51 protein-coding genes, 1 tRNA gene and 3 rRNA genes (1 of these 55 running past the window's edge) are annotated in these 57,671 nt (G+C 73.1%); 13 read left to right on the top strand and 42 right to left on the bottom strand.

Going from position 1 to position 57,671, the window contains the following annotated elements; genetic code table 11:
* From KUM42_RS00275 to xylA (KUM42_RS00265), 3 genes are all read left to right on the top strand, one after another.
* Nucleotides 1-131 carry the 3' portion of an FtsX-like permease family protein gene (locus tag KUM42_RS00275; protein WP_237494324.1) on the top strand. 1,216 nt of this gene lie to the left of the window's left edge, so 131 of the gene's 1,347 nt are visible here — the last part of the coding sequence; the start codon falls outside the window, past its left edge; its stop codon occupies nt 129-131.
* A gap of 64 nt (nt 132-195) precedes the next feature.
* The gene (locus tag KUM42_RS00270; protein WP_237494323.1) at nt 196-897 is read left to right on the top strand and encodes a haloacid dehalogenase type II; all 702 of its coding nucleotides are present in this window, start codon (nt 196-198) and stop codon (nt 895-897) included.
* A gap of 278 nt (nt 898-1,175) precedes the next feature.
* Nucleotides 1,176-2,363 (top strand): xylose isomerase, encoded by a 1,188-nt coding sequence (gene xylA, locus KUM42_RS00265; RefSeq protein WP_237494322.1) that lies wholly within the window; start codon nt 1,176-1,178, stop codon nt 2,361-2,363.
* 191 nt (nt 2,364-2,554) lie between these two features.
* Here the strand turns inward: xylA (KUM42_RS00265) and KUM42_RS00260 are convergent, their stop codons facing one another.
* The 3 genes from KUM42_RS00260 to KUM42_RS00250 all read right to left on the bottom strand — a co-directional run bounded on the left by KUM42_RS00260 (nt 2,555) and on the right by KUM42_RS00250 (nt 4,316).
* Nucleotides 2,555-2,755, bottom strand: a complete 201-nt coding sequence (locus KUM42_RS00260) for a hypothetical protein (protein WP_237494321.1) — start codon at nt 2,753-2,755, stop codon at nt 2,555-2,557.
* 344 nt (nt 2,756-3,099) lie between these two features.
* A complete protein-coding gene (locus tag KUM42_RS00255; RefSeq protein ID WP_237494320.1) occupies nt 3,100-3,387 on the bottom strand; it encodes a hypothetical protein in 288 nt (95 codons plus the stop codon).
* 320 nt (nt 3,388-3,707) lie between these two features.
* The gene (locus tag KUM42_RS00250) at nt 3,708-4,316 is read right to left on the bottom strand and encodes a TetR family transcriptional regulator (RefSeq protein WP_237494319.1); all 609 of its coding nucleotides are present in this window, start codon (nt 4,314-4,316) and stop codon (nt 3,708-3,710) included.
* Between the two features lie 127 nt (nt 4,317-4,443).
* Here KUM42_RS00250 and KUM42_RS00245 point away from each other — a divergent pair, with 127 nt between their 5' ends.
* The gene (locus KUM42_RS00245) at nt 4,444-5,382 is read left to right on the top strand and encodes a hypothetical protein (protein WP_237494318.1); all 939 of its coding nucleotides are present in this window, start codon (nt 4,444-4,446) and stop codon (nt 5,380-5,382) included.
* A 93-nt stretch (nt 5,383-5,475) separates the two neighbouring features.
* The gene (locus KUM42_RS00240; RefSeq protein ID WP_237494317.1) at nt 5,476-6,291 is read left to right on the top strand and encodes an SDR family NAD(P)-dependent oxidoreductase; all 816 of its coding nucleotides are present in this window, start codon (nt 5,476-5,478) and stop codon (nt 6,289-6,291) included.
* A 215-nt stretch (nt 6,292-6,506) separates the two neighbouring features.
* Here the strand turns inward: KUM42_RS00240 and KUM42_RS00235 are convergent.
* The 8 genes from KUM42_RS00235 to xylA (KUM42_RS00200) all read right to left on the bottom strand — a co-directional run bounded on the left by KUM42_RS00235 (nt 6,507) and on the right by xylA (KUM42_RS00200) (nt 14,034).
* Nucleotides 6,507-6,580: transfer RNA gene (locus KUM42_RS00235), tRNA-Pro, on the bottom strand.
* Nucleotides 6,581-6,669: 89 nt separating this feature from the next.
* Nucleotides 6,670-8,043, bottom strand: a complete 1,374-nt coding sequence (der, locus tag KUM42_RS00230) for a ribosome biogenesis GTPase Der (RefSeq protein WP_237494316.1) — start codon at nt 8,041-8,043, stop codon at nt 6,670-6,672.
* Complete coding sequence (gene cmk / locus KUM42_RS00225) at nt 8,040-8,729, bottom strand: (d)CMP kinase (protein WP_237494315.1); 690 nt, start codon at nt 8,727-8,729, stop codon at nt 8,040-8,042. The genes der and cmk overlap by 4 nt, the downstream gene beginning before the upstream one ends.
* A gap of 44 nt (nt 8,730-8,773) precedes the next feature.
* On the bottom strand, nt 8,774-9,136 hold the full coding sequence (gene aroH, locus KUM42_RS00220) for a chorismate mutase (protein ID WP_237494314.1): 363 nt from the start codon (nt 9,134-9,136) through the stop codon (nt 8,774-8,776).
* Nucleotides 9,137-9,284: 148 nt separating this feature from the next.
* Nucleotides 9,285-10,202: an aldose 1-epimerase family protein gene (locus KUM42_RS00215; RefSeq protein ID WP_237494313.1), complete on the bottom strand. Its 918-nt coding sequence runs from the start codon at nt 10,200-10,202 to the stop codon at nt 9,285-9,287.
* A complete protein-coding gene (locus tag KUM42_RS00210) occupies nt 10,199-11,272 on the bottom strand; it encodes an ABC transporter ATP-binding protein (RefSeq protein WP_237494312.1) in 1,074 nt (357 codons plus the stop codon). Before KUM42_RS00210 ends, KUM42_RS00215 begins: the two co-directional genes overlap by 4 nt.
* A 106-nt stretch (nt 11,273-11,378) precedes the next feature.
* Nucleotides 11,379-12,809 (bottom strand): xylulokinase, encoded by a 1,431-nt coding sequence (gene xylB, locus KUM42_RS00205; protein ID WP_237494311.1) that lies wholly within the window; start codon nt 12,807-12,809, stop codon nt 11,379-11,381.
* Between the two features lie 37 nt (nt 12,810-12,846).
* Complete coding sequence (gene xylA / locus KUM42_RS00200; protein ID WP_237494310.1) at nt 12,847-14,034, bottom strand: xylose isomerase; 1,188 nt, start codon at nt 14,032-14,034, stop codon at nt 12,847-12,849.
* Between the two features lie 108 nt (nt 14,035-14,142).
* On the opposite strand from xylA (KUM42_RS00200), the gene KUM42_RS00195 reads away from it, so the two are divergent.
* Entirely contained in the window at nt 14,143-15,345 is a 1,203-nt protein-coding gene (locus KUM42_RS00195) for an ROK family transcriptional regulator (RefSeq protein ID WP_237494309.1), read from the top strand.
* A 22-nt stretch (nt 15,346-15,367) separates the two neighbouring features.
* On the opposite strand, the gene KUM42_RS00190 is transcribed toward KUM42_RS00195, so the two are convergent.
* From KUM42_RS00190 to KUM42_RS00180, 3 genes are all read right to left on the bottom strand, one after another.
* A complete protein-coding gene (locus tag KUM42_RS00190; RefSeq protein ID WP_237494308.1) occupies nt 15,368-16,279 on the bottom strand; it encodes a carbohydrate ABC transporter permease in 912 nt (303 codons plus the stop codon).
* Nucleotides 16,276-17,115, bottom strand: a complete 840-nt coding sequence (locus KUM42_RS00185; RefSeq protein ID WP_237494307.1) for a carbohydrate ABC transporter permease — start codon at nt 17,113-17,115, stop codon at nt 16,276-16,278. Before KUM42_RS00185 ends, KUM42_RS00190 begins: the two co-directional genes overlap by 4 nt.
* Nucleotides 17,116-17,196: 81 nt before the next feature.
* A complete protein-coding gene (locus KUM42_RS00180) occupies nt 17,197-18,528 on the bottom strand; it encodes an ABC transporter substrate-binding protein (protein WP_237494306.1) in 1,332 nt (443 codons plus the stop codon).
* A 310-nt stretch (nt 18,529-18,838) separates the two neighbouring features.
* Between KUM42_RS00180 and KUM42_RS00175 the strand changes: the two genes are divergently transcribed.
* Nucleotides 18,839-19,837 (top strand): LacI family DNA-binding transcriptional regulator, encoded by a 999-nt coding sequence (locus tag KUM42_RS00175; RefSeq protein WP_237494305.1) that lies wholly within the window; start codon nt 18,839-18,841, stop codon nt 19,835-19,837.
* Between the two features lie 107 nt (nt 19,838-19,944).
* Nucleotides 19,945-22,326: a glycoside hydrolase family 3 N-terminal domain-containing protein gene (locus KUM42_RS00170; protein WP_237494304.1), complete on the top strand. Its 2,382-nt coding sequence runs from the start codon at nt 19,945-19,947 to the stop codon at nt 22,324-22,326.
* A gap of 123 nt (nt 22,327-22,449) precedes the next feature.
* On the opposite strand, the gene KUM42_RS00165 is transcribed toward KUM42_RS00170, so the two are convergent.
* From KUM42_RS00165 to KUM42_RS00125, 9 genes are all read right to left on the bottom strand, one after another.
* Nucleotides 22,450-23,292 (bottom strand): pseudouridine synthase, encoded by an 843-nt coding sequence (locus KUM42_RS00165; RefSeq protein WP_237494303.1) that lies wholly within the window; start codon nt 23,290-23,292, stop codon nt 22,450-22,452.
* Nucleotides 23,293-23,345: 53 nt separating this feature from the next.
* On the bottom strand, nt 23,346-24,212 hold the full coding sequence (gene scpB / locus KUM42_RS00160) for an SMC-Scp complex subunit ScpB (protein ID WP_237494302.1): 867 nt from the start codon (nt 24,210-24,212) through the stop codon (nt 23,346-23,348).
* On the bottom strand, nt 24,209-25,075 hold the full coding sequence (locus KUM42_RS00155; RefSeq protein WP_237494301.1) for a ScpA family protein: 867 nt from the start codon (nt 25,073-25,075) through the stop codon (nt 24,209-24,211). The genes scpB and KUM42_RS00155 overlap by 4 nt, the downstream gene beginning before the upstream one ends.
* Nucleotides 25,072-25,440, bottom strand: coding sequence for a hypothetical protein (locus KUM42_RS00150; RefSeq protein WP_237494300.1), 369 nt, complete (start codon nt 25,438-25,440; stop codon nt 25,072-25,074). The genes KUM42_RS00155 and KUM42_RS00150 overlap by 4 nt, the downstream gene beginning before the upstream one ends.
* 105 nt (nt 25,441-25,545) lie before the next feature.
* A complete protein-coding gene (locus KUM42_RS00145) occupies nt 25,546-26,052 on the bottom strand; it encodes a hypothetical protein (RefSeq protein ID WP_237494299.1) in 507 nt (168 codons plus the stop codon).
* Complete coding sequence (locus KUM42_RS00140; RefSeq protein WP_370629348.1) at nt 26,049-26,894, bottom strand: ParA family protein; 846 nt, start codon at nt 26,892-26,894, stop codon at nt 26,049-26,051. Before KUM42_RS00140 ends, KUM42_RS00145 begins: the two co-directional genes overlap by 4 nt.
* 255 nt (nt 26,895-27,149) lie before the next feature.
* Entirely contained in the window at nt 27,150-28,148 is a 999-nt protein-coding gene (xerD, locus tag KUM42_RS00135) for a site-specific tyrosine recombinase XerD (RefSeq protein WP_304610726.1), read from the bottom strand.
* Nucleotides 28,127-29,242: an alanine dehydrogenase gene (ald, locus tag KUM42_RS00130; RefSeq protein WP_237494297.1), complete on the bottom strand. Its 1,116-nt coding sequence runs from the start codon at nt 29,240-29,242 to the stop codon at nt 28,127-28,129. The genes xerD and ald overlap by 22 nt, the downstream gene beginning before the upstream one ends.
* A 120-nt stretch (nt 29,243-29,362) precedes the next feature.
* Complete coding sequence (locus KUM42_RS00125; protein ID WP_237494296.1) at nt 29,363-29,818, bottom strand: helix-turn-helix domain-containing protein; 456 nt, start codon at nt 29,816-29,818, stop codon at nt 29,363-29,365.
* Between the two features lie 112 nt (nt 29,819-29,930).
* On the opposite strand from KUM42_RS00125, the gene KUM42_RS00120 reads away from it, so the two are divergent.
* Nucleotides 29,931-30,800 (top strand): oxidoreductase, encoded by an 870-nt coding sequence (locus KUM42_RS00120; RefSeq protein ID WP_304610725.1) that lies wholly within the window; start codon nt 29,931-29,933, stop codon nt 30,798-30,800.
* 14 nt (nt 30,801-30,814) lie between these two features.
* Here the strand turns inward: KUM42_RS00120 and KUM42_RS00115 are convergent, their stop codons facing one another.
* Nucleotides 30,815-31,345 carry a dihydrofolate reductase family protein gene (locus tag KUM42_RS00115; RefSeq protein WP_237494295.1) on the bottom strand — a complete coding sequence of 177 codons (531 nt, stop codon included), beginning with the start codon at nt 31,343-31,345 and terminating at the stop codon, nt 30,815-30,817.
* Between the two features lie 119 nt (nt 31,346-31,464).
* Between KUM42_RS00115 and KUM42_RS00110 the strand changes: the two genes are divergently transcribed.
* Complete coding sequence (locus KUM42_RS00110; protein WP_237494294.1) at nt 31,465-32,109, top strand: hypothetical protein; 645 nt, start codon at nt 31,465-31,467, stop codon at nt 32,107-32,109.
* A 49-nt stretch (nt 32,110-32,158) separates the two neighbouring features.
* On the opposite strand, the gene KUM42_RS00105 is transcribed toward KUM42_RS00110, so the two are convergent.
* The 7 genes from KUM42_RS00105 to steA are packed head-to-tail and all read right to left on the bottom strand — an operon-like array spanning nt 32,159 to nt 40,142.
* Nucleotides 32,159-32,743, bottom strand: a complete 585-nt coding sequence (locus tag KUM42_RS00105; RefSeq protein WP_237494293.1) for an NUDIX hydrolase — start codon at nt 32,741-32,743, stop codon at nt 32,159-32,161.
* Entirely contained in the window at nt 32,743-34,458 is a 1,716-nt protein-coding gene (locus tag KUM42_RS00100) for a CTP synthase (protein ID WP_237494292.1), read from the bottom strand. Before KUM42_RS00100 ends, KUM42_RS00105 begins: the two co-directional genes overlap by 1 nt.
* Before the next feature lie 28 nt (nt 34,459-34,486).
* Nucleotides 34,487-35,581, bottom strand: a complete 1,095-nt coding sequence (locus tag KUM42_RS00095; protein ID WP_237494291.1) for a glycosyltransferase family 4 protein — start codon at nt 35,579-35,581, stop codon at nt 34,487-34,489.
* Nucleotides 35,574-37,208, bottom strand: coding sequence for a murein biosynthesis integral membrane protein MurJ (gene murJ, locus KUM42_RS00090; protein ID WP_237494290.1), 1,635 nt, complete (start codon nt 37,206-37,208; stop codon nt 35,574-35,576). The genes KUM42_RS00095 and murJ overlap by 8 nt, the downstream gene beginning before the upstream one ends.
* Nucleotides 37,205-38,017, bottom strand: a complete 813-nt coding sequence (locus KUM42_RS00085; RefSeq protein ID WP_237494289.1) for a hypothetical protein — start codon at nt 38,015-38,017, stop codon at nt 37,205-37,207. Before KUM42_RS00085 ends, murJ begins: the two co-directional genes overlap by 4 nt.
* The gene (locus KUM42_RS00080; RefSeq protein WP_237494288.1) at nt 38,014-38,961 is read right to left on the bottom strand and encodes a copper transporter; all 948 of its coding nucleotides are present in this window, start codon (nt 38,959-38,961) and stop codon (nt 38,014-38,016) included. Before KUM42_RS00080 ends, KUM42_RS00085 begins: the two co-directional genes overlap by 4 nt.
* Nucleotides 38,958-40,142 carry a putative cytokinetic ring protein SteA gene (gene steA / locus KUM42_RS00075; RefSeq protein ID WP_370629326.1) on the bottom strand — a complete coding sequence of 395 codons (1,185 nt, stop codon included), beginning with the start codon at nt 40,140-40,142 and terminating at the stop codon, nt 38,958-38,960. Before steA ends, KUM42_RS00080 begins: the two co-directional genes overlap by 4 nt.
* A gap of 203 nt (nt 40,143-40,345) precedes the next feature.
* On the opposite strand from steA, the gene KUM42_RS00070 reads away from it, so the two are divergent.
* Nucleotides 40,346-41,395 (top strand): TetR/AcrR family transcriptional regulator, encoded by a 1,050-nt coding sequence (locus tag KUM42_RS00070; protein ID WP_237494286.1) that lies wholly within the window; start codon nt 40,346-40,348, stop codon nt 41,393-41,395.
* A gap of 203 nt (nt 41,396-41,598) precedes the next feature.
* On the opposite strand, the gene recN is transcribed toward KUM42_RS00070, so the two are convergent.
* The 4 genes from recN to KUM42_RS00050 are packed head-to-tail and all read right to left on the bottom strand — an operon-like array spanning nt 41,599 to nt 45,554.
* Nucleotides 41,599-43,485, bottom strand: coding sequence for a DNA repair protein RecN (recN, locus tag KUM42_RS00065; RefSeq protein ID WP_237494285.1), 1,887 nt, complete (start codon nt 43,483-43,485; stop codon nt 41,599-41,601).
* Entirely contained in the window at nt 43,460-44,530 is a 1,071-nt protein-coding gene (locus KUM42_RS00060; RefSeq protein WP_237494284.1) for an NAD kinase, read from the bottom strand. The genes recN and KUM42_RS00060 overlap by 26 nt, the downstream gene beginning before the upstream one ends.
* The gene (locus KUM42_RS00055) at nt 44,527-45,324 is read right to left on the bottom strand and encodes a TlyA family RNA methyltransferase (protein WP_237494283.1); all 798 of its coding nucleotides are present in this window, start codon (nt 45,322-45,324) and stop codon (nt 44,527-44,529) included. The genes KUM42_RS00060 and KUM42_RS00055 overlap by 4 nt, the downstream gene beginning before the upstream one ends.
* Entirely contained in the window at nt 45,324-45,554 is a 231-nt protein-coding gene (locus KUM42_RS00050) for a hypothetical protein (RefSeq protein WP_237494282.1), read from the bottom strand. Before KUM42_RS00050 ends, KUM42_RS00055 begins: the two co-directional genes overlap by 1 nt.
* Nucleotides 45,555-45,859: 305 nt before the next feature.
* Here KUM42_RS00050 and KUM42_RS00045 point away from each other — a divergent pair, with 305 nt between their 5' ends.
* The gene (locus KUM42_RS00045; RefSeq protein ID WP_237494281.1) at nt 45,860-46,177 is read left to right on the top strand and encodes a sterol-binding protein; all 318 of its coding nucleotides are present in this window, start codon (nt 45,860-45,862) and stop codon (nt 46,175-46,177) included.
* Nucleotides 46,178-46,193: 16 nt separating this feature from the next.
* Here the strand turns inward: KUM42_RS00045 and KUM42_RS00040 are convergent, their stop codons facing one another.
* Together KUM42_RS00040 and KUM42_RS00035 are read right to left on the bottom strand one after the other, a co-directional pair.
* Entirely contained in the window at nt 46,194-47,267 is a 1,074-nt protein-coding gene (locus tag KUM42_RS00040; protein WP_237494280.1) for an HAD-IIA family hydrolase, read from the bottom strand.
* A gap of 40 nt (nt 47,268-47,307) precedes the next feature.
* A complete protein-coding gene (locus tag KUM42_RS00035) occupies nt 47,308-47,709 on the bottom strand; it encodes a tetratricopeptide repeat protein (RefSeq protein ID WP_237494279.1) in 402 nt (133 codons plus the stop codon).
* A 77-nt stretch (nt 47,710-47,786) separates the two neighbouring features.
* Between KUM42_RS00035 and KUM42_RS00030 the strand changes: the two genes are divergently transcribed.
* Entirely contained in the window at nt 47,787-49,097 is a 1,311-nt protein-coding gene (locus KUM42_RS00030) for a DUF1015 domain-containing protein (RefSeq protein ID WP_237494278.1), read from the top strand.
* Between the two features lie 3 nt (nt 49,098-49,100).
* Here the strand turns inward: KUM42_RS00030 and KUM42_RS00025 are convergent, their stop codons facing one another.
* The 5 genes from KUM42_RS00025 to KUM42_RS00005 form a co-directional block, all read right to left on the bottom strand.
* Complete coding sequence (locus KUM42_RS00025) at nt 49,101-49,451, bottom strand: single-stranded DNA-binding protein (RefSeq protein WP_237494277.1); 351 nt, start codon at nt 49,449-49,451, stop codon at nt 49,101-49,103.
* Nucleotides 49,452-49,536: 85 nt separating this feature from the next.
* Nucleotides 49,537-50,454, bottom strand: a complete 918-nt coding sequence (locus KUM42_RS00020; protein ID WP_237494276.1) for a hypothetical protein — start codon at nt 50,452-50,454, stop codon at nt 49,537-49,539.
* 1,627 nt (nt 50,455-52,081) lie between these two features.
* Nucleotides 52,082-52,198, bottom strand: a 5S ribosomal RNA gene (rrf, locus tag KUM42_RS00015).
* 144 nt (nt 52,199-52,342) lie between these two features.
* Nucleotides 52,343-55,461 (bottom strand): 23S ribosomal RNA (locus KUM42_RS00010).
* Nucleotides 55,462-56,007: 546 nt separating this feature from the next.
* Nucleotides 56,008-57,530, bottom strand: a 16S ribosomal RNA gene (locus KUM42_RS00005).
* Together the 16S, 23S and 5S rRNA genes form the textbook arrangement of a ribosomal RNA operon.
* Nucleotides 57,531-57,671: the final 141 nt, after the last annotated feature.

Below are 57,671 nucleotides of genomic sequence, written 5' to 3'. Positions count from 1 at the left end.
CTGGCGCGCTCGGCCTGCCCGCCCTGGGGGTCACTGCAGGGGCGACGCTGCTGCTGGTGCTCACCGCCACGGTCGTACCGGCGGTGCTGCGGCTGCGCCAGGACCCCGTGGCGGTGCTGTCGGCGCAGTGAGCGTGGGCGGCTCCCCCGACGCCGGCCCGGCGCGGGTGGCGGCGCGGTGGAGTTGGATGGGTGCGTGTCGCAGACCCCGCCGTCCACGCTGGTGTTCGACGTCCTCGGGACGCTGCTGGACGAGGACGCCGGCCGGCTCGCCGCCGTGCAGGCCCTCGGAGCGGGGACCGTCGGCGACGCCCCGGCGTTCGTGGCCCGCTGGGAGGAGGTCGCCTCCGCCGCCATGACCGCGGTGCGGGAGGGGCGGCGTCCCTACGCGGTCGCCGAGGTGCTCGGCGCCGAGGCGGTGGCCGCCGTGGCGGCCGAGCAGGGGCTGGAGCTGACCGACGACCAGGTCACCTGGCTGGCCACCGCCGGCCGTCGGCTGGCCCCGTTCCCCGAGGTGGTCGCGGCGCTGGAGCGGCTGGCCCCCGCGCACGCGCTCGTGGCGCTCACCAACGCCGGCAGCGCGCAGGCGTTCGCCATGTCCCGCGCCGCCGGGCTGCGCTGGACGACGCTGGTCTCCGGCGAGGCGGTGCAGACGTTCAAGCCGGACCCGCGGGTGTACGCACACGTCGTCCGGACCCTGGACCTGGTCCCGGCGGACTGCCTCTTCATCGCCGCCCACCCCTGGGACCTCGACGCCGCCGCGGAGCACGGCTTCCGCACCGCGTACCTGGACCGCCCCGGCAGCCCGCAGGCCGATCTGGCCGACCTGGCCCGGCGGTTCGACCACGTCGCCGCCGACCTGGCGGCCCTGGCAGAGCAGCTGCTCCCGGTCGGCTGACCGGGACCCGTGGGCGGCCGGCGCCGGACGACGTCCCCACCCGCTCCCCGGGTCCGGCGCCTCTTCCGCGAGGCGCTCTGACCGGGGCCGCGTCCCGGAGCGGCGAGGCCGGCGGTCGGTCCGGTCGAGGCGGGCGGTCCGCCGACCCCCGGCAGTGCGCTCCAGGCGGTGCGGTCGACCGCTGTGCGTTCGCGGCCTGGCGCCAGGTCGCGCAGTATGGCCAGGCGGTCAGGTCGAGGACCTGGCGCGCGACCACCTGACGTCTTTGGAGGCAGCTCGTGACCCCGACCATCAGCCGCGACGACAAGTTCAGCTTCGGCCTGTGGACGGTCGGCTGGCAGGCCCGTGACCTCTTCGGCGAGGCCACCCGGCCCGCGCTGGCCGGCGCGGAGGCCGTGCACAAGCTGGCCGAGCTCGGCGCCTACGGCATCACGTTCCACGACGACGACCTGATCCCGCCGGGCTCCAGCGCCAGCGAGCGCACCCGGATCATCGACGAGTTCAAGGCCGCGCTGGCCGAGACCGGCCTGGTGGTGCCGATGGTGACCACCAACCTGTTCGGCGACCCGGTGTTCAAGGACGGCGGGTTCACCAGCAACGACCGCGGCGTCCGCCGGTACGCGCTGCGCAAGGTCATGCACAACATGGACCTCGCCGCCGAGCTCGGTGCGCAGATCTACGTCTTCTGGGGCGGCCGCGAGGGCTCCGAGGTCGACTTCGCCAAGGACGTGCGGGCCGGGCTGGACCGCTACCGCGAGGGCATCGACTTCCTGGCCCAGTACTCGATCGACAAGGGCTACAACATGAAGTTCGCCCTGGAGCCCAAGCCCAACGAGCCCCGCGGCGACATCCTGCTGCCCACCATCGGGCACGCGCTGGCGTTCATCTCCCAGCTCGAGCACCACGAGATGGTCGGCATCAACCCCGAGACCGGCCACGAGCAGATGGCCAGCCTCAACTACACGCACGGCATCGCCCAGGCGCTGTGGCAGGAGAAGCTCTTCCACATCGACCTCAACGGGCAGAAGGGCCCGCGCTACGACCAGGACCTGGTCTTCGGCTACGGCGACCTGCTGCAGGCGTTCTCGACCGTCGACCTGCTGGAGAACGGCGCCCCCGGTGGTGGCCCGACCTACGACGGCGACCGGCACTTCGACTACAAGCCGCTGCGCACCGAGGACATGGACGGCGTCTGGGAGTCGGCGAAGGCCAACATGGAGCTGTACGTGACGCTGCGCGAGCGCTCCAAGGAGTTCCGGGCCGACCCGCGCGTGCAGGAGGCCCTGGAGTACTCCGGCGTCGAGGCGCTGCACACCCCGACCCTGAACGAGGGCGAGGACCACGCCGCGCTGCTGGCCGACCGCGGCTCGTTCGAGGACTACCCGATCGACGACGCCCGCACCAAGGGCTACGGCTACGCCCGCATCCAGCGCTACGCCATCGAGCACCTGCTCGGCGTCCGCTGACCTCCCGCACGCCCCGGCAGCCGCACGCGGCTCCGGGGCGTGTACGGGCAGGACACCAGCAGGGGCCGTCCCCGGTCGACCGGGGACGGCCCCTGCTGTCGTTCCCAGCCCAGCACTGCGGACGCCCCGGGCGCGTCATGGACGTCGGGAGTGGCCTGTCCGGCAGCGGTGCGGGCCGCCGTCCCGGGTGTTCAGCCCCTGGGGTGGCGGACGCCGGTGGCCGGGGTCTGCAGGGCGTGTCCCTGCACGCAGCCGAGCACGACCAGCCCGCGCAGCAGCCGGGCCAGCCGGCCGCTGCGGCGCCCCGCCAGCTGCCCCGTGACCGGGCAGAGGGCGAACTCTGCGCGGATCGGTCCGACCACGTCCTCGAACGTCGCAGTCACCTCGGACACGTGCACCTCCCGTGGGCGGTGCAGGTCGCCGGTGACCTGCACCACATCGGCAGTGTGCACCGTGCCGCTGCGGGCTGCTCCCCCGGGACCAGGACCCTGCCGTCACGGCCAGCACAGGTCGCCTCGGACGGTCGGGGCGACCTGCGACGAGTGTCGTGGAGGAGGGCCTGCCAGCCGCTCACGAGGTAGGCGGCGAACTGCTCCAGCCGGATCCCACGCGACCGAGCCCGCCCCGGCGCCGACGCACTCTGGTCGATGGGATGAACGCCTGACGGCGTCACGACCGCTTCGACGTGCTGTTGCCGTAGGAACTGCGCGTCGGAGCGTCTGCAACTCGCCGTTGGTCACTCCTCGCCCCTGTCTCCGCTCGGTCGGAACCGGGCCCGTAGCGCGACGAAGCGGACCAGCCCGACCAACCCGGTGATCGCCACGACGAGCACCACCTGCACGGTCGTCGACGGCTCGGCCACGTGCTGCGCACCGGCCAGTGCCACAGAGGTGGCGAGCAGTCCGGCGAGTGCGAGCCCCCCGCCGTCCAGCTGGGCCGTGTACCAGCGGACGGACCCGCGGGCATGGAAGGTGCGCCGCCGGTGCAGCGCGTTCGCGAGCGCCGTCGACGCGAGGAAGCCCACGCCGTTGGCCAACTGGGTGCCCGCCCCGGCCAGGACAGCGAAGGAGAGGACGTACAGGAGGTTGGAGGCGCCCCCGACCCGCCCAGTCCCGGAACCAGCCGGGACGGCGCGACCGGGTCCGCCCGGACGGCCTGCTCGGCGTCCAGTCGCATCTCCTCACCGCTCTGGGACCGCCATGGCACCTCCCGGATGAACAGGATCGCGATCAGCGCGATCACGGCCAGCACCGCGGAGGTGAGCAGAGATCCGAGCCGTTCCGTCGCCGCACGCGAGCTCGCGCCGCGCGGGACGTGACCTCGGTGCACCGACGACGTCAGCAGTCAGGCGATGTGGACCGCCTCCATCGCCCGGTCCAGGTACGTGCCGATCGGTGCGGCCTGGTCGGAGGCCAGGTAGGCGATGCGGGCTGCCTGCATGCAGGCGAAGGCTGCGCCGACGATGGCCGCGGGGCGCGGGTCGGTTGGGTCGGGGTCGGCACCGTGGAGGCGGGCGGCGACGCGACCGCCGAGCAGCTGCTGGATGCGCTGCAGCTTCTCGAGGTAGCGCGCGTTGAGCTGTGGGGTGCTCTGCACGATCGCGCTCATGGCGTCGTTGCGCGCCCGCAGCCGGGGGTCGTCGACGTACTCGGTGGCGATGTCGAAGACGCGGCGGAGCGACTGCCACACCGGCTCGTCGGCGGGCCGGGCGTCGAGGGCATCGACCATGCGGTCCCCGAGCAGGTCGTACTTGCCGATCACCAGGTCGTCCTTGGACGCGAAGTACCGGAAGAACGTCCGTCGGGACATCCCGGCCGCGGCGGCGATCTGGTCCACGGTCGTGTCGTCATAGCCCTGCGCGACGAAGAGGTCCTGGGCCACCGTCGTCAGCTCGGTCTGGACCAGCCGACGGGTGCGCTCCCGGATCGGGGTCGGATCCTCCTCGTTGACCACGTCCGAATCCTACCCTGATGCCGTGTTTGGCACCAAGTGTCACATTGGGCATACAGTGACGCGGTCCGAGTGGCGCACTCCCAAGTGCATCCCGGACGTCCACCCGACCCGGTTCCGGAGGCACGCCATGAGCACCACCAGCCCTGCAGCAGTGGACGAGGGAGCGGCGCAGTGGGCGCGGGCGGTGTGGACGGCGGCGGAGCCGATGACCCTGTCGGCCTACTTCACCCCCGAGGCCGCGGCCGTGGTCACCGCCGCCGGCCTGGACGGGCGCAGCGCGCTGGTCGTGCTGCGCGCAGCTCCGCTGGGTGACGCTGCCCCGGCCGTGGCAGCCGCGGCGTTCCGGGGGTTCCCCTACCCGCTCATCACCGGGGTCCTGCAGCGGAGTCGGCCGGTGCTGCCGGCCGAGGACGCGGTGCGGGGCATGCACGACGCCGTCGTCCTCGCCGCCGCCCGGCAGCAGCCGGACCTGGTCGAGGACCCCCGCGTGCTCGCCGTGGCCGAGGACCTGGAGGCCGCGGTCGCCGACCTGGACACCACCGGACGGCCACTGGCCGCCGGCGGGCAGGCGATCACCGCGCCGGGCAGCACGGTGGCGCCGGTGCACCCGTGGGCGCGACTGTGGCGGGCGGCCAACACACTGCGGGAGCACCGCGGGGACGGTCACATCGCCGCGCTGACCGCCGCTGACCTCCCCCGCGTGCAGGCCGAGGTGCTCACCGCCGCCTGGGCCGGGACGAACCTGGACGTGGCGGGGCTGCGCTCGACCCGCAGCCTCGACGACGACACCTGGGCGCAGGCCTCGAACGCCCTCGTGCGCCGCGGTCTGCTCACCTCTGACGGCACCACCCTCACCCCCCGGGGTCGACAGCTGCGTGAGGGCATCGAGCGGGCGACCGACGCCGCCAGCGCCGCCCCGTGGGCGGCACTGGGCCGGGAGCGGACGCAGGCGGCCTGGGACCTGCTCGCCGAGGCCTCGGGCCGGCTGATCACCTCCGGCCAGATGGTCGGCACCACCCCGGTCGGGTCGCCCTGGCCGGCCATCCCACTCGCACCGGCCGCCTGACCACCACCGGCCACCGGGCGCGGCTCACCTGACACCCCTCCGCAGGACGCACCCCCACAGCCGCACCCCCGCGGCACGAGAAGGAGACCCTCCATGAGCAAGACCTGGTTCATCACCGGCACCTCCCGCGGCTTCGGCAAGGCCTGGACCACCGCGGCCCTCGAGCGCGGCGACCGCGTCGCAGCCACCGCCCGCAACACCGCCAGCCTCGACGAGCTGGTGCAGCAGTACGGCGACGCGATCCTGCCCATCGCCCTCGACGTCACCGACCGCAGCGCCGGTCAGGCCGCCGTCCAGCAGGCCTTCGACCACTTCGGCCGTCTCGACGTCGTGGTCAACAACGCCGGCTACGGCCACTTCGGGTTCGTCGAGGAGATCACCGAGGCCGAGGCCCGCGAGCAGCTGGAGACCAACGTCTTCGGCGCCCTGTGGATCACCCAGGCCGCCATCCCCCTGATGCGCGAGCAGGGCAGCGGCCACATCGTGCAGGTCTCCAGCATGGGCGGGGTCGTCGCCTTCCCCAGCCTGGGCATCTACCACGCCTCCAAGTGGGCCCTGGAAGGCCTCACCGAGGCCCTGGCCCAGGAGGTCGCCATGTTCGGCATCCGCACCACCCTCATCGAGCCCGGCGGGTTCGCCACCGACTGGGGCACCGACTCCGCCGTCCGGTCCGAGGGCAACCCGGTCTACAAGCCCATCCGTGACGCCATGGCCGCCCGTGCAGGTGGCCCTGCGCCCACCGCCCAGGACAGCGTCGCCGCCGTCCTGGCCGCCGTCGACGCCGACGAGCCGCCCACCCGGCTGCTGCTGACCTCGGTGGCCTACGACATGGTCCAGCACGTCTACGAGCAGCGCGTGCAGACCTGGAAGGCATGGGAGCAGACCAGCCGCTCCGCCGACGCCTCCTGACCCACCCCGCATCCACGACCGCACTGCGTCGACGGCTCAGCTCGTCGACGCAGTGCGGTTTGCATTCGCACCGACGTCTCCCAGGACGCCGTGACCACCCTGGGCGCCGTCCTCGGTGACCCAGGGTGTGCGAGATGGTGGTCGAACGACCCGGGACAGCAGCAGGGGCCGCCCCCGGTCTCCCGGGAACGGCCCCTCACCTGCAACTTCCTCGGTCGGGCTGACAGGATTTGAACCTGCGACCCCTTGACCCCCAGTCAAGTGCGCTACCAAGCTGCGCTACAGCCCGAGCTCCGAACCCCCCGGCGGGAACCGCCGGTGCGCTCGATCGCTGCGGGGAGAGATTACCGCACGCCTCTCCCCGCTCGAACTCCGGCCCTAGTTGCGCCGGCCGGTCTCCCGACCCTCGCGGACCTTGACCGAGACGTCGATCGGCGTGCCGTGGAAGCCGAACTGCTCGCGCAGCTTGCGCTCCAGGAACCGCCGGTACCCGGCCTCCAGGAACCCGGTGGAGAACACCACGAACCGCGGCGGCCGGATGTCGGCCTGGGTCACGTACTTGATCTTGGGCGCCCGGCCGCCGCGGGCCGGCGGGGGCGTCTCCTGCACCAGCGTGCGGATGAAGGTGTTCAGCTCCGCGGTGGGCACCCGGGTCTCCCAGCCGGCCAGCGCAGACTTCAGGTGCCCGGCCAGCTTGTTCACGCCACGGCCGGTGGTCGCGGAGATGTTGATCCGGCTCGCCCACTGGATGCGGGCCAGGTCGCGGTCGATCTCCTTCTCCAGCTGGGCGTGCCGGTCCTCGTCGACGTTGTCCCACTTGTTGAAGGCGATGACCAGCGCCCGGCCGGCCTCGATCACCTGGGTGATCACCCGCTGGTCCTGCTCGCTGATCACCTCGTCGGCGGCCAGCAGCACCACGGCGACCTCGGCGGCCTCGATGGCGGCCTCGGTGCGCAGGCTGGCGTAGTACTCGGTGCCGCTGGCGGTGTTGACCCGCCGGCGCAGGCCCGCGGTGTCGACGAAGCGCCAGTCCTCGCCGTTGAGCCGCACGATGGAGTCGACCGGGTCGACGGTGGTGCCGGCGACGGAGTCGACGACCGAGCGCTCCTCCTTCGACAGCCGGTTGATCAGGCTGGACTTGCCCACGTTGGGCCGCCCGACCAGCGCGACGCGGCGCGGGCCGCCCAGGTCCTCGGTCTCCCGGGGCGCCTCGGGCATCGCGTCGAGCACCAGGTCCAGCAGGTCACCGCTGCCGCGCCCGTGCAGGGCGCTGACCGAGAACGGCTCGCCCAGGCCCAGCGACCACAGCTCGGCGGCGCCCGCCTCACCGCGCTCGTCGTCGACCTTGTTGGCGACCACGATGACCGGGGTGGTGCTGCGGCGCAGCACCCGCGCGGCCGCCAGGTCGGTCTCCGTGACGCCCACCGAGGCGTCGACGACCAGCACGATCACGTCGGCGGTCTTCATCGCGTACTCGGCCTGCCGGGCGATGGAGGCGGCCATGCCGGTCGCCTTGGGCTCCCAGCCGCCGGTGTCGACGACGGTGAAGTTCTTGCCGTTCCACAGCGCCTGATACGGGATGCGGTCGCGGGTCACGCCCGGGACGTCCTGCACCACGGCGGCGCGGCGGCCCAGGAAGCGGTTGACCAGGGTGGACTTGCCCACGTTGGGCCGCCCCACGATGGCCACCACGGGCAGCGGCCCGGTGGGCTCGTCGCCGCCGCCGAAGGGCGCGTCGTTGTCGGTGCTCATGCCAGTTCTCCCACTGCAGTGCGCGCCAGGTCGAGCACACGCTCGACGACGGCGTCGCGGTCCAGCCCGGTGCTGTCGACGACCACGGCGTCGGCAGCTGGGCGCAGCGGGCTGTCGGCCCGGCTGCTGTCGTACTCGTCCCGGCGGCGCAGGTCCGCGGCGATCTCGGCGATCCGGGCTGCGTCGGTCACGCCGAGCTGTCCGGCCCGCCGCTGCGCTCGCGCCTCGGGGGCGGCGGTCAGGTAGATCTTGCACGTGGCCTCGGGCAGCACCACGGTGCCGATGTCGCGCCCTTCCACGACCACCGCGTCGGCGGCCGCGACCAGCGAGCGCTGCCGGTCGACCAGCAGCCGGCGCACGGCCGGGACGGCGGAGACCGGTGACACGGTGCGGGTGACCTCCGCACCCCGGATCCGCGCCGCGACGTCCACGCCGTCGACGGTGACCGTCTCGGCGTCGGCCGTCGTCCCGACCTGGATGTCGGCGGCGCTCACCGCCCGGGCGATGCCCTCGGGGTCGTCGAGGTCGACGCCGGCGTCGAGCACCGCGACGGTGGCCGCCCGGTACATGGCGCCGGTGTCCAGGTACGCCGCGCCGAGGCGGGTGGCCACGTCGCGGGCCACGCTGGACTTGCCGGTGCCCGACGGCCCGTCGAGGGTCACCTGCCCGCGGAACTGCTCGCTCACTGCACTCTCTCCACTCACTGCTCGCTCACTCACTGCGCCGTCGCTCACTGCGCGATGTCCCGGCGCAGGGCGACGGCCCCGCGCAGGTAGACGTGCTGCACGTCGGCGCGGGCCATCGGCGTCTCCACGTGCGCCATCAGCCGCAGCACCCGGGGCAGGGCGTGCGGGACGGCGATCTCGGTGGCGCACATCAGCGGCACGTCGCCCAGGCCCAGCTCGCGGGCGGCCAGCGCCGGGAACTCCGACACCAGGTCTGGGGTGGCCGTGAACAGGATGCTGATCAGGTCCGCCGGGTCGATCTCGTTGCGCTCCAGCACGGCGCTGACCAGCTCGCGGGTGGCGCCCAGCACCTCGTCGCGGTCGTCGGCGCCCACCTGCGTCGCACCCCGGATGGCTCGGACGGCCACAGCACTCTCCTCGATCGACGCAGCACCCGGATCGCCGGGCACCTCGGTCGAGTCTAGGGAGCCCGCGCCACCCACCGCGCCAGACGGCAGGTGCCCGGGTCCCGACCTCTCGCGGAGGTCGTGACCCGGGCACCGGGACGGGCAGCTGTCAGCCGAGCGGGGTGATCCCCCACGCGGCCGTCGTCGACTCCCCCGGCTCGAGCCGCAGCACGGCCTCACCGGTGGCGAACGCGTTGGGCGGGCAGGTCATCGGCTCGACCGCCAGCCCCTGACGGCGCCGTGGCTCGGGCACCACGTCGCCGGTGAACAGCTGCAGGTAGCCGTAGGCGCGGTCCATCCACACCGCCGCGCCCCGGCCGTCGGGCCCGGTCAGCCGCACCCAGGCCAGCCCGTCGTCGTCCCGCTCGAGGTCGGTGAAGGCGTGGTCGATGAGCAGGTCACCGATCTTGTCCCCGGCCCGCAGGTCGTAGCGCGTCCCGGCGACGTCGACCGCGCCGGTCGGGATGGCCCGCTCGTCGGTCTCCAGCCGGGTGGCGCCGGGAGCGATCAGCACGCAGTCGTCGACGTGCAGCCCGGCACCGGCCGCCAGGTAGGGGTGGTGCCCCTCCCCGTAGGGCAGCGCCTGGTCGCCCTCGTTGGTCGCGGTGGTCTGCACCCGCAACCCGGCCTCGGTGAGCTCGTAGGCGATCCGCAGCCGCAGGGTGAACGGGTATCCGGGCTGGGGGTGCAGCAGGTGCTCCAGCTCGACCCGCTCACTGGTGCGCTCCACGACCTGCCAGGCCACGAAGCGCACCAGCCCGTGGATGGCGTTGTGCGTCTCGGACTCCGAGATCGGCGTCTCGTTCTCCTCGCCGTCCCAGACGTAGCGGCCGTCGCGCAGCCGGTTCGGCCAGGGCGCCAGGACATGGCCCCGCGCGTTGGGGGCCATGTCCTGCTCGCCGAAGCCGTCGACCAGGTCCCGCCCACCGGCGCGGTAGCTGCGCAGGCCGCCGCCGACCTCCGTGACGACGACCTCGGCACCGGCCGACCGCAGCGTGAACTGCTCGCCGGTGGGCAGGACGCTCACCCGAGGCGCTCGCCGCTGGCCTGGTCGAACAGGTGGACGTGACCCGACCGGGGCACGACCGAGAGCCGGTCGCCCTTCAGCGGAGGACGACGCCCGTCGACGCGGGCGATGATCTGCTGCTCGCCGTTGCCGACCAGGGTGCGGCCGTAGATGTAGGCGTCGGCACCCAGCTCCTCGACGACGTCGACCTCGATCGGCAGGCCGTTGTCGGCGATGTCCAGGTCCTCGGGACGGACGCCGACCACGACCTCCTTGCCACCGGCCTGGCCCAGCACGTCGCGGCCCACCGGGTAGACGGTGTTGCCGAAGGAGACGCCGCCGTCGGTCTGGTCGAGGTTGAACAGGTTCATCGCCGGGGAGCCGATGAAGCCGGCCACGAAGACGTTCTTCGGGTGGTCGTAGAGCTCGCGGGGCTTGCCGACCTGCATCAGCAGACCGTCCTTGAGCACCGCGACCCGGTCGCCCATGGTCATGGCCTCGACCTGGTCGTGGGTGACGTAGACCGTGGTGACCTGGAGCCGGCGCTGCAGCTGGGCGATCTGGGTGCGGGTCTGCACGCGCAGCTTGGCGTCGAGGTTCGACAGCGGCTCGTCCATGAGGAAGACCTGCGGGGAGCGCACGATCGCCCGGCCCATGGCCACGCGCTGGCGCTGGCCACCGGAGAGCGCCTTGGGCTTGCGGTCCAGGTAGGGCTCGAGGTCCAGCAGCTTGGCCGCGTCGCGGACCCGGGTGCTGATCTCGCTCTTGTTGACGCCGGCCATGCGCAGCCCGAAGCCCATGTTGTCGGCGACGGTCATGTGCGGGTACAGCGCGTAGTTCTGGAACACCATCGCGATGTCGCGGTCCTTGGCGGCGACGTCGGTGACGTCACGCCCACCGATGAGGATCGCGCCCTCGTCGATGTCCTCCAGGCCGGCGAGCATCCGCAGGGACGTGGACTTGCCGCAGCCCGAGGGGCCGACCAGGACGAGGAACTCGCCGTCCTCGATGGTCAGGTTGAGCGCGTCCACCGCAGGCCGGTCGGAACCGGGGTAGCGACGGGTCGCGGAGTCGTAGGTGACAGACGCCATTGTGAAGTCCTCCTACCGGCAGGAACGTGCCGGACGATCCGAGTGGGTGGGACGGGGTGGTGCAGTGGAGATCATGCACGCTCGCGAGCGTCTGAGGTAGTGCAGGTCACACCCGTGCAGCGGTCATGTCCCGCACCTCGGCGTACCGCTCGCGCACGAACGGGACGGCGTCGGCCTCGAACACCTCGGTGCTCGTGGCCGGCCACACCGGCGACGTGCTGCCGCCGGCCAGGACCCAGGCGGCCTGGCGCGCGGCGCCGTCGGCGACGTACTCCCCCGGCGGCGGCACGAGCACCGGCACCCCGAGGACGGCCGGCGCCAGCCGGCGCACGGCCTCCGAGCGGGCGCCGCCACCGACGAGGAACACCCGGCGGACCGGGTTGCCCAGCGCGGCGATGGCCTCGAGCCCGTCGGCCAGGCCGCAGAGCAGCCCCTCGACCGCGGCCCGGGCCAGGTGCGCCGGGTCTGAGGTCGCCAGGGTCAGGCCGTGGACCGCACCGGTGGACGTCGGGCGGTCCGGGGTGCGCTCGCCCTCGAGGTAGGGCACGACCACGAGGCCGCCGGAGCCGGCCGGCGCGGTGAGCGCCAGCCGGGACAGCTCGTCGTGGTCGACCCCGAGCAGCCGCGCGGTGGCGTCGAGGACGCGTGCGGCGTTGAGCGTGACCACCAGCGGCAGGTAGTTGCCGGTGGCGTCGGCGAAGCCGGCGACGGTGCCGGAGGGGTCCGCGCTCGGCGTGGTGGAGATCGTGGAGACCACACCGGAGGTGCCGATGGACAGCACCACGTCGCCGGGCTCGGCGTTGATGCCCAGCGCGGCGGCGGCGTTGTCGCCGGTGCCCGGGCCGAGCAGCGCGCCACCGGCAGCGCCGAGGGCGCCGCCGGCGACGGTGCCGGCCTGCTCGGCCGGCCCGAGCACGCGGGGCAGCACCGGGGTGCGGCCGAACGCGCGCTCGAGCAGGTCGGGGCGGTACTCGTTGGTGTGCGTGGACCAGTAGCCGGTGCCGCTGGCGTCACCGCGGTCGGTGACCAGGGTGTCCAGACCGGTGGCACCGGCCAGCTTCCAGGTGAGCCAGTCGTGCGGCAGGCAGACCGCCGCGGTGCGCTCGGCGTTGGCCGGCTCGTGCTCGGCCAGCCAGCGCAGCTTGGTCACCGTGAACGACGCGACCGGCACCAGGCCGACCGCCTCGGCCCAGGCGCGGCGGCCGGCCTCTCCCTCGCCGAGCTCGGCGATGAGGTCGGTCGCGGCCTGCGCCGAGCGGGTGTCGTTCCACAGCAGCGCGTCCCGGACCACCTCGCCCTCGGCGTCCAGGGCGACCATGCCGTGCTGCTGGCCGCCGACGGCGACCGCGGCGACGTCGGCCAGGCCGCCCGCCGCCTCGATCGCCGTCTCCAGGGCCACGGCCCAGGCGGCGGGGTCGACCTCGGTGCCGTCGGGGTGCGACGCCCGGCCCTCCCGGACCAGGGCACCGGTCTCGGCGTCCCGGACAACGACCTTGCACGACTGGGTCGACGAATCGACCCCTGCGACCAGCGTCACGACAGTCCTCTCCTGGCTACGGCTCAGTACTGCGGGATCAGCGGGCGCCGAGCAGGTGCTCGATCATCAGCTGGTCGAGCCGGACGACGCCGGCGCCCCGCTGGGCAACAGTGTCGGCGTCGAAGTCCTCGAACGCAGAACGGTCGTCCAGCAGCTCCTGGTAGCCGCCCTCACCGAGGGTGGGGGTGCTCAGCTCGCCGACGCGGGCCGCGGCCATGGCCTCCTGGACCTCCGGGTCGGCGCGGAACGCAGCGGCCCGCTCCTTGAGCAGGAGGTAGGTGGTGATGTTGGCCTGGGCCGAACGCCACACGCCGTCCATGTCCTCGGTGCGCAGCGGCTTGTAGTCGAAGTGCCGGGGGCCGGTGTAGGACGGGCCGCCGTTCAGGCCGCCGTTCTCCAGCAGGTCGACGGTGCTGAAGGCCTGCAGCAGGTCGCCGTGGCCGAAGACCAGGTCCTGGTCGAACTTCGGGCCGTGCTGGCCGTTGAGGTCGATGTGGAAGAGCTTGCCCAGCCAGATCGCCTCGGCGATGCCGTGGGTGAAGTTCAGGTTCGCCATCTGCTCGTGGCCGGTCTCGGGGTTGATCCCGACCAGGTCCTTGTGCTGCAGCTTGCTGATGAAGGCGATGGCGTGCCCGATGGTCGGCAGGAAGATGTCGCCGCGGGGCTCGTTCGGCTTGGGCTCCAGGGCGAACTTGAGCCCGTAGCCGCGGTCCTCGGAGTACTGGGCCAGGGTGTCGATGGCCTCGGCGTAGCGGTCGAGGGCGGCCTGCAGGTCCTTGGCCATGTCGACCTCGGCGCCCTCGCGGCCACCCCACAGGACGTAGGTCTCGGCACCGAGCTCGGCGGCGAGGTCCATGTTGCGCATGACCTTGCGCATCGCGTAGCGGCGGACCTCGCGGTCGTTGGCGGTGAGCCCGCCCTCCTTGAACACCGGGTGGGTGAACAGGTTGGTGGTCACCATGGGGACCTTGAGACCGGTCTCGTCCAGGGCGCCCTTGAAGCGGGCGATGACCTTGTCGCGCGCAGCGGCCTCGCTGCCGAAGGGGATGACGTCGTCGTCGTGGAAGGTGACGCCGTAGGCGCCCATCCCGGCGAGCTTGTGCACGGACTCGACGACGTCGACGTCGGCGCGGGTGGCGTCACCGAAGGGGTCGCGGGCCGTCCAGCCGATGGTCCAGAGACCGAAGGTGAACTTGTCCGCGGGGGTGGCCTGGGGGGTGCTCATCGATGAGTTCCTCTCGGGGTCGGGGTGGCGGGCAGGAGCGCGTCGCCCACCCGGACGATCTTTTGTTCTGTCGCGAAACATAATGCAGGGGACGGCTAATCTCAAGCCATGACGCAGCGACTGACCGGGGTGTCGAGCAGTGCCCGCCAGTCCACCGTCCGGACGGCGAACCTCGGCCTGGTGCTGCGTACGGTGTGCGCTGCCGAGGGGCCGCTGTCCCGCGCCGACATCGCCGGCCTGACCGGGGTCACCCGGGCGACGGCCGCCCGGCTGGCCGACGAGCTGGTGGCCGGTGGCCTGCTGGACGAGGTCGAGCGCGAGGCGCCCCACGGCCGCGGTCGCCCCGCCACCCCGCTGGTGCCCGGCGCCCGGTTCAGCGCCCTGGGGCTGCAGGCCGACGCCGGGCTGCTCGCCGCCCGGGTGCTCGACCTCCGCGGCCGGGTGGTCGCCGAGCGGGTGGAACACGGCGACCACCGCGACTCCGACCCGACGGCAACGCTGGCCGCCCTCGGGGCGCTCGCCACCGACGTCCTCACCGGACTGCCGGACGACCACCACCTGGTCGGGGCCGGCCTGGCCCTGCCCGGGGTGGTGGACGCCGAGGCGGGCGTGCTGCTGCGCGCGCCCAACCTGGGGTGGTCGGACCTGCGCGCGGCGGACCTGATCACGCCGTCGCTGCCGGCCGGCCTGGACCTCGGGCTCGGCAACGAGGCCGACCTCGCCGCTCGCACCGTCGCCGAGGAGGCGCCCGGGCGTCCCGGGCACCACCGCGACGTCGTGTACCTGTCCGGTCAGATCGGCATCGGTGGTGCGGTGGTCCTGGGCGGCCGGGTCACCGGCAGCTCCGGCTGGGCCGGGGAGGTCGGCCACGTGTGCGTGGACCCCGCCGGCCCGGCCTGCAGCTGCGGTTCCACCGGCTGCCTGGAGCTCTACGCCGGCCGGCACGCCCTGCTGCGGGCCGCGGGTCTGCCGCTGGAGACGCCACCCGGGGACCTCGCCCGGCTGGCCGCGGCCGGCGAGCCTGCTGCGGTCGCCGCCCTGGACACCGGGGCGTGGGCCCTGGGCGTGGCCCTGGCCGGGGTGGTGAACGTCGTCGGCATCCCGACCGTGGTGCTCGGTGGCCACCTCGCCGAGCTGGCCGACCTGCTCCGCCCGGCACTGGAGCAGCACCTCACCGACCGGGTGCTGTCCGCCCGCTGGCGCCGCCCGCGGGTGGTCGGCGTCCCCGGGCCCCCCGCCGCCGGTGCCAGCGGCGCCGCCCTCCAGGTGCTGGCCGACGTCCTCGCCGACCCGGCGCGCCAGCTGGGCTGACGCGCCGGGTGAGCAGGTGCCGCTACTTGCCGAAGCCCGCCGTCAGGCCGCCGAGCAGGTAGCGCCGCCCGAAGAGGTAGACGAAGAAGATCGGCAGCAGCGACAGCGTGACCGCTGCCAGCAGCCCGGGCACGTTGGTGCCGAACTGGCTGGAGAACGTCTGCAGACCCAGCGTCAGCGTGCGCTGCTCCTTGGACTGGGTGAGCACCAGCGGGAAGAGGAAGCCGTTCCAGGCCCCCAGCGCGGTGAAGACCGAGACCGTGGTGATCGCCGGCTTGGCCAGCGGGAGCACCAGGTTGCGCAGCGTCTGCAGGGCATTGGCCCCGTCGAGGACCTGCGCCTCGTACAGCTCGTTGGGGATGTCCCGCAGGCTGTTGGTCATCACCAGCATCGCCACCGGCAGCGCGAAGGCCGCCGTCGGCAGGATGACCGCCAGCAGGGTGTCGTAGAGCCGCAGCTGGTTGATCAGGAGGTATACCGGGATGATCACCGCCTGGGCGGGGACGGCCAGGCCGATCAGCATGAGGGAGAACCCGCGCTGGACCATCGGCGAGGTGTTGCGGGCCACCGCGTAGGCCGCCGGCACCACCAGGAGCACCACGATGGCGACCGTGCCCACCGTGACGACGATGTTGTTGAAGAAGTACCGGCCGAACCCGCCGGTGAAGACCGACTTGTAGTTGTCGAGAGTCGGCGCGCTCGGCAGCTTCAGCGGGTTGTCCCGCAGGTACTCCTGCCGGGTGCGGAAGCTGCTGCTGACCACGAAGTACAGCGGCACGAGGACCAGCACGAGCCAGATCGCCGACAGGACACCGGCCAGGTAGTTCGGCTTCTCCCGGCCGACCTTGCGCCGCTTGGGCCCGGTGATCGAGGCCGAGGGGCCGGCCGAGGCCGGCGGCGTCGCCATCGGGACGCCGGACTGGGTGATGCTCACAGACCCTCCTGCTGACTGGACATCTTGCGGAACCCGGTGAGCTGGGTGACCAGCAGGGACAGGCCGGCACCGACGATCAGCAGCACCACCGCGATCGCACTGGCGTAGCCGAACTCGAAGCCGGAGAAGCCGGTGATGTACATGTACAGCGGCGCGATGCGGGTCGCCGTGCCCGGCCCACCGTTGGTGAGCAGCAGGATCGTGTCGAAGGTGGTCACCGACCCGACCAGCATCAGCACGGTCGAGGTGATGAGCGTGTAGCGCAGCAGCGGCAGCGTGATCCGGAAGAACTGCTTGTAGCGCCCGGCACCGTCGATGGTCGCGGCCTCGTAGATCGAGACCGGGATCCCCCGCGCCGCCGATTGGTACAGCAGCGTGTGGAACGGGACGTACTGCCAGGTCAGCACCCAGGCCACCGTGAAGATGACCAGGGTGCGGTCGCCCAGGAAGTTGAACTGGTCCAGGAAGGGCAGCCGCTGGGTGAGACCGAAGTTCGGGTCCAGCACCGACCTCCACAGCAGCGCGATCGCGGCGGTGGACAGCAGGACGGGCAGGAAGAAGATCGAGCTCAGGACGGCGCGGTTGCGCTGACGCCCGGCCGCCCAGACCCCGATCAGCATCGCGATCGGGGTCTGGACGACCCAGCCGAGGACCATGAACACGAGCGTCAGCTTCAGCGAGCGCCACACCTCGCTGTCGTCGAGGAGTCGGGACCAGTTCCCTCCTCCGGACAGCGACGGGAAGCCGAAGCCGTCCCAGTCGGTGAAGCTCAGGTAGACGACCAGCACCATGGGCAGGACGGCGAAGACCCCGAAGAAGGTCAGCACCGGTGCCATGTACCAGCCGGAAGGACGCTCTCGCCCCTTGGCAGCCAAGTCAGGTCCTCTGTGTAGTCAGCGTGCGGATGGGACGGCGGATCAGCCTGCCATGGCGGCGACGAAGCCCTCCGGGGTCTGCTGACCCAGGAAGAGGTTGCTGAGCTCGGTCAGCATCTTCGACGCCTGGTCGGCAGCCAGGTCCTGGTCCCAGGAGAGCTGGAAGTTCTTCGCGTCGCTGGTGAGGTCGTAGACCTGGGTCAGGTACTCACCGTTGTCCGCGGCCGCCAGCTGCTCACGCGCACCGGCGATCGGCATGACGTCGCCGGCCTTGATCAGGTCGGACACGTACGTCGGGTCGGTCAGCGCCGTCTTGACGTACTCCAGCGCCGCCTCCTTGTTCGGGGACGCGCTGGTCACCGAGTAGAAGTTCGACACGTTGCCGACCAGGTTCGACGGGTCGCCCTTGCCACCGGAGATGGTCGGGAAGGGAGCGACACCCAGGCCGCCGCCGTTCACGAAGTCGGGGCTGTTGCCCAGCTGGTTCGTGAACTCCCACGAGCCCATGAGGTGGAAGCCGGCGTCGCCGTTGGCCAGGATCTGGCTGGTGGCGCCCTCGTCGTAGCTGTTGGAGGAGAAGTCCTCCGCCGCACCGAAGGCACCGGCGTCGATGAGGTCCTTGAGCATCTGCATGGACTTCAGGACGTCGGGGTCGCTCCACGCCGAGCCGCCGTTGTCGCGGATCGCCTGGAACTTCTCCGGGCCAGCCACGCGGTCGAGCAGGTACTCGGCCCACATGAGCTCGGTCCACGACTGCGAACCGGCCAGCGCGATCGGCGTCTTGATGCCGGCGGTCTTGAGCGTCGCGACGTCGGCGAGCAGGTCGTCCCAGGTGGCGGGCATCTCGTTGATGCCGTTGGCCTTGAGGACGTCGAGGTTGCCGAACATCAGGACGGGCTGGACACCGCGCATCGGCAAGCCGTACTGCTTGCCGTCGATCTCGGCACCGGCGAGCACGCTCGGGAGGAACGCGTTCTTCAGGTCCGGGTTGTCGTTCAGCATCGGGGTGAGGTCTTCGATCTTCCCGGCGTCGACGTACTCCTTGAGGGAGCCACCGCCCCAGTTGAAGAAGACGTCGGGGGCCTGCGGCGAGTTGATCGCCGTGCGCAGCCGCTGCTTGTAGGGGTCGTTGCCGAAGGTCGAGAGCTTGGCAGCTCCCGGACCGTCACCGTCGTTGTAACGGTCGATCGAGGCCTGCTCGATCGGGTTGAGGTTCGTGTCCTGCAGGGCCCACACGTCGGCCGTGCCGCCGCCACCGCCACCACCGCCGCCGGAACCACCGGCGGTGTTGTCGGAGCCGCAAGCAGCCATCGAGCCGAGCAGAGCAAGGGTGGTGGCCGACACGGCCACCTTGGTCAGACGCCGGGGGGACATCCCACCGCCACCTTCCTGTTTCGTCGTTGAAAACCGAAAGTTTCGAGCAGTTGCGAGAACGTAAGCCACGTCACCGGCACCTGTCAACGGTCCCGCCAGACCTACGGCGCCGTGTCCTGATCGTGACCTTCCGGCGCCCCGGCCGGCCCGCGAACAGGGCGCTCGACGGGCCTGGCGACTACCCAATCACCGAAACTTTCGATAACGTCCGCGTCACGCCGACAGCGACGCCGGCCTGACCGCACCGGTCCGTCCGGGGGCAGGCTCGTGCGCCAGCCGCCACCGCCACACGGACCCGGGAGGCCGTCCAGTGCCACCGCACCAGCTGGGCCGACCGACGCTGGCGTCCATCGCCGCGGCCGCCGGGGTCTCGCTGCCCACCGTGTCCAAGGTGGTCAACGGCAAGACCGACGTCGCCCCCGCCACCCGCGCGCACGTGCAGGCACTGCTGGAGCAGCACAACTACGTCCCGGTGACCCGCCGCCCGCCCGAGGACGTGCTCGTCGACGTCGTCTTCACCGCACTCGACAGCCCCTGGGCGGTGGAGATCCTCCGCGGTGTGACCGAGAGCGGCCTGGAGGTGGTGGTCTCCTCGCAGAGCCGCACGTCGGACGTCGACTGGGTGCAGGCACTGGTCGCCGGCGGTCGCCGCGGCGCGCTCGTCGTCACCTCCCGGCTCACCCCCGCCGACCAGCGCCGGCTGGGCCGCTCCAAGCTGCCCGTCGTCGTCATCGACCCGGTCGACATGCCCGGGCAGGACGTCCCCAGCGTCGGGGCGACCAACTGGGCCGGCGGGCTGGCAGCCACCGAGCACCTGGTCGAGCTGGGCCACCGGCGCATCGCCGTCGTCGGGGGGCCGCAGGCCTACCTGTGCAGCCGGGCGCGCATCGACGGCTACCGGGCCGCGCTCGAGCGCGCCGGCATCGCCGTCGACCCCGCACTGGTCGTGCACGGCACCTTCCGGCACCAGGGCGGCTACGACCAGGCGAAGGCGCTGCTGGCCCTGCCCGACCCGCCGACGGCGGTCTTCGCCGGCAGCGACGAGCAGGCCTTCGGCGTCATGGAGGCCGCCCGCCAGGCCGGGCTCTCCGTGCCCGACGACCTCAGCGTCGTCGGCTTCGACGACCTGCCGATGGCCCGCTGGTCCTCTCCTCCGCTGACCACCGTGCGCCAGCCGCTGGCCGACATGGGGCGGATGGCCGGCCGGATGCTGCACGACCTGATCAACGGCGAGGTCCTCGGCAGCCAGCGCATGGAGCTGGCCACCCACCTGGTGACCCGCGCCTCCACCGCTCCCCCGCGCCGCTGACCCGCGGCCTGCACCCCTCCGCCACCCCCGTCCCCCTCTCCCGGCGCCGACACCGGCGACCAGCCCGCGCCCGAACCGGCGCCCGAACCGACCCAGGAGCCCGTCCCGTGACCTCGTCACCGTCCTCGTCCGACCACGACCCGGCTGCCCCCGCCGCCGACGTGTGGGCCGACCCGGCACGCCCGCTGCCCGAGCGCGTCCGCGCCCTGATGGACGTGATGACCCTCGAGGAGAAGGTCGCCCAGCTCTACGGCATCTGGACGACGATCTCCGACGGCGAGGAGGTGGCCCCCAACCAGCACGAGTTCTCCGAGCCGCTCCCGCCGTGGGAGGAGCTGACCAAGCCCGGCCTCGGGCAGCTCACCCGCGTCTTCGGCACCGGCCCGGTCGAGCCGCTCACCGGCGCCCGTGTCCTCGCCCAGACCCAGCGCGACCTCGTGGCCAACTCCCGCCTGGGCATCCCGGCCGTGGCGCACGAGGAGTGCCTGACCGGCTTCACCGCCTGGCAGGCCACCGTCTTCCCGACCCCGCTGGCCTGGGGCGCGTCCTTCGACACCGCCTCGGTGGAGACCATGGCCGCCGGCATCGGCGAGCTCATGCGCTCGGTCGGCGTGCACCAGGGCCTGTCCCCGGTGCTCGACGTGAGCTTCGACCACCGCTGGGGCCGCACCGAGGAGACCATCAGCGAGGACCCCTACCTCGTCGCCGTCCTCGGCTCGGCGTACACCCGCGGGCTGGAGAGCTCCGGGATCGTCGCCACGCTCAAGCACTTCGCCGGGTACTCGGGCTCGGGCTCGGGCCGCAACCACGCCCCGGTGCGGCTGGGCCCCCGCGACTTCGCCGACATCGTGCTCCCCCCGTTCGAGACCGCACTGCGCGAGGGCGGTGCCCGCTCGGTGATGAACTCCTACGCCGCCGTCGACGGCCTGCCCCCGGCCGCGGACCCCGCGCTCATGACGGGCCTGCTGCGGGAGACCCTCGGCTTCGACGGCGTCGTCGTGGCCGACTACTTCGCCGTCTCCATGCTGGAGACCACCCAGGGCGTGGCCTCCTCCCCCGGTGACGCCGCCGCGCAGGCGCTGCGGGCCGGCATCGACGTCGAGCTGCCCACGGTGCGCTGCTACGGCGAGCCGCTGCTGGAGCGCATCCGCTCCGGCGAGGTCGGCATGGACGTCATCGACCGGGCGCTGGAGCGGGTGCTGCTGCAGAAGGGCGAGCTGGGCCTGCTGGACGCCGGCTGGGACCCCGAGCCCGCGGCGCTGCGGGACGCCCCCGAGAGCCTGGACTTCGACCCGCCGCACATGCGTGCGCTGGCCCGCACGCTGGCCGAGCGTTCCGTCGTCCTGCTGGACAACCGCGCCTCGGTGCTGCCGCTGCAGTCGCCGGCGAAGCTCGCCGTCGTCGGTCCCGCCGCCGACGAGGTGCTGTCGCTGATGGGCTGCTACGCCTTCCCGAACCACGTGGGCGTGCAGCACCCGGACATGCCGCTGGGCATCGAGCTCCCCACCCTGCTGGACGCCGTGCGCACCGAGTTCCCCGACGCCGAGGTCACCACCGCCCAGGGCGTCCCCGTGCAGGAGCTGGACCGCAGCGGCATCGCCGAGGCAGTGCGCGTCGCCGGTGGGTCCGACGTCGTCCTCGCCGTCCTCGGCGACGTCGCGGGTCTGTTCGGCCGCGGCACCTCCGGTGAGGGCTGCGACGCCGACGACCTCAGCCTGCCGGGCCTGCAGGGCGAGCTGCTCGAGGCCCTGCTGGAGACCGGCAAGCCGGTCGTGGTCGTGCTGCTCACCGGCCGCCCCTACGCCCTCGGCGCGGTCGTCGACCGGGCCGCGGCCATCGTGCAGGCCTTCTTCCCGGGCGAGGAGGGCGCCGGCGCGGTCGCCGGTGTGCTCAGCGGGCGGGTCAACCCCTCCGGGCGGCTGCCGGTCTCGGTGCCGGCCACCCCCGGCGGCTCGCCGGCCACCTACCTGCACCCGATCCTGGGCGCCCACAGCGGGATCAGCTCCGCCGACCCGACGCCGGCCTTCCCGTTCGGGCACGGCCTGTCCTACACGTCCTTCGAGCTCGGCGACCTGCAGGTCGCCGGCGCCGACGGCACGGCGACCGGGGAGCTGGCCACCGACGGCTCGGTCACGGTCTCGGCGACGGTGCGCAACACCGGGGAGCGGGACGGCGCCCAGGTCGTGCAGCTCTACCTGCACGACCCGGTCGCCAGCGTCGTGCGCCCGGTCACCCAGCTCGCCGGCTTCGCCCGGGTCGAGCTGGCCGCCGGCGCGGGCGCCCGCGTCTCGTTCACGCTGCACGCCGACCGGACGTCGTTCACCGGCCGGGAGCTGACCCGCATCGTCGAGTCCGGTGACCTGGTGCTCAAGGTCGGCACGTCGAGCACCGACCTGCCGCTGGAGACCACCGTCCGCGTCACCGGCCCCGACCGCGTCGTCGGCGTGGACCGCGTCCTCACCACCCCGGTCGAGGTCACCGCGCTGTAAGCGGCCCCCCGCAACGCACACCGGCCGGCGTCCCCGCGAGGGGACGCCGGCCGGTTGCGTTCTCGGCCCTCCTGCAGGGCCCCGCCGCACGCGGAGCGTGTGGTGGGGGGCAAGGGGGTCCTTCTACATGCCGACGAGCTCGTGGAGGGCGCCGACCTCGGTGCGGGTGAGCTTGCGGATGGTGCCGGTGCGCATCCGGGCCAGCTCGATCGGCCCGATGGCGGTGCGGGTCAGCCGGGTGACCGGCAGGTTCACCTCGGCCAGCAGCCGGCGGACGATGTGCTTGCGGCCCTCGTGCAGCACGACCTCGACCACGGACTGGCCGGCGTGGGCGTCGACGACGTGGAAGGAGTCGACCGCGACCGGGCCGTCCTCCAGCTCGATGCCCTTGCGCAGGGTGCGGTGCAGGTCGCGCGGCACCGAGCCGGTGACCTGGGCCAGGTAGGTCTTGGTCACCAGGTAGGACGGGTGGGTGAGGCGGTGGGCGAGCTCGCCGTCCGTGGTGAGCAGCAGCAGGCCCTCGGTGTCCTGGTCGAGGCGGCCGACGTGGGTCAGCCCGGCGGCGAGGTCACCGATCATGTCCCCGACGGTCGGGCGGTTCCGGTCGTCGCTCATCGAGGTGATGATGCCGACGGGCTTGTTCATCGCGTAGGTGACCTTGTCGTTGCGGATGTCGACCCGCCGCCCGTCGACCGCGATGACCGCGGTGTCGGGGTCCACGCGCATGCCCTGCACCCGCACGACCTGGCCGTTCACGCTGATCCGGCCGGCGTCGATCATGTCCTCGGAGACGCGCCGGGAGCCGACCCCGGCCCGGGCCAGCACCTTCTGCAGCCGCTCGCCGGGGCTGTCGTCGTCGTGCTCGGGCTCCTCGACGTCACCCGGGCGGATCGGTGCGAGCTCCATGTCCTCGGACCAGCCCTCACCGCCGGAGGTGGTGGGAGTGTCGTCTGCAGTCGTGTCCATCCCCTCCAGTCTCCCACCTGCGCGGCGGTGCTCCTACCGCCCGGCGCCCGCGGTCAGCTGTCGGGGTGCTCGTCGAGCAGGGTGCGGGTGTCGGGCAGCAGCGGGGCGAGCTCGGGCAGCTCGTCGAGGCCGGTGAGCCCGAGCCGTTCGAGGAACAGCGGCGTGGTCACGTACAGCCCGCCCCCGGTGTCGGGGTCGGACCCGGCCTCGCGGATCAGCCCGCGGGCGGTGAGTGTGCGCACGACGGCGTCCACCCCGACCCCGCGGATGGCCGAGACCCGGGCGCGGGTCACCGGCTGCCGGTAGGCGATCACCGCGAGGGTCTCCAGCGCGGCCTGGGTCAGCCGGCTGCGCTGCCCCTCGAGCAGGTGGCGCTCGACGACCGGAGCGTGCTCCTCCCGGGTGTAGAGCCGCCACCCCTCCCCCACCCGGCGCAGCACGATGCCCGCCCGGCGCTGGTCGTAGCTGGCGGCCAGCGCGGCCAGCTCCGCCCGCACCCGGGCGAGCGGGGACTGCAGCGCCGCAGCCAGCGACGGCTCGTCCAGCGGGGAGTCGGTGACGAACAGCAGCGCCTCCAGCCCGCCGCGCAGGTCGGCGTCGTCCACGGGGGTGCCGTCCCAGGGCAGCTCCTCCTGGACCGGGGTGACGGTCTCCTCGACGGCCGCCTCGGGCTCGGGGACGACGACCAGCTCGACCGGCGGATCGGCCGGCGCCCGGCCCAGCACGCGCGTCGACGGTGTCCCCGCCGCGTCCGGGCCGGTGCCGGGCCGGCCGAACTCCGCGGCCAGCCGGGCGGCCACGGCGTCCCAGCTCTGCTCCGCGCCGGTGCCCTCGGCCTCCCCCTCGGCCAGCCCGGCGGCCACCTCGGCGACCACGGCGTCCCAGGAGAACGGGCGCGGGGCGGACGGCTCGTCGGTCACGACAGGTCCTCCGGCGTCCCGTCCAGGTCCGGGTTCGTGTCCAGGTCGTCGGGCACGTGCAGGTCCAGACCGTCCGGCAGCCGGCCGTCGACGAGGGCCGGGCCGGTCCAGTGCACGTGCAGCTCCCCCAGCGGCGTCGCCTGGTCGAAGGTCACCAGCTGCTGGCGGTAGAGCTCCAGCAGCGCGAGGAACCGGGCGACGACCTCGAGGGTGTGCGCGCAGTCGCGGCTCAGCGACCGGAAGGTCGCCGTCCCGGCCTCGGCGACCCGGCTGCGGACGATGACCAGCTGCTCGGTGACGCTGACCGCCGGGGCGTGCAGGTGGGTGACGCTGACCGTGGGCGGCGGCTTGGGCGTGAGCGCCTCGAAGGCCAGCGCGGCGAACTGCTCCGGCGTGACGCCGAGCAGCACCTCGGGCAGCAGCTCGGCGAACCGCGGCTCGAGGCCGGCGTCGCGGGCGTACCGGCGGGCGGCCTCGGCCTCGCGGGTGCGGAGGAAGGCGGCGGCCTGCTTGTAGGCCCGGTACTGCAGCAGCCGGGCGAACAGCAGGTCGCGGGCCTCCAGGACGTCGAGGTCGTCGGGGTCCTCGACGTCGGCGGCGGGCAGCAGCCGGGCGGCCTTGAGGTCGAGCAGGGTGGCGGCCACGACGAGGAACTCGCTGGCCTGGTCCAGGTGCAGCTCGTCGGACAGGTCGTGCAGGTGGGCGATGAACTCGTCGGTGACCACCGACAGCGCGATCTCGGTGACGTCGAGCTTGTGCCGGCCGATCAGCTGCAGCAGCAGGTCGAACGGCCCCTCGAAGTTCGAGAGCCGGACGGTGAACCGCCCCGTGCCCACCTCCGGCACCGCCGCGGTCGCCGTCATCGCCGGTGCCCGCGGTGGTGGGACCGGCGGCCGGGCCACTGCAGCCCGTCTGCGGTGATCCGCACCGGCTCGGAGGTGTCGTAGGTGCCCACCAGCTCGTCCAGGTTCACCAGCAGGTGGTTGAACCCGGCGTCGTCGGCCGTGCACTCCGGCCAGATCAGCTCCTGGGCAGCAGGGCCGATCGCGGCGATGGCGGAAGCGAGGTCCGGTTCACTGACCACCAGGGTCACGCGGTGGGGCTCCTGCCGGTGCGGCCAGCTCAGCGTCACCGTGCGGGGCGAGCCGTACTCGACGTCCAACTGCCGCCCGTCCATGTCCAGCTGCAGCCGGCGGACCAGCTCCTCGACGTAGGGCAGTCCGGGCACGCCTCCAGCGTAGAGCCGCACCGGGCGGTTGATCATCGGCGACTGGCCGCCCTACGCGCCGTCCGGGACGGCCGCATGCCGATGATCGACCCCGGAGGGCGCCCCTCAGTGCTTGCGGAGGCGGCGGACGAGGACGGAGTCCTCGCCGTGCACCTCGAGGTCGTCCAGCAGGACGGCGATCGCCTCGCGGACGATCCGGCCGCGGTCGGTGGCCACACCGTGCTGGCCGCGCAGGGTCAGCCGCGCGGTCTCCAGGGCCAGCAGCTCGTCGGCCGAGCAGTAGACGGTGATCTTCTCCTCGTGCCGGGTGCGGTTCTTGTCCACGGCACCGCGGGTGCGCTGGGCCGGTGCGGCCGGCAGCGTGGCGCGGTGGGCGGCCAGCTCGTCGACGACGATGCGCGGGGCACCACCGGCGACGTCGGGCACGAGGGTCAGCGGCGGGCTGGCCGGGTCGGTCTCGCGCGAGGCCGACGAGGAGCCGCGCAGCGCCGGGGACGACGTCGCGGCGGCCAGGTTCGGCAGCTCGGTGACCGGGGCCGGCGGGGGTGTCGCCGGGGTGTCGGTCCGACGGAACAGTTCGGACGCACCCGGGAGCACGGGACGGCGGGTCACAGGGCCAGGACCTCCTTGGCCAGGTCGCGGTAGGCAGCAGCGCCACCGGACGTCGGGGCCCACTGGGTGATCGGCTGGCCGGCGACGGTGGTCTCCGGGAAGCGCACCGTGCGGGAGATGACGGTCTGGAACACGGTGTCGCCGAAGGCCTCGACGACCCGGCTGAACACCTCGCGGCAGTGCACGGTCCGCGTGTCGTACATGGTGGCGAGGATGCCGGAGATCTCCAGCGACGGGTTGAGCCGCTCCTTGACCTTGTCGATCGTGTCGACGAGGAGGGCGACGCCGCGGAGGGAGAAGAACTCGCACTCCAGCGGGATGATCACGCCCTGGGCGGCGGTGAGCGCGTTGACCGTCAGCAGCCCGAGGGAGGGCTGGCAGTCGATGAGCACGTAGTCGTACTCGGCCCGGATGGGCGCCAGCACCCGCAGCAGCGTCTGCTCACGGGCGACCTCGCTGACCAGCTGCACCTCGGCGGCGGAGAGGTCGATGTTGCTGGGCACCAGGTCCAGGCCGGGGATGCCGGTGGCGACCCGGACGTCGGCCAGGGTGGTGGCCGGCTCCATCAGCGCGTTGTAGATGGTGCGGTCCAGGGCCTGCGAGGGGATGCCGAGGCCGACCGACAGCGCACCCTGCGGGTCCAGGTCGACCAGCAGCACCTTGCGGCCGTGCTCGGCCAGCGCGGCACCCAGGTTGATGGTCGAGGTCGTCTTGCCGACCCCGCCCTTCTGGTTGCACATGGCGATGATCTGGGCCGGCCCGTGCGAGGTCAGGCGCCGCGGCTCGGGCAGCTTGCGCTGCCGGGCGCGGGCCGGGTCGACCCGTCCGGCCGGGGCACCCATCTCGGCACCACCGGAGAACGGCAGCCCGACGGTGGCCGCCGCTGCCTCGGCTCGTGTCGACATCGCTCGTTCCTCTTCCCTGGACCGTGGCGTCCGTGGCCACCGGCTGGCGGTCACGACAGGAGGACGTGGGTCCCCGGCGGGGGGAAGCCACCGGTCCGAACTCCTGCACCCCTCATCGGCAGGGCCGGTGCCGACCGTGACCCGAACCCGGCAACTTGTCGACAAGTTGCCCCGGGCGCGGGCGAACGGGGGTCAGCGCAGCGCGCGGGGGTGGCTGGTGGCGTAGACCTCGCGCAGCCGCTCGACCGTGACCAGCGTGTAGACCTGCGTGGTGGTCACCGAGGCGTGCCCGAGCAGCTCCTGCACGACGCGGACGTCGGCGCCGCCGTCGAGCAGGTGGGTGGCGAAGGAGTGCCGCAGCGTGTGCGGGGAGAGCTCGGCGTCGATGCCGGCCCGTTCGGCGGCCTCGCGCAGGATCGTCCAGGCGCTCTGCCGGGACAGCGCACCGCCGCGGGCGTTGAGGAACAGCGCTCCCCCGCGCACCCCACCGCGGGCCTTCTCCGCCAGCGCCGGGCGGGCGCGCACCAGGTAGTCCTGCACCGCCCGGACGGCGTAGCTGCCCACCGGCACGACGCGCTCCTTGCCGCCCTTGCCGGCCAGCCGCACCGACGCCGCGGTCGGGTCGGTGGTCAGCGACAGGTCGTCGACGGCGAGACCGACGGCCTCGGAGATGCGGGCGCCGGTGCCGTACAGCAGCTCCAGCAGCGCCCGGTCGCGCAGCCCGCGCGGGCCCTCGACGGACGCGGCGGCCTCCAGCAGCGCCTCGACCTGCTCGACCGGGATCGCCTTGGGCAGCCGCCGGGCCGGTGCCGGGGGCCGCACCTCGGCTGCGACGTCGTCGCTGATCAGCCCGTCGAGCAGGGCGAAGCGGTGCAGCCCGCGGACGGCGACCACCGCGCGGGCGGCCGAGGTCGCCGACAGCGGCGGGTGGTCGTCGTCACCCGTGCGCAGCGCCACCAGGAACGCCGCGACGTCGGACTCCCCCACCTCGCCGAGCCCGCGCACCCCGGCCGCGGCGAGGAACTCCGCGTAGCGGCGCAGGTCGCGGCGGTAGGCGCTGGTCGTGTTGGCCGACAGTCCCCGCTCGACCGTCAGGTGGTCGAGGAAGCCGGTGACCGTGCGGGCGACGTCCGGACCGGGCGCGGTCGCGCTGGTGAGGGTGGCCCCTGTCAGGACAGCACCTCCTGCCACGGCACCGAGGGCAGCGCGTGCGCATCCGCCACACCGGCGTGCACCAGGTGGCCGGCGGCGACGTTGGCGCCGCGGGCGAGGGCGGGGTCGGCGGCCAGCGCGGCCGCGGTGCCCCGGTTGGCCAGTGCCATCACGTAGGGCAGCGTGACGTTGGTGAGGGCGTAGGTCGAGGTGTGCGGCACGGCGCCGGGCATGTTGGCCACGCAGTAGAAGACCGAGTCGTGGACGCCGAACGTCGGGTCGTCGTGGGTGGTGGGCCGGGTGGACTGGAAGCAGCCGCCCTGGTCGACGGCGATGTCGACGAGCACCGAACCGGGCTTCATCGCCGCCACCAGGTCATCGCTCACCAGCACCGGCGCCTTGGCCCCGGCCACGAGCACGGCGCCGATCACCAGGTCGGCCTCCAGCACGGCCCGCTCGACCTCCAGGGCGTTGGACGCCACGGTCTGCAGGTGGCCGCGGTAGAGCCGGTCGGCCGCGCGCAGCTTCTCCAGGTCGCGGTCGAGCACGGTCACCTGGGCCTGCATGCCGAGGGCGATCGTGGCCGCGTTCATCCCCGACACCCCCGCACCCAGGACGGCGACCTTGGCCGCGTGCACCCCCGACACCCCGCCGAGCAGGACGCCGCGGCCACCGGAGGCGCGCTCCAGCGTGTGGGCGCCCACCTGCGGGGCCATCCGGCCGGCGACCTCCGACATCGGGGCGAGCAGCGGCAGCGCGCCGCCGTCGGTCTGCACGGTCTCGTAGGCGATGGCGGTGGTGCCCGCGGCCAGCAGCGCGTCGGTGCACGCGCGGCCGGCGGCCAGGTGCAGGTAGGTGAACAGCGTCTGCCCGGCGCGCAGGCGGCCGAACTCCTCGGCGACCGGCTCCTTGACCTTGAGCAGCAGGTCGGCCGCGCCCCACACGTCGTCGGCGGTCGGGACGATCCGGGCACCGGCGGCGACGTAGTCGGCGTCGGGGATGGAGGACCCCGCGCCGGCGTCGGCCTCGACCAGCACCTCGTGGCCGGCGGCGACCAGCTCGGTGACCCCGGAGGGGGTCAGCGCGACCCGGTACTCACGGTTCTTGACCTCTCGGGCGACCCCGACCCGCATGCGTGCTCTCCACTGTCCCGGCGTGCGCCCACCGGGGTGCCGGTGGTGCCACCGTGTCCGGGCGGCCCGGTCGGGGCCCACCTCGGCCGGAGTCTAGGCACGGCGCGTGGCCGGAGTGTGTCAGGGAGCACTCCCCGGCAGGTCGCGTGCGTCGTGCTCGGCGCGGGCGGCCAGGACGTCGTCCATGTGGGTCTCGGCCCAGCTCTTCATCCCGCGCACCATCGTGTGCAGCGAGAGCCCCAGCTCGGTCGCCTCGTAGGTGACGGTGACCGGCACGGTCGGGGTGACGGTCCGGCTGACCAGGCCGTCGCGCTCCAGCGAGCGCAGCGTCTGGGTGAGCATCTTCGGGCTCACCCCGGCCAGCGCGCGGGCCAGCTCCGACCAGCTCAGCGGGCCGGGCACGCCGGAGCCCGCGACATCCGGGCCGGCCGTGCCGCCACCCAGCGCACACAGGACCAGGCCCACCCACTTGTCCGACAGCCGGTCGAACAGCTGCCGACTGGGGCACGCCGCCAGGAACGCGTCGTAGGCGACCCGGGCCTGCTGCCGCTGCTGTGCCGCCGTGGTCGTCGCCATGCCCGCTCCTCACCCGTGGGCCCGTTACGCACTCCGGAGTGCGTACTTCCCGTCGGGAAGTGCCCAGCTGAGGATGGTACGCAACACCCCCGCAGGACGAGAGGCACCGACCGTGACCATCAGCAACACCACCCTCCCCGGCGGCACCTGGACGCTGGGCGACCGCACCGTCTCCCGCGTCGGCTACGGGGCCATGCAGCTCGCCGGGCCCTGGGTCATGGGCCCGCCGGCCGACCGGGACGGCGCCCTCGCCGTCCTCCGGGAGGCCGTCGAGCTCGGTCTCACCCACGTCGACACCAGCGCCGCCTACGGCCCGCACGTCACCAACCGGCTCATCCGCGAGGCGCTGCACCCCTACCCCGCCGACCTGCTCGTCGCGACCAAGGTCGGCGGTGACCGCGATGCCCAGGGCGGCTGGCCGCCGGCCCGGGAGCCGGCCGACGTCCGGCGGCAGGTGCAGGAGAACCTCGACGACCTCGGCCTGGACGCCCTGGACCTGGTGCACCTGCGCCTCGGGGACGCCGAGGGGCCGGTGGCCGGCTCGATCGCCGCGGCCTTCGAGACGCTGGTCGAGCTGCAGCAGCAGGGGCTGGTCCGCCACCTCGGCGTGAGCAACGCGACGAGCGAGCAGGTCGCCGAGGCGCGGTCGATCGCACCGGTCGTCAGCGTGCAGAACATGTACAACCTGGCGCACCGCACCGACGACGCACTCCTCGACTCCCTCGCCGCCGCGGGGATCGCCTACGTGCCGTTCTTCCCGCTCGGCGGGTTCAACCCCCTCCAGTCCGCCGCGCTCTCGGCGGTCGCCGCCCGGCTCGGGGCGACGCCGATGTCGGTCGCCCTGGCGTGGCTGCTGCAGCGCTCCCCGAACGTGCTGCTCATCCCCGGGACGTCGTCGGTGGCGCACCTGCGGGAGAACGTCGCCGGCGCCGCGCTGCAGCTGTCGCCCGCGGACGTCGCCGAGCTGGACGCGATCGGCTGACCCGGCGCAGGAGGTCAGGCCGCCCGGACGACGCTGTACCGGACGGCGACGAACTCGCCGTTGCGACCGACCTCCTGCACCGCCAGCTCCACCCGCCGCGGCAGCAGCGCGGCCCCGCCGCCCAGGGTCACCGGGGCGATGGACACCACGACCTCGTCCAGCAGTCCCCGGTCGGCGAACTGGCCGGCCAGGTCCCCACCGCCGACGACCCACACGTCCCGGTCCCCCGCCGCCGCGACCATCGCGGCGTGCACGACGGCGACGTCCTCGGCGGTGACCCGCAGGTCGGCCCCGGGCACCAGGTCCGGCTGCCCGTGGGTGAACACCCAGGTGGGCCGCTCGGGCACCCAACCGGGGTCGTTCTCCCGCACCCAGCGGTAGGTCGAGGCACCCATGGCGACCGCGCCCACGCCGGCGATGAAGCCGTCGTAGCCCATCGGGCCGGCCGGGTCGTTCTCCCGGCTGAGCAGCCAGTCCAGCGAGTGGTCGGCGGTGGCGATGAAGCCGTCGAGGGACGTGGCGGTGTAGTAGACGGTGCGGGTCACGGCTCCTCCTGGGGCTCGGGGCGAGGTGGCCATCGTGCCGCACCGGCGGGCCCGGATCGCCCGCGTCGTCCGCGTGACGCACGATGCCGGGGACCCCTCAACGTCCTGGAGCCCACCCGATGCGCCTGTACGCCGACTCACCCGACCGCCGCACCCGGCAGCTGGCCGCCGACCTGGGACTGGTGGCCTGGCTGGTGGTCTGGGTGCTGGTCGCCCGGGTGGTGCACCGCGCGGTGCTCGTGCTGGCCGAGCCGGGCCGCGCGCTGTCGGACCTGGGCCGGTCGATCTCCGACACCATGGGCAGCGCGGCCGGTGCCGCCGGCGACGTCCCGGTGGTCGGCGACGGGCTGTCCCGGCCGTTCGACGCGCTCGGCGCCGCGGGCAGCTCGGTGACCGGCGCCGGGCAGAGCGCGCAGGACGCCGTGTCGACGCTGGCCACGGTGCTCGCCGTCGTCCTGGTGGTGCTGCCGGTGGGCTGGCTGCTGCTGCGCTGGCTGCCCTGGCGGCTGGGCTGGCTGCGCGAGGCGCGGGCCACCGACCGGCTGCTGGCGCACGGCGCGCAGGGCGTGCCCGACCTGGAGCTGCTGGCGGCCCGGGCGATGGCGACCGCGCCGCTGGCCCGGCTGGCCGCCCTCCCGGCGGGCACCGGCGCCGGCTGGCGGGCCGGCGACCCGGCTGCCGTCCGCGCCCTGGCCGCGCTCGAACTCCAGCGCCTGGGGCTGCAGCTGCCGGCCGACGGGGCGCCGTCGGCCCTGCCGGGCTGACCCGGGCACCCGGGAGCCACCCGGCCCGGCTCGAGCCGGGCCGGGTGGCTCAGACCGCGTCGAGCGGGCGGAGCTGCGGGGCGGTGGCGCGCACCTGGGCGGCGGCGAGCACCCCGATCGCGGCCAGGGAGTTGCGGATCGTGCCGTCGAAGACCCACTGCACGGCCTGCGCGAGCGGCACCCGCTGCACGGTCATGTCCGCCTCCTCGTGCTCGACCACGAAGCCCTCGGGCCGGTCGACCGAGGACAGGCCCTCGGCCAGGTAGAGCAGCACCTTCTCGTCGCAGAAGCCCGGCGAGGGGTGGTGGGTGGTCAGCAGCGACCAGCGCTCGGCCGACAGCTGCACCTCCTCGGCCAGCTCGCGCCGGGCGGCGTCGACGGGCGCCTCGCCGTCGACGTCCAGGAGGCCGGCCGGCACCTCCCACAGGTGCGCCGCGACCGGGTGCCGGTACTGGCGGATCATCACGACGCGGTCCTGGTCGTCGAGGGCGACGATCCCGACCGCCCCGCCGTGGCGCACGACCTCGCGGACGCTCTCCCCGCCACCGGGCATCGCCACGGTGTCCAGGCGCAGGGTGACGACGTGGCCCTCGTAGACCGTCTCGGTGCCCAGGACCTCGTAGTCGTGGGCCATCAGATGCCCACCGGCTCCTCGTCGGGCACCGGCAGCCGGGCGGCGTCCTGGAAGCTCGCCGCGGCGGCGACGAAGGCGGCGAACAGCGGGTGCGGCCGCGTCGGGCGGCTCTTGAGCTCCGGGTGGGCCTGGGTGCCGACGAAGAACGGGTGGACGTCGGCGGGCAGCTCGGCGAACTCGACCAGCGTGCCGTCGGGCGAGGTGCCGGAGAAGACCAGGCCGGCCTCGGTGAGCCGGTCGCGGTAGGCGTTGGCGACCTCGTAGCGGTGCCGGTGCCGCTCGGTGATCTCCGTGGCCCCGTAGGCGGCGGCCGCGACCGAGCCCTTGGCCAGCGTCGCCGGGTAGCTGCCCAGGCGCATCGTGCCGCCCATGTCGCCGCGCCCGGCGACCACGTCGAGCTGGGTGGCCATGGTGGAGATGACCGCGTCGGGGGTCTCGGGGTCGAACTCGGTGGAGTTGGCCTCGGGGATGCCGGCCAGGTTGCGCGCGGTCTCGATCACCATGCACTGCAGGCCCAGGCACAGCCCCAGGGTCGGGATGCCGTTGACCCGGGCGTGCTGGATGGCGCCGAGCTTGCCCTCGATGCCGCGGACGCCGAACCCGCCGGGGATGCAGACGCCGTCGACACCGGCCAGCGCGGCCGCCGCGCCCTCGGGGGTCTGGCACTCGTCGGAGGGCACCCAGCGGATCTGCACCCGGGAGCGGTGGGCGAACCCGCCGGCCCGCAGCGCCTCGGTGACCGACAGGTAGGCGTCGGGCAGGTCGATGTACTTGCCGACCAGGGCCACGGTGACGGTCTGCTTCGGGGAGTGCACGCGGTCGAGCAGGTCGCCCCACACCGTCCAGTCGACGTCCCGGAAGGGCAGGCCCAGGCGGCGGACGACGTAGGCGTCCAGGCCCTCCCGGTGCAGCACCCGCGGGATGTCGTAGATCGAGGGGGCGTCGGGGCAGGACACGACACCCTCGGCGTCGGTGTCGCACATCAGGCTGATCTTGCGCTTGAGGCCCTCGGTGATCGGCCGGTCGGAGCGGCAGACGATCGCGTCGGGCTGGATGCCGATGCTGCGCAGCTGGGCCACCGAGTGCTGGGTGGGCTTGGTCTTCAGCTCCCCCGACGGCGCGATGTAGGGGATCAGCGAGATGTGCAGGAAGAAGCAGTTGTCCCGGCCGATCTCGTGGCGCACCTGGCGGGCGGCCTCCAGGAACGGCAGCGACTCGATGTCGCCGACCGTGCCGCCGATCTCGGTGATCACCACGTCGACGCGCTCGGCGGAGTCCGCACCCGCCAGCATGCGGGCCTTGATCTCGTTGGTGATGTGCGGGATGACCTGCACGGTGTCGCCGAGGTACTCCCCGCGCCGCTCCCGGGCGATCACGTCGGAGTAGACCTGGCCGGTGGTCACATTGGCCCGCCCGGTCAGGTCGGTGTCCAGGAAGCGCTCGTAGTGCCCGATGTCCAGGTCGGTCTCGGCGCCGTCCTCGGTCACGAAGACCTCGCCGTGCTGGAACGGGTTCATCGTGCCGGGGTCCACGTTGAGGTACGGGTCCAGCTTCTGCATGGTGACCCGCAGCCCACGGCTGGAGAGCAGCGTCCCCAGCGAGCTCGCGGTCAGGCCCTTGCCCAGGGACGACACGACGCCGCCGGTGACGAAGACGAACTTCGTCGGCTGGGAGTTGGGGAGCGAACGGTTGCCGGATTCTGCCTGTCGACCCACGGACGCCGACGTTAACACGGGCGGACCCTCACCTCCCCGCCAGGAGCTCCCGGTACAGCGCGACCAGCTGTGCTGCCGTCGCCGCCTCGTCCGGCCAGCCCGCGGCCTGCCGCCGCCCGGCCGCCGCCAGCGCCGCACGCCTCGCCGGGTCGGTGAGCAGCCCGCCCAGCGCGCCCGCCAGCGCCGCGGCGTCCCCGGCCGGGACGAGGACGGCGGCGTCCCCGACCAGGTCCGGGATGCCGCCGACGGCGGTCGCGACGAGCGGGACGCCGGCCCGCAGCGCCTCCTGCGCGGTGAGCGAGCGCGCCTCCCAGACCGAGGGGAGCATGACGGCGTCGGCGGCGGCGAGCAGGTCGGCGACGTCGGTGCGGCGGCCCAGCAGGGTCACCGGCAGCGCCCCGGCGGTGACGCGTGCGGCGAGCGCGTCGTGCAGCGGCCCGTCACCGGCGACGGCGACCAGCGGGTCGCCGGCCACCCCCGCGGCCAGGGCGTCCAGCAGCACGTCGTAGCCCTTCTGCGGGTGCAGCCGCCCCACGGCCAGCACCAGCGGCCGGGCGTCGTCCAGGCCGAGCTCGGCGCGCACCTGCGCCCGCGAGCGGGTGGGTGCGGGCAGCGGGGGTGCGGACACCGGGGCCACCCGGACGTCCCGGGCACCGAGCCGGACGGCGTTCGCGGCGAGGTCGGCCGAGGCGGCCAGCACCACGTCGGCGGCCCGGACGGTGGCCCGCTCGGCCGCGTCGAGCACCCGCCGGCGGAGGCCCCCGCCGGGGGGCACGGGGTTGTGCAGGGTCAGCACGAGGGGACGGCGCCGGGCCAGCGCCGCCACCAGTCCGGCCCGCAGCCCGTGGGCGTGCACCAGGTCGCTGCCCCCGGCCGCCCGGCGCAGCGCCCGCACGGCGCGCAGGTCCGCCGCCGGCGCCAGCCCGGCGGAGATGCCGACCTCGGTGAACGCCGCGCCGGTGGCGGTGAACCCGAACAGCTCCTCGGTGGCGCGCGGCCCGCACACCCGCACGTCGGCGCCGGCGGCGACGAGCGCAGGCAGCAGCGCGCGCAGGTGGGTGCCGACCCCGCCGGTGCTGGTGGCCAGCACCTCGGTGACGGTCCGGCCGGTCAGCTCAGCCATGGTCTGCTCCCTCCGGTGCGCGCAGGCCGCGCACGGCTGTGGCCAACGGCCGGCGGGCGGTGGCCGCCAGGACCGCGGCCGCGACGACCAGCACGACTCCCCCGCTCACCACACCGGTGCCGACGGCGGCCGCCACGTTCCGGGGCACCGGGTCGGCGCCGAGCGCGGTGGCGGTCGCCAGGCCGGCGGCACCGGCGAGCAGCGCGGCGAGCAGGGCGGCCGCCCCGGTGCGCGGGACGCCGGTCAGCGCGCCCGGCCCGGCGACCCGGACGAGGACCACCAGCAGCGACGCCCCGGCCACGGTCACCCCCACGCTGTGCCCGGCGCCGAGTGCGAGCGCCCGGTCCGCGGCCGGCAGGACGGCGGCGAACACCAGGTCCGCGGCGACCGCGACCAGCCAGCCCGCGGTGATGCAGACCGTCGGCGCCCGCCACAGGCCGCGGGCGTACAGCGCCCGTGACAGCAGCGCGACCAGCGCGTAGCCGACCAGGCCGGGGGCGAACGCGACGACCGCGGCCCGCAGCGCCGGGGCGGTGGCCGCGTCGGGAGCCGAGGCGAGGAACAACCGGGCGACCGGCCCGGCGACCGCGACCAGGCCGGCGGCGGCGACCGCGGCGGTGACCACGGTGAGCACGGCGGCCGGGGCCAGCGCGCGCCGGTAGCCGGGCTCGTCGCCGGCCGCGGCCCGCTCGCTCAGCGCCGGGTAGACCGACGTCGCCAGTGGCACCGCCAGCGCCGCCCACGGCAGCAGGAAGACCGTCATCGCCGCGACGTGCACGACCTGGGTGCCGTCGGGGGCGCCGGCGTTGGCCAGCCGGATCGCCACCACCGTGACCAGCTGCTGGCCGGCCAGGGTCACCACCCCGGCCAGCGCGAGCCGGCGGACCCGGTGTGCCACGCCCACCGGGAACCGCAGCGCCGGGCGCAGACCCAGCCGCAGCCCGCGCAGCGGCCCGAGCAGCGACAGGCTCAGCGCGACCACGCCCAGCGTCGTCCCCACGCCCAGCACCAGTTCGGCGGGGCGGGTCAGCCCGGCGACGTCGCGGCTCCCGCCGGTGCCGGCGAACAGCAGGTAGGCCGCCGCGACGACGACCGAGGACAGCAGCGGGGCCAGCGCCGGCCCGGCGAACCGGCGGTGGGCCTGCAGCACGCCGGTGAGCACCACGCCGATGCCGTAGAGCACCACCTGCGGGGCGAACACCAGCAGCAGCCGGGCCGCCAGGTCGACCTGGGCGGGGTCCCCGGCGTCCTCCCCGAGCAGCCCGGCTGCGATCGGCCGGGCGAGCAGGGCGACGGCCACCGCGAGCGGGACGAGCAGCAGCAGGGTCCAGCCCAGCAGCGCCGAGGCGGTGCGGCGCACCTGCTCGCGGTCCCCGGCGGCGATCCCGCCGGCCAGCATCGGCACGACCAGGCTGGCCAGGGCGCCGCCGGCGACGACCTCGAAGACGATGTTCGGGACGGTGTTGGCGGCCAGGTACGTGTCGCCGGTGCTGCCGGCGCCGACGGTGTTGGTGAACACGACGGTGCGCCCGAACCCGGCCAGCCGGCTCAGCACGGTGAGCACCGAGATCAGCAGCGCCGCACCGGCCGCACCCTGCAGCAGGGCCCGCCGGGAGGTGGTGGTCACGCGACGCGGCGGCCGAGCCGGTCCAGCTCGCGCAGACCGGGGGTCGACTCGATGACCCGGGTGAAGCTGACCCGCTCGCTGGCCAGGGTGAGCGCGGACACGACCGCGAGCAGCGCCGTCCGGGCGGGGCGGCCGGGCAGCGCCGCCAGCCGCAGTCCCAGCAGGGCGCCGAGGGCGTTGGCGCCGCAGTCGCCGAGCATCACCCGCTCGCCGAGGTCGGCCGGCAGCAGTCCGGCGGTGGCACCCAGCGGTCCGGCGGCCAGCCCGCCGGCCGGTCCGCCCAGGGTCGCCGAGGCCAGCAGTACGGCGGCCTTGCCGGCCCGCCCCGGGCGCAGGTCCAGCAGGTTGACCAGGTTCGCCGTCCCGGCCACCAGCCCGACGGTGAGGACGGCGTCGACCGCGCTCCCCCGGCGGGTGAGGACGGCGGCCACGCCGGCCGCGGCGCCGATGCCCACGACCTTGACGACCCCTGCGGAGACCCGCCCGGCGCGCAGCGCGGCCAGGTGCCCGGCCAGCCCCTTGTCGCGGGCCTGCTCCGGGCGGGCTCCGGCCAGGTCGTCGTAGCCGCCCACGAGACCGGCGACCGTGCCGACCACCGCGGCGGCCGCGCGCTGCCCGGGGGGCGCGCCGAGCACCGCGCTGCCGGTGGCGGCGGCGGCCAGCACCGGTCCGCCGAGCAGGCTCACCGGCCGGCCGGCGAAGTTGGTGCGCTGCCACCGCTGGTCGCGCACCCGTCCGGCCGCGACCAGCCCGGCCCGCGCGGCCACCAGCCCGACCGCGGCGGCCCGCAGGTCCCGGGTGCCGGTCACGACGCCGGGGGCACGGGCTGGGTGTCCTCGCCGGTGCCGTACTTGCCGGTGGTGCCGCGGCTCTCCGCGGCCAGCGCCAGCACCGTGCTGATCCGGCCGGCGGGCACGCTCACGTTGTCCACGGTGGAGACAACGGCGGAGACCGAGCTGTCGGCGCGCAGGGCCCGGATCAGGCCGCCGTCCTCGGTCGCGGTCGGGTCGCCGGCGGCCACCGCCCCCGACCCGCGCCGGTCCAGGGCGGTGACCAGGTCGGTCAGCGCGGCGGTCCGCGGCAGCGCGTCGTCCTCGGTGAGGGTCCCGGCGGTCAGCAGCACGGCGTAGTCGGCCGGGGTGACCGAGGAGGTGGCCCGGCTGAGCACGCCGAGCTCCTCGAGACCGGCCAGCACCGAGGAGGTGGCGGCCGCCGGCACCGGTCCGGGCGTGCCGGCCACGGCCGGGGGCACCATGAGCACCTCGGCCAGCAGGTCGGCGGTCACGGAGGCGGCGTCGGTGCCGTCGGCGGGCGCCAGCCCGGCCGGGCGGCCGGGCCCGGACGCGTAGGCCTCCACCGCGGCGTCGTTGACCGGGTCGCCGTAGCCGGTGGTCAGCCGGATGGTGCCGGTGACGGTCGCGCCGGCGCTGCCCAGCAGGGCCGTGAGCCCCTCCAGGACGTCGGGGGCGACGTCGTCGGAACCGACGACCAGCACCACGCTGCGCTCGGTCAGGCTGCCCTCGACGAGCGCGGGGCCCACGGCCTCGTCGAAGCTGCCCACGTCGTCCAGCTGGGTCTGCAGCTGCCGGCTCTGGTCCTCCAGCGCCCGCTTGTCGGTCTGCAGCGCGGTCACCTGGCCCTGCAGGTTCGTCAGGACCGGCCCGTTGAGCTGGGTGGTGCCGATGACGATCCCGAGCGCCACGGCCAGGAACACCGCGATCAGCGAGACCAGGTGGTAGCGGAAGTCGATCACGAGAAGAGGTTCTCCAGCCAGAACACGAAGCTGTCCCATTGGTCGATCAGCAGGTCGAAGTACACCCGGCCGGCGGTGGACACGGCCAGGGCGGCGACGATCGAGGCCAGCGCGGCCAGCACCAGGAGGACCAGGGCCAGGGTGGAGATGCGGCTGCGGTAGAGCCGGCTCACGCCCTTGGCGTCGACCAGCTTGCCGCCCAGCCGGAGCCGGGTGAGGAAGGTCGAGGCCATGCCGCCGCGGCCCTTGTCCAGGAACTCCACCAGGGTGGCGTGCGTGCCCACGGCGACGATGAGCGAGGCGCCCTTCTCGTCGGCCAGCAGCATCGCAATGTCCTCGCTGGTAGCCGCGGCGGGGAAGGTGATGGCGGGGACGCCGAGGTCGGTGACCCGCTGCAGGCCCGGGGCCTGCCCGTCGGGGTAGGCGTGCACCACGACCTCGGCCCCGCAGCGCAGCACCGCGTCGCTGACGGAGTCCATGTCCCCGATGATCATGTCCGGCTGGTAGCCGGCCTCCTTGAGCGCGTCGGCCCCGCCGTCGACCCCGATGAGCACCGGCCGGTAGTCGCGGATGTAGGGCCGCAGCGCCTGCAGGTCCTCCCGGTAGTCGTAGCCGCGGACGACGATCAGCACGTGCCGGCCGTCGATCCGGGTGGTCACGTCGGGCACGCCCACACCGTCGAGCAGCAGCGCGCGCTCGCGCTTCATGTACTCCATCGTGTTGGCCGCGAAGGCCTCCAGCTGGGCCGACAGACCGGCGCGGGCCTCCACCATCGCCTCGGCCACGCGCTCGGGCGTCTGCTCCACGCCCTCGGCGACCAGCGTCTCCCCCGCGAAGACCTGGTCACCCTCGATCCGCAGCCGGGTGCCCTCGCGGACCCGGGTGAAGACCTCCTTGCCCACCCCGTCGATCAGCGGGATGCCCGCGTCGACCAGGACGCCGGGACCCAGGTTCGGGTAGCGGCCCGACGTGCTGGGTGCGGCGTTCACGACGGCGGCGACCTGGCAGGCGACGAGTGCGTCGGCGGCCACCCGGTCGACGTCGACGTGGTCGATGACCGCGATGTCGCCCGGGCGCAGGCGCTTGGTGAGGTTCTTCGTCCGTCGGTCCAGCCGCGCCGGACCGGTCACGCCCGGTGCCTGGTCCGGCACTCCTCCGCGCCGCAGGGGGCCGATGCGCATGGCGGGATGGTCCCACGGGTGCCTGGACCCATGATCGCGACGCGCATCAGCGAGCAACCGGGCACGCAGCGTGACGACACCGGCGCGACCGCGACACGCCCGTGATCTGACTGCGCGTCGCTGCACCGGGACGGGACCGTCCCGTCACTAGCGTGACTGGTGTGACTGCAGGGGCCTCCGCGCGCCGGAGTACAGCGACTGTCGTGTTCGAGGACCCCACCGCGGCACCGGACGGCGCGGTCGTCCCCGATCCCGGGACGGCGCTGCCCGAGACGCCCGCCGCCGTGGTCGAGCTGCGGTCCCGCCCGCCGGTGCCCGAGGCCGCCGGCGCCCCGGTACCCGCCGCGCTGGAGCCGAACGTCACGGTCACCCCGCCCGACGACGTGGCCCTGACCGACGGGGCGCACGAGGTCGCGGCGTCGGAGGTCGGGTCGTCCGAGGTCGGGGGGCTCGAGGCCGGGGTGTTCGAGGCCGGGGTGCTCGAGGCCACTGCACTCGGAGCCGGGGCGCTCGAGGCCGGGTCGTCCGAGGTCGTGGCGTCCGACGCCGTGGTGTCCGACGGTGACGCCGTGCCCGCGGACGCCCCCGGCCCCGGCCGCCGCGCGCGCCGTCGCGACCGGCGCGGCCCGAACCTGCGTGAGCAGCGCCGGCAGCGCACGCGCGAGGCGATCGTGGACGCGGCCGCCGAGCTGTTCGTCGAGCGCGGCTTCGACGCCGTGAGCGTCAGCGAGATCGCCCAGCGCGCCGGTGTGGTCGAGAAGACGGTCTTCAACCACTTCCCGGTCAAGGAGGGGCTGGTCTTCGAGTCCGACCCGCCGATGCGTGCGGCCCTGCTGGACGCCGTCCGGCGCCGACCGGCCGGGGAGTCCGTGGCCGCGGCCGCCGGTGGCTTCGTCGTCGCCGCGGTGAGCCAGCTCGGTGACCCCGCAGCCGCCGAGGGCATGACCGAGATGACCCGGGTCATCCGCGGCAGCCGCACCCTGCAGGGCCGGGAACGGGAGATCCTCGGCGCGCTGACCGACTCCCTGGCCGAGCAGATCACCCTGGAGACGCGCGCGACGCCGGGTGAGCTGGAACCGTGGCTGGCCGCCAACGCGGTGCTCGGGCTGTACTCCTCGCTGCTGGAGCTGGCCCGCGACCGGGTGCTGGCCGGGGCGTCCGGACCGGCGCTGGTCACCGAGCTGCGCACCCGCGGTCAGCGCGGTCTCGCCCTGCTGCAGTTCGGCCTGGCGGGCTACGCCAAGCGCCGCTAGCGCCGCCGCAGGCCGTCCCCCGTCCGGAGCGCGGTCCCGGCCAGCCCCGCCCTCGGCCGATCGGGACCTCCCCCCGGCCGGGCCCGCCCCCGGCCAGCCGGGTCACTGCCGCCGACCCGGGTCGATGACGCCGGCCCGGGTCCCCCCGCCGGCTCGGGTCACTGCCGCTGGCCCGGGTCGACGATGCCGGCCGGGGCGGTGGACTACTGGCGTTCGGCGGCCACCGCGAGCAGCTCACGGGCGTGGGCCTGACCGGTGTCACTGTCGGCGAGACCGGACAGCATCCGGGCCAGCTCGCGCACCCGGTCCTCCCCGCGCACCGCGCGGATGTCGGTCGCGGTGACGCCCTGCGCGGTGTCCGGGGACTTGTCCACCACCAGGTGGGTGTCGGCGAAGGCGGCGACCTGGGCCAGGTGGGTGACCACGACGACCTGGTGCTCGGCCGCCAGCCGGGCCAGGCGCCGGCCGATCTCGCCGGCCGCGGAGCCACCGACGCCGGCGTCGACCTCGTCGAACACCATCACCGGCACCGGGTCGGCACCGGCGAACACCACCTCGATGGCGAGCATGACGCGGGAGAGCTCACCGCCGGAGGCGCCCTTGTGCACCGGTCGGGTCGGCGCCCCGGGGTGCGGCGACATCAACAGGACCACCTCGTCGACGCCCTCGGGCCCGGGGTGGTCGGGGTCGGTGTCGATCTGGAAGGACACCTGGGCGTTCTTCATCGCCAGCCCGGCCAGCTCGGTGCCGACCTCGGCCGCGAACCCGGCAGCAGCGGCCCGGCGCCCGGCCGTGACCTGCACGGAGAGCGCGTCCAGCTCGGCGCGGGCGGCGTCCCGCTGGGCCTGCAGCGCCTCGAGCGCCTCGTCGGAGACGTCCAGCTGGCTCAGCCGGGACGCCGCGTCCGCCGACCACGCCAGGACCCCGGCCAGGCCCTCGCCCGGGTCGGCGTACTTGCGCACCAGCGCGGTGATCGCCGCGCGGCGGTCCAGCACCTCGGCCAGCCGCGCGGGGTCGGCGTCCAGGTCGGCCACGTACCCGGCCAGCTGCACGGCGACGTCGGAGACCACGGCGACGGCGTCGGCGAGGTCGCGGGCCAGCAGCACCAGCGCCGGGTCGTCGGACCCGGCCAGCGCCCGCTCGGCGACGGCCAGCGCGGTGGAGGCGTCGCTCTCGGCGTCCCCTCCCCCGCCCAGCTCGCCGGTCACGTCGCCGACCAGCGCGAACCGGGCGGTGTCGGCGGCCGACCGCAGCGCGTCGGCGTCGCCGAGCCGGCGGGCCTGGGCGTCCAGCGCCTCGTCCTCGCCCTCCTCGGGCGCGACCGCGGCGATGTCCTCCAGGCCGTGGCGCAGCACCTCGGCCGTCTGCGCGAGCTCGCGGGCCTGGCTGCGGCGGCGGTCGAGGTCCTCGGCCAGTGCGCGCCAGGTGGTGTAGGCGGCGCGGTGCTGCTCCAGCACGGCCAGGTGCGCGGCACCCGCGTAGCGGTCCAGCGCCCGTCGCTGCTCGGCCGGGCGGGTCAGCCGCAGCTGGTCGGTCTGGCCGTGCACGGCCACCAACTGCTCGGCCAGCTCCGACACCACGCCGACCGGCACGCTGCGCCCGCCCAGGTGTGCCCGGGACCGGCCCTCGGCGCTGAACGTGCGGGCCAGGATGAGGCTGCCGTCCTCGTCGGGCTCGGCGCCGGCCTCGACCGCGCGCGCCCAGACGGGTGAGTCGCTGGGCAGCACGAGACGCCCCTCGACGCCGGCCCGCACCCCGGCGCGGACCCGTCCCTGGTCGGCGCGACCACCGAACAGCAGGGTCAGGCCGGTGACCACCATGGTCTTGCCGGCGCCGGTCTCGCCGGTGACGACGGTCAGGCCGGGACCGAGCTCGAGGGTGACGTCGTCGATCGACCCGAGACCGTGCAGGTGCAGCTCGGACAGCGCCCCGTTGCGCGGCACGCCGCCGCTGGGTGCGCGGCCGGCGGGTGCGGCGCCGGCGGGTGTGGCGTCACCGGGCGTCGGGACGTCGTCGGGCGGCGCGGTGACGGGCGGTGCGGCCGGCTTCCGGGCCGTCGTCCGCTCAGGCCGTGCGGTGCGGGGAGCCACCGGCTGCCTCCTCGGTCGGGGCGTCGTCGTGCGCCGGGCTGCCGACGGTCGGGCTGCCGGCGGTGGCGATGCCGCGGGTGAGCACGTTCTGGGCGAAGACCGGGGCCTCGTGGCCGGGGCCGTGCGAGCGGGCGTCGCGGAAGCCGCGCACCGGGAGCCCGAACTTGGCGACCAGGCGGTCGCTGAAGCTGGTCGGGTTGACCCGGGCGATCCGCACCGGCCGGTCGGACCGGCGCACCTCGACGCGTCCGCCGTCGGGCACGTCGATGACCCGGCGGCCGTCGGCGGAGACCCGGGCGCGGTTGCCGTCGGGTGGGATGGCGACGGTGAGCACCGAGGCCGGCGAGGCGACCAGCGGGCGCGCGAACAGCGCATGCGCGTTCGTGGGCACCACCAGCAGCGCGTCGACGTCGGGCCACACGACCGGGCCGCCGGCGGAGAAGGCGTAGGCGGTGGAGCCGGTCGGGGTGGCGCACAGGATGCCGTCGCAACCGAAGCTGGTCAGCGGCCGGCCGTCGACCTCCAGGACCACGTCGAGGACCCGGGCACGGTCGACCTTCTCGATGGAGACCTCGTTGAGCCCCCAGGTCTCCCCGACGAGCTCACCGGCGTCGTCGTAGACCGTCGCGTCGAGGGTGAGCCGCTCCTCGACCTGGTACTCGCGCCGCTCGACGGCAGCGATCATCTCCTCGATGGCGTCGGGCTCGGTCTCGGCGAGGAAGCCGACCCGCCCCAGGTTCACCCCGACGATGGCCGCGTCGGTGCTCCGGGCGAGCTCCGCGGCGCGCAGGAAGGTGCCGTCACCACCGAAGACCAGCACGAGCTCCACGCCCTCGGCCGCGCCGGGCCCGAACGGGCACACCTCGGCACCGGGCACGGCCATGTCCTCGGCCTCGTCGTCGAGCAGGCGCACGACGATGCCCGCCCGGGTGAGGCGGGCCGCAGCCGACCGGGCGAGGTCGACGATGTCGGCCCGCCCGGTGTGCACGGCCAGCAGGACGCGGCGGGTGGTCTGACCGGCCGGAGCGACGATGCCCTGGGTCACGGTGGTCCTTCCTGAACTGCTCGGTCGATGTCGGCCTGCTCCGGTGGCGGCGCGTCCCGGCGCAGCCAGAGGAAGAACTCCACGTTCCCGGCGGGGCCGGGCAACGGGCTGGCCACGACACCGGCGGTGCCCCAGCCGAGATCGGCGGCGGCGCGCGCCACGGTCAGCACCGCGTCGGCGCGGTGCCCGAGGTCGCGGACGACGCCCCCGGCGCCGATCCGCTCGCGCCCCACCTCGAACTGCGGCTTGACCATCGGCAGCAGGTCGGCGTCGGGGTGCGCGCAGGCGGTGAGGGCCGGCAGCACCAGCCGCAGCGAGATGAAGGAGAGGTCGGCGACCACCAGGTCGACCGGTCCACCGATCGCCTCGGGGGTAAGCTCGCGCACGTTGGTGCGCTCGTGGACGGTGACCCGCTCGTCGGTGCGCAGCGACCAGGCGAGCTCGCCGTAGCCGACGTCGACCGCGACGACCTCGCCGACGCCGCGGCGCAGCAGCACCTCGGTGAACCCGCCGGTCGACGCCCCGGCGTCCAGCGCGCGCCGGCCCTCGACGACGACCGGGAAGGCCTCCAGGGCGCCGAGCAGCTTGTGCGCCCCCCGGGACACCCAGCTGGGCTGGTCGGGGTCGGTGCGGACGACGACGGGCTGACCGGCCTCCACGCCGGTGGCGGGCTTGGTCGCGGCCTGGCCGCCCACGGTGACCCGGCCCTCGGCGATGAGGGTGACGGCGTGCTCGCGGGAGCGGGCCAGCCCGCGGCGGACGAGTTCGGCGTCGAGCCGGCTGCGGCGGGCCATCAGAGCTGGTCGATGGTGGCCAGCTCGCGCTGCAGCCGGTCGTGCTCGGCCTCGAACACCGCGACGTGCTCGGACACCGGACGCTCGGCCAGATCGGCGAAGGGCCGACCGGCGGACCCCGCACCCGCCGGGGTGCCCGGACCAGGCGCGGGGACCGCAGCCGGCCCTGGGGCAGCGGGTCGAGGGGCGACCGGACCGGGGACCGGGCGGGGGTGATGGGGCTGGCTCACGCGGTCCTCCTGTCCACTCGTCGCTGTCGGGTGCCGGCCCGCTGCAGGGCCGGCCGGGCTGCCGGGGACCGGCGCGCCCCGAGGTTACCGGCCGAGCCCGACAGGCGGCTGTGCGTGCCCGGGACGGTGGACAGAGCCGGGTCGGGGGCCGCCCGCCGTCGGCGACCGTCGGACCCCGCCGGTAGCGTCCGGCGACGGACCACCGGCTGTTCCTGGCCGGGTCGGCACCGCCGGACCCCCCGGCCGGCCGGCGCGGTCCCCTGGTTCGAGGAGGCACCCCGCACGTGGCCACGCTGGAGCAGTGCATGACCGCCCTGGACGGCTTCGTCGGGAAGCTGGCCGCCGCCGACGGCGCCCGCGACCTCGACCGCACCGTGTCCTGCCGGCTGACCGACCTCGGTCAGGTGGTCGCCGGCCGGCTGGCGCTGGGCTCGGTGCACGACATGACCGCGGTACCGGACTCCCCGGTCGTGCCCAAGGCCGACATCCGCCTGACCATGACCAGCGACGACCTGCTCGCGCTGACCTCCGGCGAGCTCGCCTTCGCCCCCGCGTGGGCCACCGGCCGGGTGAAGCTGGAGGCCGGGCTGCGCGACATGCTGCGGCTGCGCTCCCTGCTCTGATCCCGCGGCCGGCCGCTCAGTCGCCGGCCAGCCCCCAGCCGCGCAGCGCCTCGGTCGCGACGGCGTCACCACCGCGGACGACGGCCGGTGCCCCCTCTCCCGGGTGCTCGGCCCAGTGCGCGACGGCCAGCGCCCGCAGGCCGTCCAGCCCGTCGGTCTGCCCGGTGTCGGACCCGTCGGCCTGCAGGGTGAGCACGCCGTCGACCGCCTCGGCCGTCCACCCGCGGCAGCGCCACGCCGCACCCGCCCGCGTCACCGGCGGGTGGGCGGTGAGCAGCCCGGCGGCGTCGGGGGCGAGCAGGTCTGGCCGGTGTACGGGCCCGGCGGCGAGCAGGTCGGCGGGGGTCGCGACGCCGGAGAGCACCAGCAGGCTGTCGGCGCCGGCCCGGCGCGCGCCCTCGATGTCGGTGTCGAGCCGGTCGCCGACGACCAGCGGCCGGCGGGCATCGGTGCGCCGGACGCACTCGGCGTGCATGGCCGGGTCGGGCTTGCCGGTGACCAGCGGCTGCTGACCGGTGACGGTGCTGACCACCCCCACCAGGGCGCCGTTGCCCGGCAGCACACCGCGCGGGGACGGGATGGTCGCGTCGGTGTTCGTGGCGACGTGCCGCGCCCCGCCCCGGACGGCGACGACGGCCTCGGCCAGCTGCGTCCACCCCACCGCCGGCCCGTAGCCCTGGACGACGGCGGCCGGGGAGTCCTCGGCTCGCTCCACGACGGTCAGCCCGGCCGCGGTCAGCGCCGCCGTGACCCCGGGTCCGCCGACGGCGAGCACCCGGCCGCCGGCCCCGACGAGGCCGGCCACCACGGAGGCGGCCGCCTGCGAGCTGGTGATGACGTCGCCGGGCTCGGCCGGGACGCCCAGCTCGGTGAGGTGGGCGGCCACCTGCTCGGGGGTGCGGGCGGCGTTGTTGGTGACGAACCCCAGCCGCATGCCGGCGGTGCGGGCGTCGCTGAGCGCCACGGGCACCCCGGGCACCGCGGCCGGCCCGACGTAGACGACGCCGTCGAGGTCGAGCAGGGCGACGTCGTGGGTGGCGGTGGGCGGCGCGTCGCTGCCTGCCGAGAGCGGGGGCCGGTCGTCGGTCACGGCTGGACCTGCGGGGTGCGGGACGGGTGGGTGCAGCAGGTCATGGGAGCTCCTCCGCCAGGCCGCGGCGGGCCCGGACCCCGCGCAGCGCGCGGGCGTAGTGGTCGAGGTCGGGGCGCATGGCCACGGCCAGGGCGAGGTGCTCGGCGGCCAGCTCGAGGTCGCCGGCCCGGCTGGCGGCCAGGCCGAGCCCGAACTGGGCGTAGTCGTCGGTGGGGTTGGCGGCGATGAGGGAGGTGAAGCTGTCGATCGCGTCCCGGTAGCGGCCGGCGTCGTACTGGGCGCGGGCCAGGGCCTCCCGGACACTGCGGGAGGCCGGTTCGGCGGCCACCGCCCGCTCCAGGAGCGTCGCGGCCGCAGCCGGGTTGCGGGCGGCCAGCAGCTGCAGCCCCCGCTGGTACCACTCGTAGACCCCGCCGTCGGGCTGTCCTGGGTCGACCACCGCCGCTCCTCCCTGGCACGCGCCCGTGGCCGACGCCCCCGCGGGACGTGCGGCGACGCGCTCCTACGATCGGACCCGTGCCCTCGACGTCGGCGGACGCCCCGCCTCCTGACGAAGCGGGCCTCGACGTCCGGCCGTTCCGTGCCCTGCTGTACCGCGACCACGACGCCGCGCAGCTGGCGCGGGTGAGCTCGCCGGCCTACGACCTGGTGACCGCGGCGGGCCGCGAGCGTCTGGCCGCGGCCGATCCGCACAACATCGTCCGCCTGATCCTGCCCCACGTCGACCCGGCTGACAGCCCGGAGGGAACCCGGGCCGGCCGGGACCGCGCGTCGGCCACGGTCGCGGCGCAGACGCTGCACGCCTGGCTGGCCGAGGGCGTGCTGGTGCGCGAGGAGGCCCCTGCCCTGTGGCGGTACGAGATGAGCGCCCCCGGCAGCGAGCCGACGACGGGCTGGCTGGGCGCGGTCACCGTGCCGCCGGCGGGGTCGGCGGCGGTGCTGCCGCACGAGGACACGTTCGCGCCCGCCGTCGCCGGGCGGGCCGCACTGCTGGCCGCCACCGACACCGACCTCGAGCCGATCGTGCTGGCCCACGACGCCGACGCCGTGGTCGCGGAGCTGACCGACCGGGTCGCCGTCGGCAGCCCGCCCACGGTCGAGGTCGCCGACCCCGACGGGGTCGTGCACCGGCTGTGGCGGGTCACCGACCCCGACGTGCTGGACCGGTTGCCCCGGGCGCTGGCCGCCACCCGGGCCGTGATCGCTGACGGCCACCACCGGTTCGCCGCCGCTCGCGACCACCAGCAGGCGCACGGCGGGCACGGCAGCGTGCTGGCGCTGTTGACCCCGATGGGCGCCGGGGGCCTGCGCCTGCAGGCGATCCACCGGGTGGTGCCCGACCTCGCCCTCGCCGACGCGCTCGCCACGGCCGCGGCCGGCTTCGCCGTGCAGGACCTCTCCCCCACCGACGGTGACCTGCGCCGGGTGGTCGAGGACTGGACGGCACGGCGGGACGGCCCGGCCTTCCTGGTCACCGACGGGGTGGGTGTCGCCGAGCTGTCCCACCCCGCGCCGGAGATGCTCGCCGCCGTCCCCGCGGAGGCACCGGCGGCGTGGCGCCGGCTCGACGTCGTCCTGGCGCACGCCGCGGTGCTGTCCCGGCTGTGGGGGCTGCCCGACGACCCGGCGTCGGTGCTCATCGCCCACGACGTGGACGAGGCGCTGCAGTCGGCCCGGGACCGGTCCGGCGTAGCGCTGCTGCTGCGCTCGCCGTCGCCCTCGGACGTGGCCGCGGTGGCGCGGGCCGGCGCCCGGATGCCGCGCAAGTCGACGCTGTTCGTGCCCAAGCCCCGCACGGGCCTGGTCCTGCGACCGCACGAGGACTGAGCCTCAGGCCGGCTGGGCGCGTGACGTGCGGCCCACCTTGCGGCCGCGGCGGCAGCTGACCTCGTAGGCCACGGCGGTGCCGGTGGGGGTGCGCCAGAACCGGCGCTGCAGCGAGCCCTCGACCTCGACGACGTCCTCGACGGTCCAGGCCGCCGCGTACCGCTGCAGAGCGGGTGCGTAGCTCACGCAGGTGATGACGTCGGACCTCGGGCCGCGCGGTCGCGGGTCCTCGCGGCGCACGACGAGCTTGAACAGCAGGAGCGTGTCCCCGCTGGGCATGGGGCGGAGCTCCGGGGGCGCGCTCAGCCGCCCCCGCAGGACGACGTCGTTGCGGTCGATCACGGTCAGGCTCATGCTCCGAGCCTCGTGGCCCGCCGCCCCCACCGGCCAGCGTCGTCCGCATTCTGTGGACGACGCCGGCCGGTGTGGACGGAGCGGATCAGTTCGTCGGAGGGTGCTGCTCCGTCGCCTGCTGGAACAGCCGGCTGTGGTCCCGCTCCACCGGCGGCGGGGGCACCTCACCGAGCAGTTCGGCGACCTCGGCCTCGATGTCGTCGTCGGCCACGTCGTCGAGGGCTCCCTCGTCGACGTCGTCCACCTCGGCCTCGTCGTCGTCCTCGTCGTCGTCCAGCTCGGCCGTGACCGTGGTCGGCGCAGTGGTCGGCTCGTCGACGGACGACCCGTCGGAGTCCGCGCCCACCAGGACGTCACCCTCGGCGTCGTCGTCCTCGTCGAGCCCGCCGGCGAGCTCGTCACCGTCGAGCTCGTCGTCCTCGTCCTCGTCGTCGAGGAAGTGGTCGGAGACGCCGGTGAGGTCGTCGGGGTCGGCGGCGGCGATCGCGCCGTACCAGTCCATGGCCAGCTCCTCCTCACCGCGGGCGGCGAGCAGGTCGGCGTAGGCGGTGGCCAGCCGGAGCTGACCCAGGTCGGGGTGGCCGAGACCGGCCGGGGTGGGCCGGCCACCGAGTGCGGCCTCGAGGATGAGGGCCGCAGCGGGGAGCTCACCGAGGTCCTGCCGGGCGCCGGCCTCCACCAGCTGCAGCTCCACGAGCTCCTCGTCGTCGGGCTGGCCCTCGAGGGCCTCGGCCACGAGGCGCAGCGCGTTCTCCGGGCGGCCGAGGGCGCGCTCGCAGTCGGCGAGGACGGCCCGGTAGCTCTGGTCGCCGCTCATCCGGGCGTAGGCGCGGATCTCCCGGGCGGCCTCGGCGAAGTCGCCGGCGAGGTAGGCGGCGACCCCGACGGCCTCGCGGACCGGGGCGATGCGCGAGGCCCGGTCACGGGCCGCACGGGCGTGCTGCAGGGCGAGCTCGGGCTCGTCGTCGACCAGGCCACCGGCGGCGGCGAGGTGCTTGCCCACCAGCTCGGCGTTGCGGGAGTCCAGGCTGCGCAGGGCGGAGCGGACCGCCGGGTCGAGGTCACGGGGGTCGGCCCACTCGGGGATCGGCGGGCCGGCGGGCCGGCTGCCGCCCTCCTCGTCGCGCCCGCCGGCCGGCCGTCGCTCGGGGCGGCGGTCCTGCCAGGACGGGGTGTCGCCGGCGGGACGTCCGGCAGGCGCCGGGCGGTCAGCACCGGAGGGTCGGTCGCCGCCGGGGCGGCGGTCCTGCCACGCCGGGCGGTCGCCCTGCGGGCGGTCTCCACGGTCGCCCGACGGACGGCCACCGGTGGGACGGTCCCCGCCGGGACGGCGGTCCTGCCACGCCGGACGGTCACCGGAGGGACGCCCACCAGCAGGACGGTCTCCACCCGGACGACGGTCCTGGAACGCCGGACGGTCACCCGACGGCCGACCACCGGCGGGACGGTCGCCACCGGGGCGGCGGTCCTGCCACGCCGGGCGATCACCGGACGGGCGGCCGCCACCGGCAGGACGGTCACCACCGGGACGACGGTCCTGGAAGCCCGGACGGTCGCCAGAGGGACGCCCAGCACCGGACGGGCGGTCCCCACCGGGACGGCGGTCCTGCCACGAGGGGCGGTCGCCAGACGGGCGGCCGCCCCCGGAGGGACGGTCCCCACCCGGACGGCGGTCCTGCCACGACGGACGGTCGCCAGACGGGCGGCCGCCACCGGCAGGACGGTCACCGCTCGGACGACGGTCCTGGGAGCCCGGACGGTCACCGGAGGGACGCCCACCACCGGCGGGACGGTCCCCACCGGGACGGCGGTCCTGCCACGACGGGCGGTCACCCGACGGGCGGCCACCGGCAGGGCGGTCTCCCGAGGGACGGCCCCCACCCTGGGGACGGCCACCCTGGGGACGGTCCCCGCGGTCCTGCCACGACGGACGGTCGCCGGAGGGACGTCCTGCCCCTGCGGGACGGCGGTCCTGCCAGGACGGGCGGTCACCGGACGGGCGGCCACCACCGGCGCGGTCGCCGGAGGGACGGCCACCACCGGTCGGGCGTCCACCCCCAGTGGGGCGTCCGCCGCTCGTGGGGCGGTCACCGCGGGGGGCGCGGTCCTGCCAGGACGGACGGTCACCCTGAGGCCGGCCGGTACCGGTGGGCCGGTCGGTGCGGGGGCCGCGTTCCTGCGCGTCGCGACGGGGGGCGCCGTCACCCTGGGGGCGACCGCGCTGCGGTCGTCCGCCGGACGGGCGCGCACCCCACTCGCCGCCGGCGGCACCGCCGCGTGCGCGGTAGGCATCGTCACGTGACGAACCAGAGGCGCCACCGGCACCTGCGCCGTACCCGGTGGGACGGGACCCACGGTGGCCGGCCGGACGTGCCGCGCCGCCCTGGCGGGGGGCGCCACTGCCGCCGCTGTTGCCTCGGCCTCGATCGGAGCCTGCCGGCCCGCGTCGCGGAGAAGTCATGGTGTCTACGTACCTCACTGGTGAACGGCGCACGCCCGGCGGGGGCACCTGAACGGCATCGCAACCAGCTCTCCACCGCTGAGCGGGGGTCTGGTCCGTCGACGAGAGCGGACAAACGCACGAAACGGGAGCCGGAGCCTAAGCTCCGACCCCCGTTTCGTTGAGTTGTGTCCGGCGGCGTCCTACTCTCCCACCCCGTCCCCGGGGCAGTACCATCGGCGCTGAAAGGCTTAGCTTCCGGGTTCGGAATGAGACCGGGCGTTTCCCTTTCGCCATGACCGCCGTAACGCTGTGAACTTATCGGGCCCACCCCACTCCACCCGGACCACCACACGAGAGTGCGGGGATCGGGTCGGGGGTGGGTTCCGTACGTTCAGAACCACACAGTGGACGCGAGACAACTAGAAAAGCTATGAGGCTGGGTGTTGTGATGGTCAAGCCCTCGGCCTATTAGTACCGGTCAGCTCCACGACTTACGCCGCTTCCACTTCCGGCCTATCAACCCGCTGGTCTGGGCGGGGGCCTTACCCGGTTGACCCGGTGAGAGACCTCATCTTGAAGAAGGCTTCCCGCTTAGATGCTTTCAGCGGTTATCCCTGCCGAACGTAGCCAACCAGCAGTGCTCCTGGCGGAACAACTGGCACACCAGAGGTTCGTCCGTCCCGGTCCTCTCGTACTAGGGACAGCACTTCTCAAGTCTCTTACGCGCGCGGCGGATAGGGACCGAACTGTCTCACGACGTTCTAAACCCAGCTCGCGTGCCGCTTTAATGGGCGAACAGCCCAACCCTTGGGACCTACTCCAGCCCCAGGATGCGACGAGCCGACATCGAGGTGCCAAACCATCCCGTCGATATGGACTCTTGGGGAAGATCAGCCTGTTATCCCCGGGGTACCTTTTATCCGTTGAGCGACACCGCTTCCACATGCCGGTGCCGGGTCACTAGTCCCAGCTTTCGCTCCTGCTCGACCCGTCGGTCTCGCAGTCAAGCTCCCTTGTGCACTTGCACTCGACACCTGATTGCCAACCAGGCTGAGGGAACCTTTGGGCGCCTCCGTTACATTTTGGGAGGCAACCGCCCCAGTTAAACTACCCACCTGACACTGTTCCTGATCCGGATCACGGACCGAGGTTAGACATCCAATTCGACCAGAGTGGTATTTCAACGATGACTCCACGAACACTGGCGTGCCCGCTTCACAGTCTCCCACCTATCCTACACAAGCCGAACCGAACACCAATATCAAGCTATAGTGAAGGTCCCGGGGTCTTTCCGTCCTGCCGCGCGTAACGAGCATCTTTACTCGTAGTGCAATTTCGCCGAGCCTGTGGTTGAGACAGCTGAGAAGTCGTTACGCCATTCGTGCAGGTCGGAACTTACCCGACAAGGAATTTCGCTACCTTAGGATGGTTATAGTTACCACCGCCGTTTACTGGCGCTTGAGTTCTGAGCTTCGCCTTGCGGCTAACCCGTCCCCTTAACGTTCCAGCACCGGGCAGGCGTCAGTCCGTATACATCGTCTTTCGACTTCGCACGGACCTGTGTTTTTAGTAAACAGTCGCTTCTCACTGGTCTCTGCGGCCACCCACCGCTGCCCCGCGTAAGCGGTTCACAGCAGATGGCCCCCCTTCTCCCGAAGTTACGGGGGCATTTTGCCGAGTTCCTTAACCACAGTTCGCTCGATCGCCTTGGTATTCTCTACCTGACCACCTGAGTTGGTTTGGGGTACGGGCCGCTAAGAACTCGCTAGAGGCTTTTCTCGGCAGCATAGGATCATCCAATTCGCCTCATTCGGCTATGCGTCAGGCCTCACCCTCGTGTGGAACGGATTTACCTATCCCACGGGCCACACCCTTGCACCGGTACTACCATTCACCGGTAGGACTACCTTCCTGCGTCACCCCATCGCTTGCCTACTACCAGTCCGGGTCCCGCGTTCCGCCGGATCAGACCCGAAGGTCAGTCACCGGTTTCAGGCGGTTAGCATCGCTGGGTTCAGCATGGGCGTTCTTTCGCGGGTACGGGAATATCAACCCGTTGTCCATCGACTACGCCTGTCGGCCTCGCCTTAGGTCCCGACTCACCCTGGGCGGATTAGCCTGGCCCAGGAACCCTTGGTCATCCGGCGGGGGAGTTTCTCACTCCCCTTTCGCTACTCATGCCTGCATTCTCACTCGTGTGGCCTCCACGGCTGGATCACTCCGCCGCTTCAATGGCCACACGACGCTCCCCTACCCATCCACACACCTGGCCCGACCCCGAAGGACCGGACGGGTTCATGTGAATGCCACAGCTTCGGCGGTGTGCTTGAGCCCCGCTACATTGTCGGCGCGGAACCACTTGACCAGTGAGCTATTACGCACTCTTTCAAGGGTGGCTGCTTCTAAGCCAACCTCCTGGTTGTCACGGCAATCCCACATCCTTTTCCACTTAGCACACGCTTAGGGGCCTTAGCTGATGATCTGGGCTGTTTCCCTCTCGACTACGAACCTTATCGCCCGCAGTCTCACTGCCACGCTCTCACTTACCGGCATTCGGAGTTTGGTTGATTTCAGTAACCTTGTGGGGCCCCTAGACCATCCAGTGCTCTACCTCCGGCAAGAAACACGTGACGCTGCACCTAAATGCATTTCGGGGAGAACCAGCTATCACCGAGTTTGATTGGCCTTTCACCCCTACCCACAGCTCATCCCCTCCATTTTCAACTGAAGTGGGTTCGGTCCTCCACGCGGTCTTACCCGCGCTTCAACCTGGCCATGGGTAGATCACTCGGCTTCGGGTCTAGAGCACGCGACTCAATCGCCCTGTTCGGACTCGCTTTCGCTACGGCTACCCCACACGGGTTAACCTCGCCACGTACCGCTAACTCGCAGGCTCATTCTTCAAAAGGCACGCAATCACCCCCACGCACAAGTGCGCATAAGGCTCTCACGGCTTGTAGGCACACGGTTTCAGGTACTATTTCACTCCCCTCCCGGGGTACTTTTCACCTTTCCCTCACGGTACTTGTCCGCTATCGGTCACCAGGGAGTATTTAGGCTTAGCGGGTGGTCCCGCCAGATTCACACCGAATTTCACGGGCTCGGTGCTACTTGGGATACAACTCGGGAGGCCATGAGTTTTCGTGTACGGGGCTCTCACCCTCTACGGCGACCCCTTCCAGAGGCCTTCCACTAACACATGGCTTTCTGACTCCCTGCACCTTCGGCAGAAGATGCTGAATCGTCCCACGACCCCGACCACACAACGCCTGCCGGCTTGGCATGCGATCGGTTTAGCCTCATCCGCTTTCGCTCGCCACTACTCACGGAATCACGGTTGTTTTCTCTTCCTGTGGGTACTGAGATGTTTCACTTCCCCACGTTCCCTCCACACGCCCTATGTGTTCAGGCGCGGGTCACACCACATGACTGGTGCGGGGTTCCCCCATTCGGAAATCCTCGGATCAACGCTCGGTTGACAGCTCCCCGAGGCTTATCGCAGCCTCCTACGTCCTTCATCGGCTCCTGGTGCCCAGGCATCCACCGTGTGCCCTTAACAACTTGACCACACACAAGAACACCCACACCCACCCACAACCCCACCCCGTGACAACCTCGCGGCCACCACATCTGTGGGTCATGGATCAGTGCGGGTATCCAGATACTTGCTTACTAGATGCTCGCGTCCACTGTGCAGTTCTCAAAGTACGGAAGATGACCCACCACATGACACCACCAGACCCCGGGGTTACCCGAGCGGTATGACGAGCAGATGGGACTCCCAGAGCGAACACCCAACCAGACCCTTGAAGCAGCTCGCGCTCCTCCACGGCCTGGCCGGCCCGTTCCCTCAGGACCCAACAGCGTGCCTACGACCCGGTACCCCCAGCCACTCGCGTTCCAGACCCTCCCCACCCCTGTGACCCCGTGAAGGGCCGGTGATGGATCAACGAGCCGTACTAACAGCGAACTGGACATCCGAGCCGAACTGGTCAGCGTTCCACCCTTGAGCTCCGTCACCAACACCCTGGACCCCCTCATGATTGAGGAAGCCTCCTGGCCGGTGCACGGCTCTGGACCACCATCGCTAAGACGGCGGCCAGTGCTCCTTAGAAAGGAGGTGATCCAGCCGCACCTTCCGGTACGGCTACCTTGTTACGACTTCGTCCCAATCGCCGATCCCGCCTTCGACGGCTCCCTCCCACAAGGGGTTGGGCCACCGGCTTCGGGCGTTACCGACTTTCGTGACGTGACGGGCGGTGTGTACAAGGCCCGGGAACGTATTCACCGCAGCGTTGCTGATCTGCGATTACTAGCGACTCCAACTTCATGGGGTCGAGTTGCAGACCCCAATCCGAACTGAGACCGGCTTTTTGGGATTCGCTCCACCTCGCGGTATCGCAGCCCTTTGTACCGGCCATTGTAGCATGTTTGCAGCCCTAGACATAAGGGGCATGATGATTTGACGTCATCCCCACCTTCCTCCGAGTTGACCCCGGCAGTCTCCTATGAGTCCCCACCATGACGTGCTGGCAACATAGAACGAGGGTTGCGCTCGTTGCGGGACTTAACCCAACATCTCACGACACGAGCTGACGACAACCATGCACCACCTGTGCACGACCCTTTAAAGGACCTCCCATCTCTGGGAGATTTCCGTGCATGTCAAGCCTAGGTAAGGTTCTTCGCGTTGCATCGAATTAAGCAACATGCTCCGCCGCTTGTGCGGGCCCCCGTCAATTCCTTTGAGTTTTAGCCTTGCGGCCGTACTCCCCAGGCGGGGCGCTTAATGCGTTAGCTGCGACACGGAACTCGTGGAATGAGCCCCACATCTAGCGCCCAACGTTTACGGCGTGGACTACCAGGGTATCTAATCCTGTTCGCTCCCCACGCTTTCGCTCCTCAGCGTCAGTTACTGCCCAGAGACCCGCCTTCGCCACCGGTGTTCCTCCTGATATCTGCGCATTTCACCGCTACACCAGGAATTCCAGTCTCCCCTGCAGTACTCTAGTTTGCCCGTATCGACTGCAGGCCCGAGGTTGAGCCTCGGGTTTTCACAGCCGACGTGACAGACCGCCTACGAGCTCTTTACGCCCAATAATTCCGGACAACGCTTGCACCCTACGTATTACCGCGGCTGCTGGCACGTAGTTGGCCGGTGCTTCTTCTGTAGGTACCGTCACTTGCGCTTCGTCCCTACTGAAAGAGGTTTACAACCCGAAGGCCGTCATCCCTCACGCGGCGTCGCTGCGTCAGGCTTTCGCCCATTGCGCAATATTCCCCACTGCTGCCTCCCGTAGGAGTCTGGGCCGTGTCTCAGTCCCAGTGTGGCCGGTCACCCTCTCAGGCCGGCTACCCGTCGTCGCCTTGGTGGGCCATTACCCCACCAACAAGCTGATAGGCCGCGGGCCCATCCTCAGCCGATGAATCTTTCCACCACCAGACCATGCGGTCAGCGGTCACATCCGGTATTAGCACCAATTTCTTGGAGTTATCCCAGAGCTGAGGGCAGGTTGCCCACGTGTTACTCACCCGTTCGCCGCTAGGGCACCACCCGAAGATGGGCCTCGCTCGACTTGCATGTGTTAAGCACGCCGCCAGCGTTCGTCCTGAGCCAGGATCAAACTCTCCGTAGATGATTTGATCGCAGCTGAGACCAAGAGTTGGCACTCTCGTTCAATCAACCAAAGGAACCCAACGGCATCCGAAGACACCGTATGGGGATTTGTTACTTGGCACTGACTTTCGGCACGCTGTTGAGTTCTCAAGGAGCGGAC

Origin of the sequence: Modestobacter sp. L9-4 (assembly GCF_019112525.1) — a bacterium.
Taxonomy (GTDB): domain Bacteria; phylum Actinomycetota; class Actinomycetes; order Mycobacteriales; family Geodermatophilaceae; genus Modestobacter.
Note: the sequence above shows the minus strand (reverse complement) of the source record. Positions and strands in the feature narration are given on the sequence as shown.

Bases quoted from the DNA above. Each gene is read 5' to 3' on its own strand.
- KUM42_RS00245 (WP_237494318.1), top strand. From the start codon at position 4,444: ATGAGCACCACCAGCCCTGCAGCAGTGGACGAGGGAGCGGCGCAGTGG.
- KUM42_RS00240 (WP_237494317.1), top strand. From the start codon at position 5,476: ATGAGCAAGACCTGGTTCATCACCGGCACCTCCCGCGGCTTCGGCAAG.
- der (WP_237494316.1), bottom strand. From the start codon at position 8,043: ATGAGCACCGACAACGACGCGCCCTTCGGCGGCGGCGACGAGCCCACC.
- KUM42_RS00210 (WP_237494312.1), bottom strand. From the start codon at position 11,272: ATGGCGTCTGTCACCTACGACTCCGCGACCCGTCGCTACCCCGGTTCC.
- xylA (WP_237494310.1), bottom strand. From the start codon at position 14,034: ATGAGCACCCCCCAGGCCACCCCCGCGGACAAGTTCACCTTCGGTCTC.
- KUM42_RS00195 (WP_237494309.1), top strand. From the start codon at position 14,143: ATGACGCAGCGACTGACCGGGGTGTCGAGCAGTGCCCGCCAGTCCACC.
- KUM42_RS00185 (WP_237494307.1), bottom strand. From the start codon at position 17,115: ATGGCACCGGTGCTGACCTTCTTCGGGGTCTTCGCCGTCCTGCCCATG.
- KUM42_RS00180 (WP_237494306.1), bottom strand. From the start codon at position 18,528: ATGTCCCCCCGGCGTCTGACCAAGGTGGCCGTGTCGGCCACCACCCTT.
- KUM42_RS00165 (WP_237494303.1), bottom strand. From the start codon at position 23,292: ATGGACACGACTGCAGACGACACTCCCACCACCTCCGGCGGTGAGGGC.
- KUM42_RS00155 (WP_237494301.1), bottom strand. From the start codon at position 25,075: ATGACGGCGACCGCGGCGGTGCCGGAGGTGGGCACGGGGCGGTTCACC.
- KUM42_RS00140 (WP_370629348.1), bottom strand. From the start codon at position 26,894: ATGGGTGCCCCGGCCGGACGGGTCGACCCGGCCCGCGCCCGGCAGCGC.
- ald (WP_237494297.1), bottom strand. From the start codon at position 29,242: ATGCGGGTCGGGGTCGCCCGAGAGGTCAAGAACCGTGAGTACCGGGTC.
- KUM42_RS00125 (WP_237494296.1), bottom strand. From the start codon at position 29,818: ATGGCGACGACCACGGCGGCACAGCAGCGGCAGCAGGCCCGGGTCGCC.
- KUM42_RS00110 (WP_237494294.1), top strand. From the start codon at position 31,465: ATGCGCCTGTACGCCGACTCACCCGACCGCCGCACCCGGCAGCTGGCC.
- KUM42_RS00105 (WP_237494293.1), bottom strand. From the start codon at position 32,743: ATGGCCCACGACTACGAGGTCCTGGGCACCGAGACGGTCTACGAGGGC.
- KUM42_RS00095 (WP_237494291.1), bottom strand. From the start codon at position 35,581: ATGGCTGAGCTGACCGGCCGGACCGTCACCGAGGTGCTGGCCACCAGC.
- steA (WP_370629326.1), bottom strand. From the start codon at position 40,142: ATGCGCATCGGCCCCCTGCGGCGCGGAGGAGTGCCGGACCAGGCACCG.
- KUM42_RS00055 (WP_237494283.1), bottom strand. From the start codon at position 45,324: ATGGCCCGCCGCAGCCGGCTCGACGCCGAACTCGTCCGCCGCGGGCTG.
- KUM42_RS00045 (WP_237494281.1), top strand. From the start codon at position 45,860: ATGACCGCCCTGGACGGCTTCGTCGGGAAGCTGGCCGCCGCCGACGGC.
- KUM42_RS00025 (WP_237494277.1), bottom strand. From the start codon at position 49,451: ATGAGCCTGACCGTGATCGACCGCAACGACGTCGTCCTGCGGGGGCGG.